Here is a 48310-nt window from a genome sequence, read left to right as displayed (position 1 = left end):
CCCCAATATCGCTATCGTTCTAGAGCCCCCCCGCCACACAATTTTGTATAACTAGGCCTCTAGCCTAGTCAGCATTAACTGGCACAGGTATCTCAATGGAATTTGAGACAGACCAACTCACCTAGCCACTTGGCTAGCATTCAATCAAATTGGCTTAACGACACTTTGATCAAAAGTGCCGTGATTTCGCCTATGCATAAATAATGAATCGCTCAAAATGAACCAGCACTCTGATTTGATAGCGTTTATACGCCGCCTACATTTTTATATTGGCTTTTTTATTGGCCCATTTATTTTTATCGCCGCCTTAACGGGCACCTTGTATGTACTAACACCACAATTGGAAGGTTGGGTGTATCATCATGAATTAACCGCCCCAGCTCAAGGCAAGGTTCAACCACTTAGCACACAAGTCAATGCAGCACTGCAGTCGCTTGATAAACCATTAACTATTAAGTCTGTTCGTCCGGCGCCTCAGCCCGGAGATACCACACGAGTACTCTTTCGTGACCCTACGTTAACAAAATATCAAGCCCGTACCGTGTTTGTTGATCCCGTATCGCTTGAAATACGTGGAACGTTAGCCAGTTATGGTACAAGTGGTGTATTGCCGCTGCGAATTGCCATTGATTTTATGCACAAAGATTTATTGCTTGGTGATGTCGGAAGGTATTACAGTGAATTAGCAGCCTCTTGGATGTGGATAGCCGCATTGGGTGGCACTATCTTGTGGTGGCGACAGAAGGCCCCCAAACGTCGCACTAAGTTCAACACCTATGCCCGTCATCGTCATAATCACAGCCGAATCGGTATATGGATAAGCCTTGGACTCCTGTTCTTTTCTGCAACGGGATTAACTTGGTCTAAATGGGCCGGCGCTAATATCGCCCAATGGCGTCACACCATCGGTTGGGTAACTCCTACTCCTAGCCGTCACATCCCACAGGCTAAAGCCGTACCAGTGACGATTCAAACGGAAAAGTTTGATGAAATACAGGCAACAGCGCGACATTTTGGTATTGATGCCAATAAAATTGAGATCGTTCCAGCCTACCAAAAGAACCAAGCATGGATGGTAAAAGAGATTGATCGTCGTTGGCCAACACAAGTCGATTCAGTCGCAATTAATCCACAAAATTTGTCAGTGATCAGCCATGCCGAGTTTGAGAAATTCCCTCTAGTCGCCAAGCTAATTCGCTGGGGTATCGATGCCCATATGGGCGTTCTTTTTGGCCTGATAAATCAGATCATTTTGGCTCTGTTTGGCATTTCTCTTTGCTGTATTATCGTTTTCGGCTACGCCATGTGGTGGAAAAAACGACCACAAGCCGGCAATGGTTTTACACCATTACGTCAAGCTTGGGCTCCACTTTCAATACCAATAAAGTGTCTGATTGCGTTAACAACTTTGGTATTAAGTTTGGCACTTCCAGTGCTTGGAATCAGCGTGATTTTATTTTGTGTTTTTGATGTTATTCGGTGGCAGTTAACGTCTGTTAGGGCTGAGCTAGTTTAATATCATGAGCTGTGACAAAAAAAGGCACATTAAGTGCCTTTTCTTATGTTAAGAATAAGTGATAAATATCGCATTTGTGGTGTGTGTCAATGTAAACAGCATTAATAAATTCGTAACCACTTGTTACTGGTTTTGATGGTGGTATATTGACTTGAAGTTCCTGCAGCAAATTTTGACGTAGAACAAAAAGCAGCAGTGAATTTACCCACATGAAACACAGACTCGATGCTCTTACTTCCTCCGAAACAACATCCGGCGGTTTTCATAGTTGAACATCATTATATTTAGCGATTGATTATTGCATCGCTTTTTGACGTGTGTCTTACGGGTAAGTTTGGACAAAAAAAGTAGCGGACAGGTTTAATTCGAACATTAGCAAGTGAAGAGATGTAATCCCCAATGAAAAATGTAACTGGTCATAATGGATTGAACCAGCAAGATTCTGACGCAAAGGAAGACGAGCTGGCAGACGTAGTTCTTATCGGTGGCGGCATAATGAGCGCAACCTTAGGAACTTTGTTAAAACAATTAGAACCTAATTGGAAAATTGAATTATTCGAACGACTAGGCGATGTTGCTCTCGAAAGTTCAAACGGCTGGAATAACGCTGGTACTGGTCATTCTGCGTTGGCTGAGGCTAACTACACCCCTGAACAGAAAGATGGTCAGATCAATATTGATAAAGCCATCGCTATTTATGAACAATTCCAAATATCTCGTCAATTTTGGGCCTATTTAACCGAGCAAGGTTGGCTGAATAATCCATCTGAATTTATCACCAGTGTCCCACACATGAGCTTCGTTTGGGGCGACGATAATGTGAACTTTTTACGCAAGCGTTATCAAGCACTTCACCGTAGCCCACTTTTTGATGGTATGGCTTACTCTGAAGATCCAGAACAAATTGCTTCATGGATTCCAGAAGTGATGGCTGGGCGCGATCCAAAGCAAACCATCGCTGCGACTCGTATGCGCATCGGCACTGATGTAAACTTCGGTGAACTCACTCGCCAAATGATCACCCAACTAAAAGATAGTGCTGGCTTTAACTTACATCTCAATCACGAAGTTCGCGATATTGAACGTTTAGCAGATGGCTCATGGTCGATAGCCGTTGCGGATGGTAACCAACATAACCAAGTTCGCATAGTTAAAGCCAAACATGTCTTCATTGGTGCCGGCGGCGCTTCATTACGCCTACTACAAAAATCTGGCATTCCTGAAGCGAAAAATTACGCAGGATTTCCAGTTGGCGGACAATTTTTAGTCACAACGAATCCTGACGTTGTGCAAGCACACAGCGCGAAAGTCTACGGCAAAGCTTCTGTTGGCGCACCACCAATGTCCGTACCACATATTGATACTCGAGTTATTGATGGTAAGCGTATGTTGTTGTTTGGGCCCTTCGCGAGCTTTTCCAGCAAGTTCCTTAAAAATGGTTCTCTGACCGACCTGTTCAAATCATTAACGCCATACAACATGGTTCCCATGGCTCAAGTTGGCGTACATAATTTCAACTTAGTCAAATACTTAGTTGGGCAACTACGTCAAAGCGATGCTGATCGTCACCAAGCACTGTGTGACTTTTTCCCACAAGCTAAAGCCAATGATTGGACACTATGCCAAGCAGGTCAACGCGTACAAATCATTAAAAAAGAGCCTGGGAAAGGTGGCCAACTACGTTTAGGTACCGAGTTAGTAAGTTCTAGCGATGGTAGTTTAACCGCGTTGCTCGGCGCATCACCTGGCGCATCGACTTCTGCTGCGATTATGCTTAATTTGCTTCAGCAATGTTTTGGTGAACAGATGGCAAGTGATTCATGGCAAAGCAAGATCCAAGAAATGATTCCATCATTTGGTCGTTCCTTGCATGATGATCCAGAACTCAACCAACAAGTTCTACGCCAAACCAGTGAGATACTGGGATTAGAGCACCATCTTGGCGAGCTTGATACTGCAGAAGAACAACCATCTGAAGCGCAACCTGACAGCCATATTCAATACGCTTAAAGCCTAGCTTTCTATACCTTATACCCAAGTAACCTTGTTACTTGGGTATAAACCATATCAATAGTATTTTGGGTTAATCATACTTAGTGGCAATAGTAGGTTTTTCTATCATTAAATTGGCAATCATCTCCCCCTTTATTCTTCTAATTTTATCCCCATATCTTCCTTAACAACTTACACAGAGTGACGGTTTCTTATGACTCTCTGTGGCTACTCACAAAATCTCTATAAGGAGGCGACGTGGCTCAGCTATTCACACCTATCTCATTTGGCCCACTGACAGCCAATAACCGAATCATCATTGCACCTATGTGTATGTACTCTGCTGAAAACGGAGTCGTAAGACCATGGCATGAGCAACACTACGGTACTCTTGCCCAATCCGGTGCAGGATTGCTTATTGTTGAAGCCAGCGCCGTTGCTCCTGAAGGACGGATATCCTACGCAGACGCAGGCATTTGGAACGAAGAATGCCAAACGGCATGGCAGCATGTCGTGGAAAATGTCGGCCGCTACTCCTCAACCCCGCTCGTAATGCAACTCGCCCATGCTGGTCGTAAAGCGTCAACAGACAAGCCATGGAACAACAATGGCGCGCCTATCGCACCAACAGATGAAAATGGCTGGCAAACAGTAGCGCCAAGCGCTGTTCCTTTCGCGGCAACAGATCCAACGCCTAGAGCATTAAACACCGACGAAATTGATACCATCATTAATCAGTTTGTTGCGGGTGCAAAACGCGCTCTAGCTGCTGGTTTTAAAGGCGTTGAAATTCATGCTGCTCATGGCTATTTATTGCATCAATTCCTATCTCCAATTAGTAACCAACGTAATGATGAATTTGGCGGCTCCCTCGAAAATCGGATGCGTTTAACATTGGCCGTATTTGATGCGATTAAATCAGCAGTGCCTGAAGAGTTTATGGTGGGTATTCGTATTAGTGCCACAGACTGGGCAGACAACGGTTGGGATGTGGAACAAAGCATCGAGTTGGCAAAAGCATTAGATAAACGCGGTTGTCACTATATTCACGTATCTAGCGGTGGTTTAACTGAGCATCAGCAAATCCAGGTTGGCCCGAACTACCAAGTCCCCTTCTCCGAGCAAATTAAAGCAGCAGTTGAAATGCCGGTCATTGCCGTTGGTCTTATCACTGATGCGAAGCAAGCAGAACAGATTCTTATAGAAGATAAAGCCGACGCGATAGGCTTAGCTCGTGGCATTTTATATGACCCACGTTGGCCATGGCATGCAGCGGCAGAATTAGGCGCGACCATTTCGGTGAGCCCACAATACTTGCGCTGTCAGCCTCATGGATTAAAAGAGCTACTGACACGCTAATTAATGGATTCTTAGGACAAGACTCTCAGGTTACTGAGAGTCTTTTTATCTATGAAACAACCCAACCACTGACTAGTTGAGCTGACGATAAATCTGGCAAAGGCTGTTTTTCAACAGCTGTTGGTAGGGCTGACCACAACGAGACCTAAATCCCTTTTTCTGCTCGGTTTTATATTCAGACAAACGCAATAAAACAATATACTCTTCAAACATGGACGCTACTTTGTAATATTGTTTGTGTGACAATACATCTTGTAGGCTTTCAAGCTCTAGCAATGTGATACGGTGAGTCGGTGATGAAAAATCACGAGTTCGTAAACAACTGATTATTTTACTTCTGATAGAAGAAACGGCAAAACTTGCCTGCTTTTTCTTACTACCCATTAACCAGCCAATACTCATCGAAACCGCAGCTAAAACTGTCATAGCAACTCCCAAAACAGTGAAAGTTAAACTCATATTTTGAGCATAGCAGTGGTTTGTGACAGTCTAAATTCAAGTTGCCAAAGTATGATATAGATCACTTATAAATGAATAAAACTGTGAGCAATTATGACAGCATTTTGAAAAAAAAGTGGAAGTTATTCACGTCAGAAAAGAGTATGATCGACTTTAAATTTAAGTAATTAAATTGAACATTAATATTAGATTAAACAAGCAGTTATTATAGTTTTATCAGTTTCATCTTATGTTAATGCTCATCAACACCCATGAGACACCTCAATGTTACGTATTTTATCCATCATTCTAGGAATCAGTTTAGTTCTAACTGGTTGTGTCCAAACGAATAATAAGGCCACCCCATCATCCGATGAATTAGCGATACAGCAAGTCAACGCCAATATGTATATTGGTGACTTTGGTAAACGCTTAGATAGTTTGACCTATGAATTCCAACACCCGGTCAATATAAATCATTTCGAAGGAATGCGCTTTATCGTCCATGCGATCTTTAGTGCCACAAATGACACTCCATCGACGGTATCCAAAGCCATCAAGGTGACAAGTGTTAAAGTCCATGGGAAAAGTCTTACGATCGGTTTATCAGACTTTGATACACAAAACTTGGAGCGTCTCCAAATCGACAGTTCCGTTAAGGCTCTCAGCACTTATCAATTGAACTACTACACTAAGATTCGTACTGTTGATGAATTCAAACACCACACCTTTACAGCAAAAGATGGTACAACACTTTCATATTGGCTCTACCTACCCAATAGTCAATCACCGACTCCGCTTATGGTGTGGGAACATGGTGGAGGTGAAGTGCTCAAATCGTCTTATCTACGTGCTAACTTAGAAGCGAATCGCGGTGCCACCACTTGGATAGAGCACCACGAAAAAACAGCGGTTTTGTCGGTTCAATATCCAGAAAATTACAGTTTTGGTATTGCTGATGTTCCCGACCAATTTGAACAAATGCAGCGTTATAACACAGCAAAGTATGAACTCATCCAAACTCTTATTAAGAGTGGTGAAGTCACACCAAACCGCGTTTATATTTCAGGAGCATCTTCTGGCGGTGGCGCAGCTTTACGCTTCATCATGCAATATCCAAAACTGTTTGCTGCCGCGCTGGTGATTGCACCAAAAGATACGATCGTCCCATTGTCAGATCGTTATGATTTAGCATACAAATTTAATGCGGGCCCAAATGCGTTACGTTTGAGCCAAGCCGAATATGAATCAAGCTATCAGGAAATGGAAAACGCACTTTCTGACAGCGATATTACCTCAGTACCAATGTGGTTCGCGCATGCTCTCAACGATCATATCTGTACACGTTACACCTCGACGATGATGTACGATATTTTGAAACGTAAAGGGGCGAAAAACATCCATATCACCTTATATAGTGATGACATTATGCGTGCTTATAACACACCTTATAATCATTTTTCTTGGGTACCAACACTGGATAATGCCCGGATTATTAATTGGGTTTATGCACAGCGTCGTCCATAAATTGAATAAAAAAAGAGCCGCAATCAGATTGCGGCTCTTTTTTATGAATTACTAGTACTGACTAGAATTAAACGCCAGCGCGTTTTAACAAGCCAGCCATTAAAGGTGAACTTGCTTTCACTTGCTTAGATTTTTTCGTCAGTGTGTTAGCTAGGCCAGTATCGCCAATATTTTTTGCGATGTGAGCCATAGAGTGATAGAAACTCGTTGCCGATTTCTTTTGGCTAACTTGCTGAAGTGGCGTTAATAGTTTCGCCATATCATTACCGCTCATACCTTGTTTAGTCGCGTAAGCTTCTACAGAATCGAGCAGCTTATCTAAATCGACCATTGCTTCGGTATTTTCAGTAGTACCAAGCTTTTTCATCTCTTTCATGTTACGGCGGCGAATTTGCGCAATAACAAAACGTGGTGTATTCAGTTTTTTCACCACAAAATAACCAGCAGCAATCACTAAAATGATACCGCCAATTGAATACCCCCAGCCGGAATTTAACGTGTCTAACACGGTTTGCATTACAGGCGTGGTATCGGCTACGTTTGTTGATACATCAGACATCAATCATTCCAACCTTAAAATTCTTTAAATAGTTCGTCCAACAATTTAAATTGCTTTGGATATAGCGACAATGCGTTAAATCAGAAGTCAGCAATTTAATTTGACTGTTTTTCCCATTACAGTGGGAGTGGCAACGAAAGGCCATTGCATTGAGCAATCACTTATTCGCTACAACTTCGACTATAGAGGGCTTATCCAGTGTCCAACACATTGGTGATTAATACATAAAAATATTATTAATCAGCTCAAAAAGAGAGTTCAGCCTCTAAATGACGACCTCCTTACGTTATATGGGGACACACTCTAACAAATCCAATTGAAAAACCCAGATTATTAGTATTAAACAACGATATTGTTGTCAGTAAACATAAGGTTTTTCGACCTAGGCGGTCTATTATCCATAACTTGAGTACTAGAAACAAATTTAGTCGCCCATTACGAACAAAAATAGGCCCCGAGGAATAGCCTCGGGGCGCTAGTTTAAAGGATTTTATTGACGATTTGTTCAATTTCTTCTTGCCAGCGTTGCTGGTTTCGCACTTTTTGATGACGTGGTTTCCGTTTTAAGTCATCGGCTAATCGCTGTTCTAATTCAACTAAACGTACCAGAAGTGCTTCTTCATCAACGAGTTCATGGTCAGGCTGATTTATGTTGTCATGCGATTCACTAGGCTTACTGGACGCTTTAACCGCTGTATCTAGGTGGGAATAAGCTTCGTTAACGTCTAAATATTCACATAACTTGTTATCAACAATAACCCAGAACCGAGTACAACAGGTTTCAATGAGTCGGCGATCATGACTGACCAACAAAACACCACCGGCAAAATGCAATAAGGTATCGGCAAGTTGTTCTTTACCCTCTAAATCAAGGTGGTTAGTCGGTTCATCAAGCATAAGAAGATGATATTGAGCCAACGACAATCCTGTAAACAACAATCTCGCTCGCTCACCGCCACTTAATTCACTGACCATTTGCTGGTGTCGTTCATAAGTAAAACCAGCATTAATCAGCGCTTGCTTACGAACATCATCACTGACATTAGTAAATGGTCGTAGAGCGTTATTTAATGACGCCTCACTATTTACTTGCTGTAACGATTGATCATAATAACCAATTCGACATTGGTTATGCAGGCTGATCTCATCAATCATGGGTTGTTGATAGTGCTGATATAAATGACGTAATAGCGTTGATTTTCCGCAACCATTTGCGCCCATGATAGCAATCCGATCACCACTTTTAACCTGCATAAAAGGAGCGATAAACAGTGGAATACAGCTCTGCTCAGCACAAACATTCCACGTAGAAAATTCAACTAAACGATTCGCGGGCAAAGCACTACCTTTTAACGATAATATCCACGGCGTACCATCACTTAACTCAGTTTGCTGCTCGATTAAACGCGTTTTACGCCGTTGCATGGTTTTTGCTTTTCGAGCTAAGTCTTCGTTATCGTAGGTTTTACCCCATTGAGCCAACCGTTTTGCACTTTGATCAAGGCGCTCAATTTCTTTCTGTTCACTAGCAAAACGTTGTTCGTCCGCGCAATCCTTGGCAGCTAACTGCTCTCTTGCTTGTGAGCAGGGTAAATCATAATAATACAGCGAGGAATCACGCATAATCCAAGTGGAATTAGTCACCTTGTCTAGCAACACATCGTCGTGTGAAACCAAGACAAAACTGCCCTTCCATTGGGATAAAAATGATTCTAACCACAACATCGAGGGAAGATCTAAATGGTTACTTGGTTCATCAAGTAACAATAAATCTGGCTTTGTAATCACAGCCCTTGCCAGTAGTAAACGTATTTGCTGTCCACCGCTAAGTTGGTTTACAGTACGTTGATACTCGGCTTCGGCAAAACCTAAATCCGCTAATAGACACTCAGCTTGCCAGTGGTCAGTCGCTAATAAACGTTCTTGTAACGCTTCTAATACTGTACTTTGTAGAAGGTTTGCAGGTAAAGATTGTTCTACATATCCCAATAAGCAACGTTGTGACACTGAAACCTGACCTAGAGTTGCTTCTTGGCGACCACTTAATACTTTGATCAAGGTACTTTTACCGCAACCATTATGGCCAATTAGACCAATCTTTTCTCCTTGCGAGATAGTGACGCAAAGATCATTAAACAGCGGAGCATGGGAATAACAAACAGTTAATTGTTGGGTGGTTAAATAGGTACTCATAATAAACTCAAGAATTTTAGGCGTAAGCGCCCGTTGTCATTTGCTGACAATAATTCTCTGAGCTCGAGGGAAAGGAACTCTATGGGCCAATTTCTAGACGAAATAGGCTAAATGATCATGACATTTTCGCTCAAGCTGAGATTATCGCAGCGCGATATTACAAACTCTTGAGCGGCATTTAGTGCCATAAAAGTGTGGATTAATTTTACGAGTCCACAATAACATACAGAACGCCTCCTTATTTTTCATTACTATCGGTAAATCAAGTATATACATAAGTGACCTCAAGATACAGAGGTCAGAGCCTAATCGACGAACAGCGTTCAAGAAGCGCAACTGGTCGACCCAATCAGATTCATCTCACGCTCTCTTTTTAAATGACTCACTCACTACCAATAATTTTCGTAACTAAAATGACCAGGTTTGCGACGTAAATGCTTACGCAAACCTCTATTCTTTAACACTCGGTTGGTGTCACGGATCATGTCAGGGTTACCGCACAAATAAATAAAGCTTTTGTCCCCTTCGATAGTTAACCCGGCCGTTGTTTCTAGAACACCAGATTCAATGAGTGCGGGAATGCGGCCGCTTAAAGCTCCGTCTACTTTTTCTCGTGAGACAATGGGTATGTAGTGTAAACGCCCCGCATAACGTTCCTGCAACTGATGAATATGATCGCGATAAACCAATTCTTTTTGCTTACGCACTGCATGAACTAACACGATGTTTTGATACGGCATTAAATGATCCTCTAGCATGGCTAAGTAAGGGCCAATTCCAGTCCCTGTTGCTATCAACCATAGCTCTTGAGCGTCTGGACGGATTTCTTCTGCTGTCATAAATCCAGACGGCTTTTCACCGACATAAACCGTGTCGCCAATATTAAGTCCATACAGTTTATTGGATAGTTCACCGTCAGGAACGGTAATAATTAAGAATTCCACTTGCGCAGTAGAAGGATGAGGGCGAGAGGGAGGATTGACGATTGAGTAGGCGCGACGAACCCACTCTCCTTGCTGATTACATAAACCCAGTTTGGTGAACTGCCCTGCAATATATGGGGCCACAGGCGCTTGAATTGTCAGTGAAAATTCGTTTTCAGTCCAGTCAATACGGTGGGTCACTTTCCCGGCCACTAAACTATGTGGATGCATATTAAACCTCCTCATATGGTGACAATTTAGGCTAACACGGCTAAAGACGTATCTCAAATCAGTGGTTAGCGTATAGAAAAAAGCCGAGCTTAAGCTCGGCTACCTATTCGATCTATTTGCTGGGCTGACTATGATGCATATGTCGATAGTATTCTTCTAAGCGGTGTTGCCCTTTCGGTGGTGCTAACATGTCTCTAGACATGACCGTCATAAAAAACTCCAATGGACCATATGTGGAGCGACTGGTAAAAAAGCGTGACATTCCCAATAACATGCCACGAGACCAGCTTGGAATATAAGTAATACGTGGCTCTTTACCTGCGTATTTAAACGCCAATTCAGCGATCTCTTTATGGGTCATTTGATCCGGGCCACCAGCAGTAATATGCATGCGAGGCGCATCTATGGCATCGACACAAATTTGCGCCATATCGGCACCATGGATTGGGTTAGACTTTAACTGACCGCCATCAAACAAAAACACCCGGCCATTTTCCGCCATATGATAAAGATCATCTAAATCACAAAACAATCCGTTCGGGCGAATCACTGAATACTCTAGTCCCGAGTTTTTCAGTTCATCAACAAACTTTTCTTTGGCTGCGCATACCGATACTTTGCGCAACTTATCTCCATCAAGCACGGAAACATAAATAAATTTACGCACCCCACTTCTTTTTGCTTCCTGCAATAAATTTAAATTGGCTTGAAAGTCTACATCCATATAGCTTAAGCCATCATTTTGGCGAGTAATGCCAATGGTGGAGATTACCGTATCAACGCCATCACAACACCCACTGATGGTATTCAGCTCAGTGACTTCTCCCACGTAAAGTTGATCAGGATTCAGTCCCTTCTGCTGAAGTTTTTCTACATCGCGAACTAATGCCCTAAGTTGAAAGTTACGCTCTTGTAGCTCTCTTGCTACATAGCTGCCTAAATAGCCTGTGGCACCTGCCAGTAAAACCGTCTTTGCCATGGTGTTACCTCATGATCCATCAATAGTGACTCGTCTTCCTAGTAAGTCACAACGTTTCCTTGAGTGCAGCACGATGTGTGCAAACCAACTTTTCAATATCTCAATCTAGCGGGCGTCGAAAAAATATGCAACTTTATTCTTTGATCTTAATTCAAATCATTAGAATCACAATCGAGAGAGATAAAGACATTTTTACTGCCGTTATATACCTGTTGCATACCAACTGAAATTCTTTTATCACTTGTGCCTCGTGGTGCAAGCACTACTTTTTCGTTATTTGCGAGTGACTTATATTGATTGCATTGACCTGGAGACTTGATTGAAATAGTACTCACATGAACGCGGCTAAGCTGTTGCCAATTTCGCGTAGAGACTCGGCTAAGTACTACATCGAGATCTTTATTATTCAACGATGAAAAATTACTTACATAGACATCATTCAATAGCATATCCCGCAAGCTAGTGATTCGATTGATAGCGCCTAAGTCCTTAATTTCACCACCACTTAGCACGAGAGATTTTAATGCGGGTAACTGTTGGATACCTTTTAATGACAATGCACCTTTAAATGCGCATTGGAGATATTCTAATTGATCAGCACTGCTGACATGTGCCTCTTTCGCCATATAAGATACGCACTGTTCGAGCTTTGCATCTTGGAAGTGAAGTTGATCGATCGGAGTTTGATTCGCACCACTTGGTTGAGCAAATAGCATCGATACAATCAATAGTGGAGTTTTCACCGGGCTAGTCCTTATTCATACTTACCCAATAAACTTAGCAAATAAGGGACTGTAGAAGGTAATATCTAGGTAAAAATGCTAATTGGAATGTTCAATCGCAGAATATTTCGTCAATAACCGCGCTTAATTATCTTTCGTTTCCGTTTCACAAAATATCGACGTGCGATTACGACCATGTTGCTTACTGACATATAGCGCTTGATCGGCATACAAGAGTAATTGTTCTGCGGTTATGGCAGCACTAGGCACGACAAACGCTTGTCCGATACTCACTGTAACCACCTTGGCAGCGTCGGAAGATTCATGTTCAATATTCAAATCTCGGACTGCTTGTAAAATATTATTCGCGCAGATAGTTGCCCCTTCTTCATCAGTAAATGGCAATAGGCAGCAAAATTCTTCGCCGCCGTAACGACAACAAATATCTGACGTGCGACGCACTGATGACTGCAACGCTTTTCCTACCAATTTCAGACATTCGTCCCCAGCAATATGCCCATAGGTATCGTTATAACGTTTGAAATAATCAACATCCACCATCAGCAAAGCAAGCGGCTTATGCTCTCTTTGACATAGGTTCCAATCACCTTTTAATGCCTGATCGAAACGGCGCCGATTGGCTAAGCCCGTTAGGCCATCAATCAATACCATATCTCGCATGATGTCCATTTGCAGCTTAAGCGTCAGGTGGGTCATGACTCGAGCTCGCACAATCAGTGGGTTAAAAGGTTTGGTAATGAAATCCACCGCCCCCACTTCAAAGCCATGAGCCTCGACGTTATCTTCCGTTTCGGCCGTCACAAATATAATTGGAATATCCAGAGTTAATGGATCTTGATTGAGTAACCGACAGACCTCATAGCCGTCCATTTCAGGCATTACGATATCGAGTAAGATAATATCTGGTTGCTGCGCCCTTGCTTGCTCAATGGCTTGTCCGCCACTGGTGGCCATAACCACATCGAACTCATCTTTAAATATTTCGTTTAGCGCTCTAATGTTGATGGGCTGATCATCAACGATCAACAAAACCGGTCTGCGCTTATCGCGCCTAAATTGTTCGAGAAACTCGAGACGTTTCATAAACTCTCCCTTACCGGCCCAATATAAGCCTGTGCTTGCACAAAATCTAAATCATCAACCGCCTTGTGTAGCGCACTGATATGCTTATTATTCGGGTACTGTTGACTGAGCGTATCAACTAAAGATAGAGCATTCATATTGTTCATTGCCAAATTATTTTCTAATTCATCCAATAATAGGGCCACATCCAACGCTTCTTCTTCATGAGTGTCTCGTTGTTCTTGTTCATCACCAAGTAATGCCGCCAACATCGAATGTTCATCTCGAGCCATCTTGAGGAGAGAATCCGCAAAACCCACTTTAAACAGTGCCGTTCCATTCTGGTCTAAATCTAACTGTTTCGCTTGCTTTTCTATATCGATGATAGATCGATACAGTTTGTCTAATCCCGCGGTTCCTGCCGAACCTTTTATAGTATGTAAACTCGCCATCACTTGCTGCCATTGGCGATGCTCTATCTGATCCTGTAACTCAACCACCAAGTCATCAAATGATTCCATAAATCGGTTTAAAATAGAGCGATACAGCGCTTCATTTCCACCAAATCTCTGGATCACCGCATCAATTGAACTCCCGCCATGAGAAACTTTTGTCATTTTCTCACTCTGCAGGCCAATATTTTTTGCAATTACATGAATCACTGTGGTGAAATCAAGTGGTTTACCCAAATGATCATTCATACCCGCGTTGAAACAAGCTTCACGATCTTCCGGGCTCACATTCGCAGTCATCGCCACTATAGGCAATTGCTGATATTCCTCACGTTCACGAATTTTTCGAGTTGCCGTTAATCCATCCATATTGGGCATTTGCATGTCCATCAACACCAGATCAAAATGGCGGTGATTGGCAAATAAGATATCGATGCCTTTTTTACCATCCTCTGCCAAATACACTTGTGCACCAGCACTTTCGAGTAATTCAGTCGCAACTTCTTGATTAAACGTATTGTCTTCCACCAATAAGATGTTCAATCCGGATAGCGGCAATGGCTCATCATGCTCTTCAGATTCTATATCAGCACTTGCAAGAGCGCGATTTTCTAATACATCAAGCACGCTATTAAACAGCTGATGTGGCGTTACCGGTTTTGACAACACCAAATTAAATGGAGTCCCTTCTTCTACAACAGGCAAATCCCCCTGACTCGCCGCACTAATCAATATAATCTTTGGTGGATGAGGCTCCATAAAAGCATGAATATGTTTAGCAACATCAACGCCATTCAAATCAGGCATTAACCAATCCAGCAATACACACGCAAAAGGATCGTTTTTCTGTACCGCACGCTTAATCGCATCAAACGTCTCTTTACCCGACGTGGCAGACTCCACCCTCGCGCCTAGCCGAACCAGCGTATCCGCTGCCATCATTCTGGCGACCTCATTATCATCGACGACCAAAATCTTCGGTGCATTTTCAAACAACTCAGGTTGCCAATGTATGTTGTTATTAACAGGAAGTGTCACGGTAAAGTAGAACTCACTCCCCTCACCCAAACGACTTTCTAATTTTAAGTCTGCTCCCATTAGATCTAATAAGCGCCGACAAATAACCAGGCCAAGGCCTGTACCGCCATAACGCCGAGTGATTGACGCTTCTGCTTGCGTAAACCCTTCAAAAATTTTCTGTTGCTGTTCAGGGCTAATACCAATACCACTATCACGAATCCCAATTCGAATCGTTGCTTGACCATTTTGGTAGGCGTGTAACCGCGTGTTAACAACAACTTCACCCACGTCAGTAAATTTAATCGCATTACTAATTAAATTGAGCAAAACCTGTTGTAATCGTAATTCATCACCAATGAGGTGATACGGTACGGTTTCATCTAAATCGAACAAAAGTTCAATGGATTTGTCTCGCAAATTTCCAGACATCACCACAGCCAGATGTTCCATTAATCCATTAAAATTAAAGGGATGTGGGTCTAACTCAAGTTTGCCAGATTCAATTTTTGAATAGTCAAGAATATCGTTAAGTAGACTAAGCAAAGAGGTAGCAGCAATTTTGGCTTTTGACGCAAAATCATACTGTTTTTGGCTCAATGACGTTTTGAGTAAGAGTTGCAGCATACCCAGGACCGCATTCATCGGGGTGCGAATTTCATGGCTCATATTGGCCAAAAACATAGATTTTGCTTGGTTCGCCGCATCTGCAGACTCTTTCGCATCCTTTAATGCCTGTTCGGCTTTCTTCTGCTCAGTAATATCCGCAGCGATCCCCAAATAACCGACAATATCTCCTTGATTATCACGCATAGCGCTGACAACCAAATTAATCGGGAATCGGTGCCCATTAGAATCGATGTAGGTCCATTCCGAGGATTCCGACCGATTCTCTTTTGCCTTGGTTAAAAAGACATCGATGCCTTCAATCGGACGACCATGAATACGCGACAATTCTTCACCTCGTTCTTTCACCTCTTCTATATCATGGAAGATGACTGGGTATTCCTTATCAACAACCTCTTCTGCTTTCAGCCCCAACATCAACTCTGCGCCATGATTAAAAAGCTTAATCAGACCGGTCGTATCAGTAGCCACAATCGCGTATTCGTAGGCGGCAGAAAGAACATTAGACAGTAAGACATTGAGCTCTTCTAACTCTGCGGTGCGTTGGGCAACTTGCTGTTCTAGGTTGGCATTGAGCTCGCGAATTTTGTTTTCAGCCGCCTTTTGCATTGAGATATCACGCACGGTTTTTGCGGCACCAACGACTTCCCCCTTAAAGTTCAAAATTGGAGATACCGTGGCAGAAACAGGAAATTCAGCGCCATCCTTACGATGTCGAATACTTTCAAAAGCAGCGATGGTTTCACCGTTAGTGATCCGACTTAAAATATCATCTTCTTCATATTGCAACCGTTCAGGTATCACTAACTCTTTTAGCAGTCTCCCTATGGCCTCTTCTCGCTTATAACCAAATATCTTTTCTGCTCCTGCGTTCCAGCTAATAATTCTCCCCTCCAATGTTTTGCCAATAATGCCATCGGCTGAGCTTTCTACGATGGCATGTAATTTTGTTTGCTCATGGATAAGACGAGAACGATTAGCTCGCTGAGTGGTGAACATGCCAACGACTAATGCTAAGAGAATACTCATTGACAACCCGATACTTAAAGTCGCGGCAGGAGAGTGAAGGTGTAAGCTGGAAATATAGGCGGGTGTAACCGACAACTCCAAACGCCAGTTTCTGCCCATTATGTCTAACTCTTGCTCCTGACGATAATCGCCTTTCCCCTTACTATTACTGTAAAAAGGCTCGGCATCGGGCGCCTCAGTAACGTCAGTAATCGAAAATATCAACTTTTCTGGATGGGGGATGATATCTTGCAACACGTTAGACAAGTTCAATGGCGCGCTAATCCAACCAAACCCTTTCTCTAAACGCTGCTCTTTGTTTAATGGAATCACCCCACCTTTATAAAGTGGCAGTAGAATGAGTAGAGAATCAATTTGCCCACCTGGGTTAGTAATAAGACGGATCGGCGGTGTGATTTGCGTTTTCCCTTCGATCAGTGCTTTATTGGCCGTTTTACGCCGTTTGGGCTCCGACGCAATATCAAAACCAATTGCTTCAGAATTCACCTCATAAAACTCAGGTTCCATATATTGCACAATATACGAATCACCAAAATTAGGAGCATATTGATTGATTTTGAAATTGGGTTTACCGTCTGATTTTGCTTTCGCTAGAAATGCTTTTACCTCATTGCGAGGTACTCGTCGAATAAAGCCAAACCCCCTCGCTCCAGGGAAAAATTCATCAAGGTTTAATGTGGTACCAAACTGATTTATTTCTGCACGCGTTACATCCACACCACCACCAGACAAAATAGCAGTGCGTGCTTCCATCAAACCATAGCGATACAAGCTAAAGCGTTCGGAGACTGATGCATATAACTGATCAAATTTCTCATCAACCGATTCTTTAATGTGGTTTTGATTAGAAGACATAATTAGTTGATCAACAACAATAGTAGCGATTATTCCTACCAGAAAGACGATCAATGCCAAACGATACCGGGAATAGAATGAACCAGCTGACTTAAACTGAGTTGCAGAGATGCCTTCCATATAACTCCTGCATGATCAATAAAATAAATCGACGCTCCCTAAATATGTTAATAAATCCCAGCTAATTGATAATAAAGAGAGCCTCGTAAGTACTTAACATTTTTCGATGTACCACCCAAAGGTCGCGCTTAAAGCAACACCGATGCCGAAGGGTGTTTAATTAGTGTAGACGGTAATTCTCCACCTACATCGCAATTACTGATCAACAAAATAGATCTAAGGCTCAGAGACAAACTTTTTATCACTGTTTAACAGCCACTGTTGAATAAATTCATTCAAGACAATGGGTTTACTGAACAAATAGCCCTGATAATAATCCACGCCATTTTTTTCTAAGTATTCTTTCTGTTGTTGGTTCTCGATGCCCTCAGCAATGGTGGGAATTTCTAAACGTCGAGATAAATCGAGCAAGTTGTTAACGATATTATTTGACGTTGTATCTTTGCCGATTAAATCGATAAATTGTTTATCAATTTTGATATAACTGATTTTAAACATTTGCAAATAAATCAAACTAGAGTGACCTGTACCAAAGTCATCAATCGAAAAACGAACTCCCGCTCGGTATAAATCGTTATAGATATCTCTAACTCTTTCATCTTCAAAAATCTGTTCACGCTCAGTCAGCTCTAAAATAAGCTTAATGTTAGGGTTATGCACCTCACGATAAAAACTCAGGGCGTCATCAACAATACGGCGATTTAATAATTGCTGACCACACAAGTTAAATGACAAATGCAAAGGATTCGCAATATGTTCAAGACAACCTTTAAGCTGTTCACTCACTTGTGAAAATAACGAATGACATAACCCTGAGGCTAATTGGGCTTTTTCCAGCAAATCAATAAATTCGTACGGGCCAATCACCCCCTTTTTAGGATGATGCCACCGAACTAACACCTCGCCCCCTTTCAACTTACCATCATGAGTCACAACAGGTTGAACATAGGCTTTGAGTTGCCCTAGTTTGATCGCATGGCGTAACTCTCTTGCCAGATATTTGGGCTGACTAATAAATTTATAAAATTGATAACAGATCAAGGCTGGCACAAGGATTGAAAACAGCAGCGTTAGCAGTAGCTCAGTTGCTATGGTCGAAATCATTAATGTCCATTGATAATCGGTATGGATGGCATAGGAATAAGAAGAGGATCTGACACTAATCCCATCAACAATACCTTCCTGCCCCAAATCACTCGCAGGTAATTCCAACCCATCGGCTACGAGATGAAAATGAACATAGTCTGGTTGAATTTGGAGCTGGTCTAACACGTAATAGATATTGAGTTCGGCAGTCGTATCTCCAATGCGATAATAGAGCGCTTTGGTCGATATAAAGCCTTTATCGACAAACAAAGACGCGGTATTTTGTGGGTGGATAGGAAACGTGCTGAATCCATCAATAGTGTTGCAATAGCCATCTTTCCATTTTACTTCCATCGAAAGTCCACTAGGAATGCTTAACGTTCTAATCGTCATCATTCTTTGTACACCAGAACAGGGAACGTTCGAATAATGGCCGATATAACGAGCGGCTTCATCTACGTGTTCTAATACGGAATCAATGTGCTGAATAATATTACTGATATTATGTTTAACTTGGCGTTCAATATCTTTTCTCATCACCTGATAGGCTAAGATAGTAGACAGTGCGACCAATACTATATACACGAAGTAAGTCGCCATTCGTGCTTTAAATAGTCGTCTAGATTGATATCGTGTTGTCATACAACTGCTATCCTACTGGCCCAACATAAAGTGAAATGACCGACATATAAACTCTTAATTCTAAGTTTTCACGCTGAACACTAACGTTAAACTGCTCTCCAATGTAGTCATCTTCGTGGCATTGCCCCATGCTACTTTGGAGTAATTTATTCTCAATTCTCATTATGGAGATATGCCATAAAACGAGCGTGTTTAGCTCGATAATCAAACGCATCTTCAGCGATTAACTCATCCACTTTTTGCCCGATCCAATCTAAATTGACGGTCAAACGTATCGCATGGTCAAGTTGCTCAAAGCGAGGCAAGGAATCTGAAACAATCATGATCACCGCAATAATAATTTCAATCGTGTCTCTCACCTGTTCATCCGTCACGCTTTTCTGTCCAGATTTCATGTCGAGACTTTCAATTAAAAAATGAATTTGCGACATTAAATTACAGACCGGACAGAAGTGCTGCACTTTCCCTAAATAGCGCTGGTATGTTAATAGAGAGCGTTGGATAACTTGCGAGGCATTATCGGCAGGTAACAACACATACTGCTTGAGACTTTCTTGTCCCGAACTCAAGCGAAAAACCACCTGTATCCGTTCACACCACTCTTTATCTTGGCTTTGTTCCGCACTGCTGTGCACTTGAGTCAGTAATTGCTCTAAATTGATGTTAAGACCATTAAGATCCGTGTGTGGATGGGGCAGAAAGTCGAGACCAAAATGACACACCAATAACCCTATTAGGTAATCGGTGTTTTCTTGCAAATAGCGATCAGCCGTTTTATTTTGTTGCGCGTTTTGCTGCAAGCGGACAATAAACTGGGTGAGTTGATTAATTTGATCAATCAACAGGGTTTTAAATGAAGCGGTTCGGTCGATAATGATACAGTAACTAGGTTGTTCTAAGTTACTAAAAACGCTTGATAATACGCGTCTCACCCAAGTTTTACCGTCAAACTCGACACCGACAGGGTTCATTACTGCAGAAAAACCTGACAATGTAACAATACCGTTTGCTAAAGGCTCATTCATAAACAGGTCCAGTCTCCATGCTTAATTCAAGCGACTAACAATAGATAACTGACCTTGTTAATGTATAACCAAGTAACCTCAAGGTGCTATTTGTTGAGGTCATTGGGATATCTGTGGCTTATTTTTAAGTACCACTTGGTAGAGTAATCCTAGACCACGCCCAAATATTGTTCGATATCATTTGCATAAATTTTTCGATCAAACTAACTAGTTTCTCAATTTCGTTCATCGTTACAGTATAAAAAATACAAAAACAGTGAGTCCTCATCTACTCTTAATTCTGTTAATTATTTGTTTAGAGGGGCAATAATTCATGAGTAGTGATAATAACGATAATGGTGGCATCCCAGAACCAAGTGGGAAAGCAAACCCTATCGATACCGATTACACCGTGGGACAAGATAATGTGGTGGTGTCTGTTGGCCCCTTTGGGCTTGATATTCATAACCGCGTCTTTGCTATTTCAGGACTTGCTATCGTTATTTTCGTGTTTGCCACATTGATATTTCGCGAGCAAGTCGAACCTATTTTTACATCACTAAAAGGTTGGTTAGTCACTCACTTAGATTGGTTCTTCCTTTTATCGGGTAACATTTTTGTCATTGTCTGTTTAGGCCTGATTGTCTCGCCGCTCGGAAGCGTCCGCATTGGTGGCACCGATGCTACTCCTGATTATTCCTATTCAGGTTGGCTAGCCATGCTGTTTGCTGCAGGGATGGGGATTGGATTGGTGTTCTTTGGTGTGTCTGAACCCATGTCTCACTTTAGCACTGCCTTAGCCGGAACAACGGTAGAAAATGGCGTCCGAACCGATTGGGCTCCTTTAGGTGGAGCATTGGGCGACACCAAAGCAGCGGAAGCATTAGGCATGGCTGCAACCATCTACCATTGGGCATTACACCCGTGGGCAATCTATGCATTATTAGCGTTAGGCTTGGCAATATTCTCCTTTAACAAAGGGCTGCCACTTACGATGCGTTCGGTTTTCTACCCGCTGTTTGGTGAAAGGGTTTGGGGCTGGACTGGTCACATTATTGATATTTTAGCCGTAGTCGCGACCGTATTTGGGCTCGCAACTTCACTGGGTTATGGCGCCTCGCAAGCGGCGACTGGATTGAACTTCTTATTTGATATCCCATTAACCGATACCACCAAAATAGTACTTATCATTTGTATCACCGCCATGGCCCTCACCTCAGTATTAGCGGGCTTAGACAGTGGGGTCAAACTGCTGTCTGAAGTTAACATGCTCTTGGCTGCAGTGTTGCTGATGTTTATTGTCATTGTCGGCCCGACCTGGGACATTTTAAGTGGCTTTGTTAACAATATCGTTAACTATGTTGAATATATTCCTGCACTATCGATGCCATTTGAGCGTCAAGACGTTAACTATTCGCAAGGGTGGACGGCCTTCTATTGGGCATGGTGGATTTCATGGTCACCATTTGTGGGCATGTTTATCGCTCGAGTTTCCCGTGGCCGTACTGTCCGTGAGTTTATTACTTGCGTATTGATCGTCCCATCCATTGTGTGTGTGTTCTGGATGACTGCATTTGGTGGTACAGCAATTAGCCAGTATGTCAATGATGGCTATGATGCGGTCAAAAACGCAGAGCTATCATTGAAACTGTTCTCAATGCTAGAGGTCATGCCTTGGCATGCCATCACATCTTTTGTCGGTATTGTTTTGGTAGTGGTGTTCTTTATCACCTCTTCAGACTCAGGGTCTTTGGTTATCGATACGATTGCTGCAGGTGGTAAAGTGGATGCGCCAACTCCACAACGAGTTTTCTGGTGTACGTTTGAAGGTTTGGTCGCCATTGCCTTAATGCTCGGAGGGGGGCTAGCAGCTGCTCAATCGATGGCTGTTGCCACTGGTTTTCCATTTACGATTGTATTGTTGGTCGCCACCGTGTCACTCATTAAAGGTCTAATGAGTGAACCTAGAGCCAATAAACCATAGCAGACTCATTTATCAGTGACATCCCGGACAAAAAATGGCCTATTCTGTTTTGAATAGGCCATTTTTGTTGTGCATTATTGTCCCTTAGACCTTAATAAGCCACACAATCATTGTATTAATATTTGCTAAAACATGATCCGACCAGACATTTTTTGTCCCATCACCACTCAATATTGACTGTTTCAGAATTATTTTTGTGTTACCGTATAAAACACTCCAATATGGCTTAGATTTCATAAATATCTCTATGTTTAGAGTCAATCAAAAAGCCAAACATATAACAATCTGTTTTCTATATCACTCGTGATTTATAACCATGAGGAATAGTAGAGAACAAACAACGTCGGTAATATCATGAAAATAATGTTTATTGATCATAATGGTCTCCACTGGCTAAGGAGTCCGCTATGATATCTTTGCGAAAAAAAAGCTCATCTGTAGAAAAGGCTCGTGAGAAGTTCGCAACACTCTTAATGCTAGAAGTCATTACATCCAAAAATAAACAAACTATTTGTAGGAAATGCCAGTCGGGTGAATATGACGAAACCGATTTAGAGTATGACTTTTTTAAGTTGCTAAAATCAGACGCTATTCCTAATTTTCCTCATCGTTCGGATATGACATTACCTAAATTGCAACGACTACTCGCTCGTATTGAAAACATTAACTTCGAAATGGGTTATGAGTTACTACTTAAGTGTCCAACTGGTCAGTGCGCGCAACACCACTTTCTCTAGGTGTCTTTTAGCATGTTACTCTCTGTTATCACCTCATTATCCATGGTGACAACGATCGTTTGCCCACGAATACAAAGTTCGTGGGCGTGCTCATCATAAATTTATTGATTTGGCGTGATTTGAATTTCAACTCGACGATTACACTTTCGCCCTTGAGCTGTAGCATTACTGCATAACGGTGCATTCTCACCATGACCATAAATACCGATACGCTGAGGCGAAACATTTTGATTAATCAGGTATTCACGGACCGAATTTGCACGACGCTCAGATAAAGATTGGTTATAAGATTGGCTGCCAGTGCTATCGGTATAACCATTAATTCGCAAGCGGGTTTTCGGATACTCCACTAACACTTTAGCTACACCGTTCAATGATTTATAAATACTTGAATCTAAGTGGTAAGAGTCACTATTAAAGCCAATACCATTTTGCATGACCAATTTAATCTGGCTATCGTTGACACGTTGAACTTGAACACCTGAATCAAGTAAAGATTTGCGCAATTGGGCTTCTTGACGATCAAAGTAGTAACCGACGCCAGCGCCAACTGCAGCACCACCAGTTGCACCGATTAACGCGTGCTGACGACGTTCCGTCGCATTACCGCCCGTTGCTAAGCCTGTTAATGCACCCACAACAGCGCCAACCACGGCACCTTTAGTGGTAGAGTTTGTCTCATTTTCACCTGTTGTTGCATTCTGCCGCTGGGTGGCTTCACAACCAGCAAGTGTGACTGTTGCAATTAACAACATTGCCCATTTTTTCATTGTTTATCCTATTTAATGTGTATCTATACCCAAATGACCTTAAGCGGCTGTTGCTGCGAGAATGTATTTGCTCTTAGGCACAGCTCTGATTTAAAGATAGAGTCATTCTACGTTGAAAATATACATGTAGTTTGATCACCATTTAGGCACCAAACATAGAATAAGTAAATGATAGAAAACAAAGTCATACAATTGCAATATCATTTATAAGATTCCGTTAACATCGGCGCAAGTGCCTAATATCTCCTTGCATCAATAAGCTTACATATTTAGATACATATCTTTACTCTGAAAATGTGCAAATATCTCTATAATGCCATGCATACCGAGCAAAAAGTTGCCCGCAGTAACGAAATTTAAGTAAACCTTAAGAATAAGGCGTTAAGCTCATACTCAGTTGAAGTTGATATCCATAACAATGGAAAGCGTAGTTGGGAGACAAAGATGGGAATCATGCAAAACATCGCACTACCAAAAGTAGCCAAAGACTATCCGAGCTTAAGCCGTAAGATTGTTTTACATATTACTAACGGCTATGTACCTGATATGGTATATAAAATTGATGCAAGTGATATCGATTCTGCTTGTCAGAAACGCAATGGTAAAACCCAACAAACACTCATTGAACTTTATGAAGATTACGTTCAATTGCTCTATTTAATTGCACAAACTCAATGTAATCCATGTTATCAAACGCAACTTAAAGAAGAGCTGAAAAAGACACTCGCGTCCATTTATCAAATGATCCACATTAAATGACGTCAAACTAACGCTCAATCATACTTGAGCGTTACATTGATAGTTTTACGCCAGTAAAATCGCTCCCCAAACACCCATCGCGAATAAAATGGATATCAACACCGCAGCTGAACCTAAATCTTTCGCACGACCGCTTAACTCATGATGCTCAGGTCCTATTCTATCGATAGCCGCTTCAACTGCTGAGTTCAGTAATTCAACGATCAACACCAAGACCATAACACCAACCATCAAGATCTTATACGTCACTGATTCATTCGTCATCAACGCAATAATAGTGCACACCACAAACGCCAGAGACTCCTGACGAAATGCCGCTTCATGTACCCAAGCAGCTTTTATTCCTAAATAAGAAAAATACGCCGCTTTTACGACTCGTTTAATCCCTGTATTTCCTGGTTTCATTACGAGCAACCCTTAATTTTATGCTCAATATTGTTCACGCTCTGCTAAGCGAAGATGGATGGATAAATTACACAGTATTACTTAAGAAACTCTTAATAATCATAGCGTTTATTAAATACTAGGAAATCGACCAAAAATTTTCATTTGATCACTCTCTTAAGTAAATCTTAACTCTCAGTATCTAATATCGATGCCTTAGACACATAGCAAAGAGCTTGCAGTATGTATAAATTAAACCTCGACTCATTTTTGACTTTTAAAACCGTGTTACGTCGCTTTGATAAGCAACGAAAAAAGACGATGCTATCGCTATTAAGTAAGATGACGAGCTATTTTTTTGCTCAACCTTCTCACGCCATGTTGATCAAACCTGCTGCAGTAAAAAGCGTCGTTGTGGTCAGAAACAATAGCCGTTTGGGAAATACTGTTTTTTTGATTCCATTTCTCAAACAACTCAGAGAAATATTGCCAGAGGCGAACATTACTTTAGTAAGCAAAAATGAGTGGCAACAGGATCTGCTTCAAGACTGTGGAGTGGATAATTTTTACTTTACTCATCTTAAATTTCGTAGTGCATTCAGATCTCTACGCCAACTATTGAGTTTAAAAAAACAAAGTTTTGATTTGTGCTTGATGCCATGTGGATCTGCGCAAGATGCATTCACATGTGCGTTTATCCGTTCTGTAAATAAAGTCTCCTTTAAACACCGCCATTATCAATTCGGTTTTACGCACACGTATCCCAAAAGTACTCTGTATCGTCACGCAGCCTTGCAACCATTGAGTTTATTAGCTCAAATGTGGTCTATCCCTCTTTGCCCACTAGATCACCACCTTGGCTTAAATGATAATGAACTAGAACTGGGGTTATCCGTTCGCGCTGCAATTGTCGATAAATCATCACTTTGTATCGCGTTTTTTCGCGGCGCTAGAGGAGAAAAACGTCTAAGTGATGAGCAATGGCTAACCATCATTGAACGCTGCAATCGCACTTCTGCTCACCCGATCACATGGGTCGAAATACTTGGCCCTGAAATTAGTCAGCCATTAGAAGGCGATATCTGTCACTGTCGTTCAACCGATCTTCGAGAACTCAGTGCATTTTTTTATCATGTCGACGGTTTTATCAGTTGCGATACTGGGCCTTTGCATCTTGCGGATAGCGCTGGCGCAACCTGTATCGGGCTCTATTCACATACAGATCCTGCCACCTATGGTCTACTCGGTTCTCGCGGTTTAACTGTTTCAGATATCGCAGCGTTCGATCCTAAATTGGTCTTAAATCATATTGTGCGAGTGAAACAAGACACCACTCAATCACAAACCGTTTCCTCTTTTTCCGAGCCGATTGCGAGCGAAAAAGATCTGAATCCGCTCAACACGACCACGTCGCCCCCAATTAAAGCTTCTATTTCATCTATGCCATGGTGAACAAAAGCGTTGGGCATGAGTCTGCATTCTCATGCCCTTTTTTAATGGCGAAAAAGACCTGCCGCTTGAGGATAGCGAATCAACTAAAATAACGGGAAAGTCCCCTAAGTATTAAGTCAATCTTAAGGTTTGCTCAATACACTGAGTTCAACTTGTCTAGTATCAAAAAGGTTATGACATAGATGAACATCAATGTTACTCGCATTCCAAGAATATCTCTGACTATGCCATCGCTCATCGTGCTCCTCGCACTCTATTTTGGCACGGTAATGAATTACCCGGTGATAAAAAAAATTTTCGAATTAAGCCATAGTGTTAGTGACGTGTCGTTCCCTTACACCGCGCCGCTGTTCCTAATTTTTTGCTTTACAATTATTTTTTCTGTCTTTGCAATCCCATACTTTTTTAAACCCTTTATGGCGTTCGTGATTTTGACGTCGGCAGCAGCGCTTTACGCCCAAATGAGCTTTCATACATTATTTGATAGTTCCATGATGGAAAGTATATTTGAGACTAACAGCTCTGAAGCTGCGTTTTATCTCAATAGCGCTTCTGTTGGCTATATGTTGATACTGGGGCTTATCCCCACCGTTCTGGTTTTTTTAGTGAAAATCAAACCTCAGTCTTCATGGAAAAAAGCGGCCATCACACGTGTTGGCTTGGTTGTTCTTGCTATCGTCGGAATCCTGTTAATTGCGGCGACCAACTACAAAAATTACGCATCCGTAGGACGTAACAATAAATATCTGAATAAAATGATCATTCCTGCTCATATTTATAATGGTGTCCGTTACTTTGATAAAACGTATTTTGCCAAAACCTACCCTTATAAGCCCCAAGGTGAAGATGCGAAGTTAATGCCTAGTGCCAATGGTAAGCCGACATTAATGGTGGTTGTGCTTGGTGAGACTGCTCGTGCGATGAACTTTGCGCAAAACGGTTATCAACGTAACACCGATCCTTATACCAAAGATATGGGGCTAATCTCTTTTAAACATGTGTCATCATGCGGAACCTACACAGCTCTTTCCGTTCCTTGTATGTTCTCCAACCTAAACCGAGATAATTACGATAAAGAACGCGCCAGAAGCCAAGATAACGTACTCAATGTAATGAATCATGCTGGCGTAGAACTGATGTGGTTTGATAATGATGGGGGTTCAAAAGGCGTTGCGGATAATCTTCCTCACCAGAGAATTGATGGTTCTTTAAAAGATGTCGATTGCAACGGCAGTACTTGTTTTGATGAGGTCATGCTGAAAAAAGCACAAACCTTCATCAACAAAGACACGAAAAACAAATTACTGGTGTTACATACTATTGGTAGTCACGGCCCCACCTACTGGCAACGTTACCCGAAAAGTCATGCCCCTTTCCAACCGGCATGTGACCGTAGCGATATAGAAAATTGCAGCGATAAAGAGATTAAGAACGTCTATGACAATACGTTGGTTTATACCGACTACGTGCTATCGCAAGTTATTGAACAACTGAAACAAGCCTCTAAACAGTACAATGTGATGATGACCTACATTTCCGATCACGGAGAATCGCTTGGCGAAAATGGCCTGTACTTGCACGGCACTCCATATTCAATCGCGCCTGTTGAGCAGACTCATGTTCCATGGCTAGTGTGGATACCACAAAACTATGCGCAGCAAAAACACATTAATAAATCGTGTTTAGAGAACTTAGCGACAACTCAGAATCTCTCCCACGATAATTTATTTCATTCTCTACTCGGCCTATATGGTATTCAGACCAGTGCAGATAACAAACAGCTTGATATAACTGCGAAGTGTCACGCATAAGAAATCAGCAAGCCTCAACTATTTAAATGGTTGCGGCTTGCGTCATCTATGGCTCTAATCGAGTTAACAATAATTCGCGCCGTAATTCCAAAATTTCCTGAATATACTTATCTTGATTCGCAATACCAAAGTGGGTGGCGTAATTTTTGACCATCGCAATTTCATCTGGTCTTAGTTGGTACACTTCACGTTTTAATACTGCTTCTGCTTCTTGTCTTATTAAGCCCTGATTTTGGAGTAATTTTATAATTTCTTTATCAGCATCTGCTATTTTTCTAGCCATAACGTCCTTCACCAAAAACGACTAATGCATTGCGTTTAGTACAATGCCACAACTTGTTTCGGGCACACCCTACAATGAGATAATGACAGTATAGTGACATTATCTTGGGTCGTGACTCAGTCTCACAAATAGTCCGTGCTCTGCTATATTTATGCAGTCCTCATCACAAAGATACTGTTCATAATGAATTTTTTTGTTAACTGGCAACGCTCCTTTTTAACTTTATATCTATTGATATGTTAAAAAAGATGTCTTATTTTGAATAAGTCTATGATTGATATGTAATCAGCTGTAACGAGAAAAGCCTCTAAGCTTTCCGAAGCAGCACCCCGATAAAAGTAGGATTTGTCGTATCGCATCGGTATCTACGTACCTAACTTAATACCCAGCTCTTCCGTCTATTACGAATAGCAGGTAGAACGCTACGACCTCATTTTTTTGGAGTCTGCATCAATGAGTCAGCAACAACGAATACATCACCAACCTGGTCCACAATTACCCAAACATAAGCGTCGCTATCTGCGCAACGCGATTCCCCCAGCAGCTCGTCATGTTAAGGGCTGGCGTTACTTCGCTGGTTTATTTGGCGGAGAGCATATCGCTGCCACTGAATTTGTCATTGGTGTCACCTTTGTCACCATGGGGGTCGGAACTAAGGAACTGTTACTAGGCCTTTTAATTGGTAATCTACTTGCCGTTGCCAGTTGGATGATTGTGACAACCCCCATTGCCGTTGAAACCCGGCGATCTCTGTTTAGTTATTTAGAACAAATCACTGGATCGCACTTCAGCAAAATTTATAACAGTGCCATTCTGCTCTTCTATGGTTCACTCGCAGCCGCCATGATTACCGTCTCAGCTTATGCTGTGCGCTTTGCTCTCGATTTGCCAGTGCAATTAGAAGCCTACCCAACGTCGATTGCCTTTATTATCGTCACCCTCTTGCTCAGTGCCGTTGTGGTGATTGTTGCTGCGCGAGGTTTTGAGGCAATGGCGAACTTTGCCACTATCTGCTCACCTTGGATGCTCACCTGCTTTATCTGCGGTGCAGCCATCGCACTTCCGACCTTAGCGATGCATGTTCATGGCAGCACAGAAGTATCGAGTTTTTCCGATTTTCTTTCTGTTGCTCGTGACTCTATCTGGACTGGAACAACACCAGAAGGCAATCCCGGTATATCAACTTGGGAAGTGGCCGCCTTTGCTTGGGCAAATGGTGCAATGGTGCATTTAGGTCTTATCGATATGGCGACCTTCCGTTTTGCACATCGTAAATGGTATGGGGTATTTTCGAGTATTGGTATGTTCCTAGGTCACTATATTGGCTGGATTTCATCTGGTCTAATGGGCGCAGGTGCAGCGGTATTAGTCGGTAAGTCACTCATTAATCTCGACTCCGCTGATGTTGCATTCGCCACTCTCGGTTATGTGGGGTTACTGGCGGTTATCTGCGCAGGCTGGACCACCGCGAATGCCTGTTTATACCGTGCAGGCCTTGCTGCAAGTGCACTGATGCCATCCATGACACGCAGTAAAGTCACAGCGATTATCGGCATTGTCATTGCTGTTGCAGCTTGTTTCCCATTCGTTGCACAATCGGTGATGCCGTTAACTGTTTATGGCGCTATTTTGCTCAGTCCAGTTGGCGCAATCACCATTGCAGAACATTACCTACTCCCCAAACTTGGATTAACTCGCTACTGGTCACGCTATTTGGGGCAAAAACTCAACCTTGCCGCCCTTTTAGTGTGGGGGATTGCTCTAGCCTTTGCAGTTACGATGGTTGTGACTAACGCAATCAGCTTTTACTACATATTCTTGCCCGAATATTTAATCGCCTTAATTCTATATCCTATTGCTGCAAGCCTCATGGGCGCAAAAGACTCGTGGCCTACACATGAAACTCGTCAAGAAGAGAAAGAACAAGTATTGATTAATTTTGAGCAAAAACGCCTTGCAGAAAACGCGAACAGTGACGATGAAGAGGAAGATCCATCAGATGCTCATACGGCAAATATCGCCAAGGTATTACTGGTCGGTGCTGGTGCCATCTTAATCTTTATGGTCGTTTTAGCCGTGCGTTTAGTGTGCTTAGCACCGAGTGGTGAAGCATTAAAAACCATGCAACAAGATTACTTCTACACCGCCATTGCGCTTACATTTGCGTATTTTGTGATTGCATTCTGTGCCATGCGTGTGACAGATGGCCCATCGGATGAAGAGGAAAAATCTACACCTCAAACCACTCAAGACACTGCTCAGCAGCCATTGTCATCAGCGCCGCCAACAAACTCGCCACAAAGCTGATGACTGTTCTTCAACAAAAAGCGCCACTTCAAAACGAAGTGGCGCTTTCATTTAAGGCTTAATTAGCGTGTTCTTACAATGATGGCATCCCATCTTTATTAGTCACCGTAAGGTGTAGATCACGCTGTGGATAAGGAATACTTAACCCCGCCTCTTCGATCTTAGGCTTAATTTGACGTTGAATACTCCAGTATGTATCCCAGTAGGTATCAATCGGGCACCATGCACGTAACTGAAGATTCACTGAGCTATCAGCCAACATCTGCACGAGTACCTTAGGTGCGGGATCTTGTAATACTGCTTCGTGGCTTAAGGCCAACTCCTTGAGCACATTGAGCCCCACTTCAATTGAATCATCATAAGAAATGCCGACCGTAATATCCATACGGCGACGGCTGTTACGGCTGTAGTTTTTAATCGTCGCGCCCCATACAATCCGGTTTGGACTAGAAATAAATAAACCATCGCCGGTTTCCAGAATCGTCGTAAACAAACCGATATCTTTTACGCTGCCAGACAAACCGCTAAACTCAACGAATTCGCCCTTTTTGATCGGCTTAAGGATCAACAGCATAATCCCTGCAGCGATATTACTTAGGGTGTCTTTCAACGCTAAACCAATCGCTAAACCTGTCGCACCGACCAATGCCACTAAACTCGTTGTGTTCACCCCAAACAAATCCAAAATGATCACAATCGCGATTAAATAAATGGCATACGAGGTCACTTTCGAAAATAGGCGTGACACGATTTCATCACTGTTGCTGATTTTCATGATACTAGCAAAGACAGCTTTGCGTATTAGCTTAGAAATCACGATGGATAAGACGAGCACCATGACTGCAAGCAGCAAGTTTTTCAGAGTATCCATGATGATAATCTGATGTGTGGAATAAAAATTAATAATTGCGTCCATATATACTCCAAAAACCGCAAATTAACGGCTTTCATTGTTCCTCTTCGGCGAAATATCACTGCAAATGAAAGAATTTAATGTTTCGTGAATATTAAGCATAGCTGATGTAACAACCGATAAACACCACATCTTTATTAAGGATAAACATTATATTTATCAATATCTTTAATATTAGGACTGACAGGTTCTGCACAACACACTAAACGGGTGAGTGAGTGATTAACACGCACAAAAAAGCTCAAGTAAAAAACTTGAGCTTATTAAGTAATACTGGGCAACGATGATGCGCGCTTATTTCATAACTTTATACAGCGCAGCAATATCTTCGTCAGCATACCCCTCTTTGCGAGCCAGTTTAAATGCCTCATTAGTTGCTGCTGCTGTTGGCATCGGATGGGCTAATTTATCTCCTAACTCAACAGCCAAACGCAAATCTTTTTGCATATGTTTTAATGGGAAACTTGTCGTGTAATCCTCTGCAAGCATCATCGCCCCTTTGATGGCAAACATAGGGTTGGCCATGGCACCAGCGCTTAATACTTCTAAGATTTTTTCACCCTCTAATCCAGATTTCATCCCAAGCGACATACCTTCACTAAAAATACTCAGCATGCCCCCCATCATCATATTCACAACCAACTTCATGTTGGCACCTTGTCCCACTTCGCCAAGATACGGCGACATTTTCCCCATCACTTCAAAAGCGGGCACCGCTTGTTGATACAAAGATTGATCACCTGCCGCTAAGATAACTAAGGTACCATCTTCAGCTGGTTTTTTCGTTCCCGATACAGGCGCTTCTAAAAAGCGACCTCCAGCTTGAGTCACAGCGTTGCCAATCTCTTGTGAGGTTGCGGCGTCCACTGTCGACATATCAACATAACCGCGTTGATGACCAATACCAGCGGCAACACCATCTTCACCCTGACAAATCGCCAAAGCTGCCGCTGGATCGGAAACCATAGCAAATGTGATATCACAGGTAGCGGCGACTTCTTTAGGCGAATCGCCATGTTTAGCCCCTAAAGCGATAAGTTCTGCACATTTTTCTGGATTACGATTCCAAACAGTGACGTCAAATCCCGCTTTTACCAAATTTATAGCCATGGCTTTGCCCATAATACCTAGGCCCAAAAATCCAAAACTTGCCATGATTTACTCCTTATTGTAATTGTGTCTCAGCCTATATCCATGGCTGAATCGTCGAAATTGGTACCATTATGCTTGATTACGTACATATAAAAAAGTGAGGTCATATGACCTCACTTTGGCGTTATAAAATACTTTTATTAAGTGTTATTCACTCACTCTCAGAGCCTTCACATCGGATGCTGAGATATTGGCGTCTTTTGCTCCATACGTTTTGGTTAAGAAATTCACAAGTGTTGCCACTTCTTTATCACTTAAGTGTTGACCAAACGCTGGCATCATTACATCACCAGAAGCAGTGTGACGCTTGACGCCATGCAAAATAACCTGAATTAAGTTGCCAGTATGTTCGCTACCGATGACGCTATTATGGTAAAGCGATGGATAATAACCATCCGGTGAGCCGCTACCATCAGCATCATGGCATACACTACAGTTGCCCATGTAAAGTGAAGCTCCTGGCATTTTTTTACTCGCAACATCAACAGGAACACCGCGCAGTTTCAGATCTTGAGAAACCGGCTGACCTTGTTCAAATCGTGACGGTTTATTTTTGTCATCATTAAATGGCGTGACTGATCGCAGGTACGTCGCAATAGAGTTGAGATCACTATCCGTAAGATACTGAAAACTATGCTCAACCGCTTCTGCCATTGGACCGGCGGCTTGTGCCTTACCCGGTACAGAGCCAGTTTTTAAATATTGTACGATTTCAGCCTGACTCCACTTACCAATGCCAGCCGTCTCATCACTGGTGATGTTAAACGCGTGCCAACCACCCAGATCTGATCCCGCAAGAAATGAATGCTCTGTCTCATCGCTAGCTAACGACTGCATTGCCAAACCCCGTGGTGTATGGCAAGTACCGCAGTGGGTTGCCCCCTGCACTAAATAAGCACCGCGATTCCACTGCGCACTTTCATCTGGTTTCACTCGATATGCCCCTTGTTTATGGAACATCCAATTCCACAAAGCCAGTGGCCAGCGCATCGACATAATAGCCGGAATATCATTCTCTCTATTTGCTTGATGCACCGGTTTAATTTGGTTCATAAAGTAATCATATAAAGATTCGATATCGGCATCGGATAACTTAGTGTATTCCGTATAAGGCATCGCTGGGTAAAGGCGACTGCCATCTTTACGAATCCCTTCACGAAGAACGCGACGAAAATCCGCCAATGTGTAACGACCAATCCCAGTCTCTTTATCTGGAGTGATGTTAGTGGAATACAGAGTGCCCATTGGTAATGGCATGGCCAACCCACCTGCAAACGGCTTATCTGTTTGCGTCGTATGACACGCGGTACAATCAGACATTTTAGCGATGTACTCACCGCGAGACATTCCCTTCGGCACCTTGGTAGTGCTGAGTTGTTCAATCTTAGGTGGATTTACCGTTTTAGGTGCCAAAACACCAGAGACAATCGCGCCCACGACTGCTAATCCCAAAAGAACCACAATCATTAAATAGTGTTTTACTTTCATGATCATGCCTCCTTCATTAGCGTATCAGCAATACGTAGTGATAATGCTGCAATCGTTAAGGTACAGTTGACCGTGCCGACAGTTGGCATAGTGCCAGAGCTGGCAATAAACAGGTTGTGGTGATCATGAGTACGACAGTTTTTATCTACAACGCTATCTTTGGGGTCATCCCCCATAATGACTGTGCCACAAATATGTTGGTTGTTAGCAAATGAATCACTATATTGAACGTCTGTAGCGCCCATTAACTTAGCAATTTTGGTATAAGCTTCTCGAGTATGCACCGCGCTGCGTTTTACGTAATCGTCAATGGCATAATAAAACTCCGGCTTAGCGATCCCTAATGCGTCTTTACCATTACTGCTTGGAATAATACGGTTTTCTGGATGTGGTAACAGCTCATGAAAACTGTCAAATTGCACGTAACGCGAAGCACGGTCGCGGATTTCTCCATCAAGATGTGAACCAATCAAGAACGTATCTTCCGCTAGGATCTCTTGGGTCATTTGATCCGTGCGCGATAAGTTGGATAAATGAATTTTCTTACCAGCATAATCAGAACGAAAGTCACCGTCACGCCAGCCAATAATAGACGTCATTTCTTGAGCGCCACGGCCAGGCCACAGCTTTTCATTAGCAAAAAAGCGGATGCCTGTTCCGGGGTGGTCCATCAGATTTCGACCAACCATATCTGAGCTATTACCCACATCAGACATTAACATAAGTTTTGGTGTTTCAATGCCGTTCGCAGCCAGCACAAAGTACTTACCTTCTACTTTTACCGATTCACCTTCGGGCGTTTTATAATGCACAGCTACGATACGGTTATCCGCGCCTTTTTCTATCTTATAGACCACAGCCTTATCGATAATCCGAGCACCAGCCGCTTCGGCTTTCTCCACATGAGTAATGCCGTTATACATCGCCCCAATTGGACAAATTGGCATGCAATTATTGTTACCACAACATGTTGGTCGATCATCATAAGGACGGCTGTTACGAGCAACAGGCTCGGTAACAACATAGAAGCCATTATTGTTTAATCGGTCTTTGATCGTTTTTTCGTTGTACGAAATAGGTAATGGTGACATTGGGTAAGGTTTAGAACGTGGTGAACCTAACTCCTCATCACTTGGCCCCCAAACGCCGAGCTCTTCTTCTGCTCGCTGATACCAAGACTCTAAGTCTTTATATTCCAAAGGCCAATCACGCCCTACGCCATATATGGATTTCAATTTAAAATCACTAGGAATAAAACGCCAAGCAGATGCCGCCCAATGCCACGTTGTTCCCCCGACAGCACGAATATATTGTGCATCGTAAGCTTGCTCACCTTTTTGGATCAAGTAACCGTTATCTGGATTCATTTCAGGGTGAGGCGCATATGGCGTTGATGGGTACGGCGCCATGAAGTCCATCTTATTGGGCTGATTACGAAAACGCTCAACAATTTCACCTCGGGTATAGCGAGGCCCTGCCTCCAAAATCAGAACATCTTTACCTGCGCGCGCCAATTCGTTGGCAACTAGGCCACCAGCAACACCGGAACCCACAATAACGTAATCGGCTTTTTTAATCGTGGTCATTATGCTTTTTTCTCCACAGGTTTAGCGGCCCAGTAGCCAGGTTTATTTGGACAATAAGAACGAATCTGCAATACATCATCTACAGCTTCAAATTCCAGAGCATGCCGATACGTAATCACTTTGGCATTCACACCTTGACCAACAATACCTGTATACCAAGCAGAGAGAATAGCTTTGGCTGTGGTTAAAGAATGTGGTGTTAAAGAGGATTCAATTTTCGTTGGTGGCAGCGCTGCGATCTCCTTCGCTAACGCATTTAGATCTGAATCAAATTGTGGAATTTGGTGACTTAACGCTTCATAAAAACGATCATGAAGAATAGGTAATAGGTCGCTACGACCCGTTAATATTTTAGACACAGTGACGAACACATTATCGTGCGTCACATTCAAGGGGCTTGCTATTACTTTCACAGGAACAGCAGAGACTAAAGATACAACGCCTAACGAAGCCGCACCTTTTAGCACCTTACGTCTCGCGACTTGTAAGTCACTCAACGCTGGAGATTTTTTGTTATACATAGCTCACTCTGACACTTTAATGTTAAAAATGGTCATCAAAAAGTTAATTAACAATAATTACATCACATTAATTATCGTCACTTTTTGTTAACGAGTTATTAAATGATATAGCAAAAACATCTAAATGTTAATATTTGTAACAAATAAACCAGTCAACTGCATGAATCGTAATCGAAAATAACAACCTATAAATTTTATAAATGATAGTAGCCAGGTAATCATACTTATATCGTATATTATAATAGATAAAAATAAATTAGCTAATTTTATTAAAAAAGTCTTTTTATATCATAATCTTAAAAGACAAATATTAAGAAAGGCTTGATAATAAGAGAATAGACCAGAGGTAGCATGCCGCTATTATTTAAACGGCACCACTAGGCAGTATAACAAAATCTAATTGGAATGACGCGCCAGCAATAACGTTAAAAATGAGTTAAGAGCTGGATTGTCAGCCGATTTTTTATAAACAAAATTGAGCGTGATTGTCTTTGTGAGATTATCTAATGGCATAAACTCAACTAATGGAGAAGGCCGAGAAGCATGTCGTTCATTCACCAACGCAATACCGGCTTGTGCCGCCACCAATCCCAACATAGTTCCTTCACCATGCGCCCATTGAACGTTACTAGGTAGCCAACCTAACTGATGCAACACCATTTCCTGCCACTCAAAATATTGCGGATCCGCACTTCTGGCAAAACGCACGGCTGGTAGTTGGTTAAGATCATCGATACTCATGGATGAAGAGACCTTACTGCTCCAACTGACTGGATAAGCGAGAACTAACCGATCACGTGCCACTTCTTTGGCCTCATATTCACTAGGAAGTGGGCTGAATGAATAAATAAATGTACCATCAATTTGATCAAGTTCTAGGCGTTTGAGCAATACCGCGGGGCTGTCAGAAAACATCTCCAGTTCCACTTTATCGTTACTGCTACGAAATTGATTCATCACTTGTGTCACTTCACCTCCCCACAGTAAAAAATCAGGAGCACCAAGCCCTAACGAGCCATATTCCGTATTCGCAAACTGTCGTACTTTCGCATTAGCTTCGGCAATCTGAACCATAATTGGCCCTAGCCTTTTCTGATAAATCTCGCCAGCTTTATTTAACGATAACCCTTTGGGCAAACGATCAAATAACTGTACACCTAATTCTGTCTCTAGCTCTTTGATTTTTTTTGATATCGCAGGTTGTGTAACATGCACTTTTTTCGCAGCGAGACGAATATTTTGAGTTTCAGCAACAGCCAAAAAATATTTTAGGTGGCGTAATTCCATTAGGGCACTTCCAAAACGGCATCGGTTGATAACTATTTATCAATTACATTAATTACAAATAGGAAGCATTATCATCTTCCAAGTAGAATGCTCCATTATATAAGAATTCACCTCCCCCCAGAAATAAATCGTATTTCTAATGAATTCGCAGTGGGATTCACCTTTAACAAACGTAAAAATTAAAAATAAAGACGTGCATCATGAATAAAAATAAAATAATTATCAAAGGGTTGTGTTTAAGCATCGTAACTACAGTATCGATGAATCAGTATGCCCTTGCCAATGATTCAACACCCAGTAATGACGATAAAGCGCAAGATACCATCGTCGTCACTGGTCAATATACTGCAGACGAACCGGTCGATAGTGCCGTCGGTTTAGGGTTACGAGATAATGAGATTCCACAATCCGTTAGCGTAATGACAGAGCAGCGTATACAAGATCAAAACTTAAATACCATCAAAGATGTTGTTGATAACTCCATTGGTCTGTCGACGATTCCTGCCGATACTGAGCGAAATACCTTTATTTCTCGTGGTTTTGAAGTCAGTAACTATATGGTCGATAGCGTGCCGCAACCATTAGGCGATCTCGGTGGTTCAATTGGTCAATCCATTATTGATCTTTCTACCTACAACCGTATTGAAGTTGTGCGTGGGGCAACCGGTTTGATGACTGGCGCCGGCAACCCTGCCGCTGCCATCAACTTTTCGCGAAAGCATGCTGATAGCTCAGACTTCACTGGCTACGTGAACGTAAAAACCGGCAGTTGGGATCAACGTGAACTGAGTACCGATTTATCGAATGGATTAAATGAAGAAGGTACAGTTCGCGGCCGCGTTGTTGCTAAATATCATAAAAACAATTCCTTTATGGACCGCTACAGTAAAGAAACCAGCGTGCTGTATGGTGTTGTCGATGCCGATATAACCGAGGATACTCTGATCCGCGTTGGTGCTGGTATGCAAAACAATAATGCGCCAGGTGCAACTTGGGGTGGACTCAACGCTTTTGACTCAGATGGTAACAAAATTGATTGGAGCCGCTCAAAATCAATGGCGGCAAATTGGAGTTACTACAATACGGATTCAACCTATTACTTTACTAACTTAGAACACCACTTAGATAACGGTTGGCTGTTTAAAGCTGATTATAACCACACCCAATATAAGCAACATAGCCAACTTCTCTATGTCGGCGGTATTGTTGATACCTCTGATGAAGGCGCCTCATTAGGGACTTATGCACTAAAAAGTCGTTCAGAAAATAACATCGATAGTTATGATATGCAGTTAAATGGCGATTTCCAGTTGCTAGGACAGACTCACGAGTTTGTAACTGGCCTGCTCTACAGCGAACAAACCTTAAAACGTTATTACGGTTACGGTGCGAGCGGCTCTGAATTTGGTCAAAGCCTGTACGATTATGACGGCGATTATGCAACAACATTTGCCAATCCATCCCTGACGGCAGACTACACAACCCGTGAATTTGGTTTCTACGCTGCAGCGCGCTTCCACCTCACTGAAGATTTAAAATGGATTATTGGTGGTCGTGTATCAAACTGGAACCGAGATGGTTTGGGAACATCTGACTATGGTAAAGATGGTAAAGTTACCTCTTACACTGGATTACTTTACGATATCACCCCACAACATCGTGCTTATGTCAGCTACGCAGAGATATTTAGCCCTCAAGATAAATACGACGCCGACGATAACCTAGTTTCACCTCTAGAAGGTCATAACTACGAAGTAGGTCTAAAAAGTGCATTATTAGATAACACATTGCACACGACAATTGCGCTATTTAGAACTGAGCAAGATAACTATGCCGAAGCCACAGGAAGCTATACTTCAAGCGGCAATTACATCTACGAAGAAAAAGATATGACGAGTAAAGGCTTTGAGTTAGAAGCAACAGGTCAGATTACTGAGGGCTTAAAAATCAGCGCTGGTTATACTCAATATAAAGCACATGATACCAATGGCGATGATGTAAGTACCACCTACCCTAAAAAACAATTTAAGGTATTTACCACCTACAACTTTGTTTCTCTATTACCTGAACTGACCGTGGGCGGGGGCGTAAACTGGCAAAGCAAAATCTACCAAGATGATACCAGCGGTAATCGTACCGAGCAGTCTAACTACGCAGTCGTCAACTTAATGAGCCGTTACGATATTACGAAAAAAACGAATATCCAACTTAATATCAACAACTTGTTTGATAAAACATATTACAGCTCTGTTTACGCCGATGGCTACAACTACGGCGACCCGATGAATTTTACACTGAGCGTACAACATAACTTTTAAGTACAAAGTACAAGTTACAAGTACACTCTAAATTCATTTTACAACTCAGTGATCCACGTTCGTTGGATCACTTTTTTTACATCATAAAATCAAGAATGTTGTAATGAGAAAAACAGAGATAATAGGCCCCAAAGGTCACCCCTACGATAACCACGATATCGCAGATCAACCAAAGGACAGATTGTCGAGGATACTGCCTTTGAGCATTCTCAAATAGTGGCAAAATACCGTATGAACTGACTAAAACACCGACCATAAAAAAGAGCATTCCATCCCCTAAATTACTGGTCAGTGGAGTGGCCAATTCCATAATGCAAAAAGTGATGGTGAAAGCAATAAACGTTGCCCAATCAAACACCATAGGATTTAGTTTAACTGGTTCTTTTATCGAAATTTTTTCTCGATTAATGTGGTTTAACATATCGACGCCCTCTATCAGTTAGAACGTTAATACTGCTTATTTCGTTATCGAGTCTAAGTGAATAACAACTCAGTAATTGAATATTGATTCACACTCCTCATATTTTGAGGAAATCTTCGTTCTATTATGTGACCAATCACTTAATAAGACCTTCGGGAATTTCGAATCTTTACGGTACGTATCTTAAATATCGAGGCGCAATCACACTTTTATTTTCGATAGTTTGTACATCACAGAGAATATACCTAGACAAGATAGAGTTTCCCCATCAAACGGGCGAACAACTTGATGACGATAACCTACTGAGAATTAAAGTGGATTACTTGTTTGGAAGTGAGCAAAGGGCTATTTTCGATGTAAGCAAGATTAGGATTTGGTAGACAACATCGACAATAACCAGTTTTGGACTATTGACCAGACGTACATACTGCATTTTTCCCCCCTCGCTTCGCCTTATACATGTTTTTATCTGCAACAATCACCATCTCTTCAATTGTCGTAGCTTGATCAGGAAACAACGCAATACCAATACTTGCACTCACTTTTTCTCCCTCTATGTCAATTGATTGAGCTAATTCGTTAATGCTCATTTTCAACTTGTTCGCCAACTCTTTCGCAACAGCAAGATTGTCTACTCTAGGGAACACAGCAATAAATTCATCCCCCCCAACCCTTGATACGATGTCTTCAGCTCTAATATTGTCTTTCATAGCATTCGCTACCTGTTGCAGAAATTCATCACCGATGGCATGCCCTAAAATATCATTCACCGATTTAAAGTTATCTAAATCGATGAACAGTAGTGCTACCTTATGACTTTCTCGAATAGCCTGGGCCAAAATATGCTGACAGTGCTCATAAAGCAGTTTTCGATTAGGTAATCCGGTGAGTTGATCATGCATCGCTAGTTCAGACATTTGCAGCTCAATATGCTTCCTTTCAGTGATATCCGAATTACTTGCACGCCACCCTAAGAATTGTTGTTCTTTGTTAAATACAGGCTTTCCTGTATGGCTTATCCACCTCTCAGTGCCATCACGTCTAAGAATACGAAAATCGACATGGACAAATTCTCGCTGCTGTTCAGATGCTCGGATTGCCGATTTCACTTTTGGCCGATCGGAAGAATGAATAATCTGAAAAAATAGCTCAGGATGCTCAATAAAATCTTCTGCGCAGTAACCAGAAATACGTTCACACGATGGTGAAACATAGTTATAACTGCCATCTGGTGTTTTCCATGTTTCCCAATCGTAGGTGAAATCGGCTATGGCCTTAAAGTTTTGCCGCTCTTCTTTCAATCGCTGCGCAATATGTATGCGCTTAACGCTTATTTCAGCGATAACGGCGCTAATCACAGCCATCACGATCAGTAATATAACATTGGCTAACACGTAGAGCTTGGCGTTTGGGTGCACCAGTTTTTCTAGCGAAGCTGCCGGAATAAAGCTAACGGCTTTCCATATATACTCACTGGTGTTTTTGGCCCGCCCATCAAAAGAATCAGAGCTAATCGACATATTTTTTTCAAAAGGTCGTAATGTAACAAAGCTAATTAATCCTTCTGTTGTTAGCTTCTGGCCCTTATCATTATTAAGTATGTAATCACTACTGAGCGGATACCTATCTGCTATTGATGTTCGTTCTCCTTCAGCTAGATTGAAACGCCAATTTTCCCCTTTATTTTGAGAAACAATCACCACTCCCTGAGCATCCGCAAAAATATGGCGCCCTACACCGTGTACATCAACTTCAGATAATTGTTTAAACACATCTGACATAAAAATACTTATCACAACCACACCACTTTTCAGACCTGCGCGAGTAAATACCGAAGTAGCAAATTGAGTGATAGCGGCAGGTCTTCTGTTGGTTCTTTTATCAAATGAGAGAAACGAAATCGCGGATATATAGAGATGAGAACGAGACAAATTAATTGTTTTATCAAATAGTTGACGCTCAACTGCTGTATCGAGAGTCACATTCGAAATAAAATTAAATACTGGTACACCAAACTCGCTGATAGCTCCCTGCGTCATGGGGTTACCATTCAAATCAATAAATTTAATACTCTGGTAGTGGCTATTTTGTTGGATGAGGCGCAAGAAAAATTGCTTAACAAGGAGCATATCCTCACTGTAAGCACTTTGACGCCCTACTGGATAGGGAACATTCGACAATGAAATAAGGTCAGAGATAATCGATTTCATTTCACTATTGATGATGACTTGCTGCAATGCGACTGAGGCATCCTCTTGCTTTTCTACTAGCCTCATCTGATGTTCACCATCAATACGATAGTAAGATATTGAAAGCAAACCTACGATAAGAGATAAGGTCAAATAGCTAAGCAGAAAAAGTGAGAAACGATTATAAAGCTTATGCTTCAAGACTTATGTCCTTTCTTTTTCACTAATATTTTATCCTCATAAAATATTAGTCTATATCCCTAGCAATCCTGATCTAAAAGCGCATAATCCTGTATTTTGCTCCACTTTTGAGAATGGTTAAGCAAATTAACCTTATGAAAATCTGTTCAAATCTATCAAAACATGTCTGCTGACCGATTTGATAACGCTCTCCACAAAAATGAATTTTGGATCGACAAAAACAAAGCTTGATACCTAGTTTTGACTATGATTATTACATAACTCTTTCATTTAAAGGGCTAGTTTTGAATCGCGTGTCCTCCTTTTATACATTGATATTAATATCCCTTACCGGCTGGGTTGTATTAGGCTACGTGACGGTACGTGACCAAATTGATAGGCAATACCAACTGTCTGAGATGATTAATACCAGTGGCAAACAAAGAATGCTGTCTCAAAAAATCGCTTTAAGCACTACCTTGTTAGTTCATAGTGAAGGAGATGAACGTGCTCGTTTGTTACAACAAAAACAAGATTCAATTAACGACCTCTTAAAAAACCACGAGTATCTTTTGGCGCAGATCCACGATAGCGATATTCTTGATATCTATTATTCTCCTCCCTACTCAATCGATCAGAGTGTTAAAAACTATATTACGCTCGCATCTACAGTCCCGGACATTTCCGAACAGGCCAGTTATATAAAAGAAATAGCAAGTCATTCCTCTAAGTTACTTGGTAAATTAGATGTGGCGGTTAGTGCAATTCAAAACAAAGCGCAAGACCTTACTTTCAAAGTCCAACAACGCGAGCTTTGGATAGTCTTTGGCACCTTATGTACTGTTCTAATCGAGTTTATTGCGATTTTTTTACCCACTCTACAAAAGCTAAAGGCTAACGAATCTCAGCTATTAAAAAGCAAGAAAACCTTTCAGCGTTTGATTGAACTCTCTCCAGATGGAGTTCAAATAATTGATATGAATGGGAATATTCGCTTATTTAGCGAGATGGCTTCTCAGATGTTGGGATACCCTTATGAACGAATGAAACAACTAAAGATTTTGGACTGGGATTGTAAATTGTCCCCTTCTGAGCTTGATAACTTACTCGACGAACTCTCTGAGGACAACATCACTTTATTTGAAACCAAACATTTACGGCAAGATGGTTCTACCTATGATGCGCTCATCAGTGCTCGGCTCATTCAGCTTGATAACGAACAGATGATCTATGCGACCGTTAAAGATGTCACCTCGCTCAACAAGATGAAAAGAGAGCGAGAACTCTCCGCGATGAAGTTAAAAATTGCCGCACAATCCGCCAATATGGGAATTTGGCAATGGAACCCAGCGAATGGAGACATGGTTTGGGATGAAAAAATGTTTGCCATTTACGACGTAGACAATGTTTTGAGTTTCGATGATTGGCGAGAAAAGCTGATTGATGTTGATCGAGAGCGAGCAGTCTCCGAACTAGAAAGTGCCATAAGAAATAATCACAATTTCCAAACCACATTTTCTATCAAAATTTCTAACGGCTCTATTCGCACCATTCAAGCGACAGCGAAACCTTTCTTTGATGATCATGGTGAGAACATCATGTTAATCGGCACTAACTTAGATATTACTGATAGGTGCCGAATGGAGAATGAAAAAGGACGCTATTTAAAACTGATTGATAACAACATCATATCTTCAACGACGGATCTTAATGGCATTATTACCGAAGTCTCCCTCGCCTTTTGCCGCTTAACCGGATATACCAAAGAAGAACTAATCGGCCACAAACATCGCTTAGTTGCACACCCTGACACGCCTAAATCCTATTATGAGACCTTATGGTTGAACTTAAATGCAGATAAATCATGGTCTGGCGAAGTAAAAAACCGCAGCAAACAAGGGCGAGAATATTGGTTAAAATCTCACTACAGCCCAATATTTGATGAATCTAATGTTAAAATTGGCTATTCAGAAATAAGCCAAGAAATTACCGATAAAAAACGGGCTGAATATCTAGCTCACACGGATCCATTAACGGATTTGTACAACCGAACTCACCTTGATGAAGTGGCGAAAGCGGAAATTGAACGAGCTAAAATATACAAACAGCAATCAGCGATCATTATTCTAGATATTGACCATTTCAAATCAATTAATGATAACTTTGGCCATTTAACTGGCGATGACGTATTGAGAAGTATTAGCCATATTCTCAAGAATAATTGTCGAACCTCCGATTGTATAGGCCGCTGGGGAGGCGAAGAGTTTCTCATCGTATGCCCGAACATTAATTTAAATGCCGCGATTGAATTAGCCGAGCGACTAAGGCATTTAATTGCAACATATCACTTTAACAATGTTGGGCACATCACCAGTTCTTTCGGTGTGACCTTATTTAAGGTGGAAGACATCGATATCGACGACGTGTTCAAACGAGCTGACGCAGCTCTCTATGTGGCAAAAGAGCAAGGCAGAAACCGTGTGATGTCAATGTTATAGCTGTTTAATAAATTAAGATCCTACCCTATATCATTTCAATTCGGTATTAGCTTAAATAGTAAAGAATCGAGACATCTGACTGATGGTGATATTTTTTCATTGCTGCATGATTGAACGCCTGTAGCATGGGTAACTGCCCTTTTTACCGTTTGAACTTTCACAATGGCAGCCATCAGTACCGATTCCCACTAACACGTTATTAGTAGATATAGTATAGATTTTGCTATTGATCTAACGGACTAAAGAAATGAGTTTGATTAGGAGTTAGTATAAAAAGAGAAGAATTAGTATAGTTTGGAGTGCTATAGATATGCTTTATGCTTTATGCTTTATGCTTTCAGCGACAGATGTCGCTGAAAGCACTTTATAAATTTATAGCGCTTCATATACCATAACATCTAACTATTTGTATTTATTTGTTTTATTTATAGTATAGTTTTAGTGCACCAATACTATGGCTGTACTATTGGTGAAACCTTTTCAACGTAGTTTGGTAACTACTTGGTTTCAGTGGTATTTGATGCTTAGCTATTTTCTCTCGATTTACTTTTTCCACTCGTTCAACAAATTCTTGATGGGCTTCTGCAAAATTTATTCGGACACGGTTTGTTAAATACTCTCGAACCACAGCATCTAAGATTTCATCCAGTTCACTATCCATTTTTAACTTACGATTACCCTTTGCCACATGACTAGGCATGAGTGAGTTTTTCTTCCAACCAGACTCAACAAAGGCACTAACCCATCTCTCCAACGTTTTATAGCTAGGTGGCTATCATCCTTGAAGAACGTAGACTGATCTTGTAACCAAGGCTCCAACCACTTTTTTGTGTAAGCTGGTATTCCAGAATCGAGAACAGCTCTGACATAGGAGTATCTTCGCTCCATTTCATTCTCATATTCCGTAATCTTCACACTACGCTTTGGCTTATCTTTCTTGCGAACTGGATTGAGTAATAAAGCCGATGGAATGTCAGAAACCGTGGAAACGGATAACAACCCCGTATTGATATGTGACTCAAGCTGCTTTCTTGGAAAAGCAAAACTACCACCATGCTCTACATCTTTAATGGTAATTTCATCCGTTGATAGTGAACTAACTTGATAATAAGACTTCCTACCTCCGCGAAAAGTCTTAACCAAAACAAGTGCCGGATCTCTAAAGTTCACAGCGTGATTCTCCTTTTCAGCCGCTTCCTTATTGACTCTTGGGTAACAGGGCTAATTCGTTCTAAACCAGTTCTAGCACGCTGCTCATTATGCTCTGCCAATTTGTCGAGATAAGTATCATATACAACCGAAGTCTTTGGATTACCGACCAAACTCGCAATCACAGTGTTGATAAACTGGTCATGCTCTGAAGGTACTTTCGGAGTACGATTTCCTGCTTTACGATATCCAGGCATTAAACTCGCCGCATCGCCATTGGAATCAACATACTTCTTAACCCATCGGTACAAGGTAACAGCACTAGGCGGTTTACGATCTCTTAATTCGATAGATTTAATTGAGATATATGACTTAAATCTCTGTGGAGATCCCAAAGGAATGTCAGCTTTTAATGCTCCTTCAACATATTTTAGCCGACGCTTTTTTTCATCCAATGATTGCTTTAACTCTATTGGTGGCAGGTTATCCAATTCCTTTTGTATCGCATCCAATTCAGCCTGATCAGCAACACTAAAACGCCCTTCTTCAACCAAACTTTCAAGATGACTTTTCTGCAAAACGAATTCCGCATTTGTTTCTATATCGACAAGCGAGAATTCACCACGTTCGAGAACTCGTAACCTTAGATAAGACTTTCCTGACTTATCTTCTTTGGTCAGTAACACGCCGTCTGAAAGCAATTGTGTCATACGCATCTGTTCATATAGGGTATACCCTAAATCAACATATCTATTTCCTGATGAAACTGTTCATTTAGGGTGGAAAAGTAATTAATCAACACTATGTTCATTAAGTCTAGAACCTAAATGAGCAATTTCAATGAGTAAGATTGGTTATGCAAGAGTATCGACGGAAGCTCAGTCTCTAGAAGTTCAAGTCGAAAAATTGAGAGACGCCGGATGTTCAAAAATATTCACAGATGTAGCATCCGGTTCTAACACCAAACGTAAAGGCTACTTAGCGTTAATGGATTACCTTCGTTCCGGTGATAAGTTGATTATCACTAGAATCGATAGAATTGCTCGATCAGTGTTAGATCTTCAAAACCTTGTTTTGACCCTTAGAGAAAATGGGATTCAATTATCTGCAATTGAGCAACCCATTTCCACCGACTCCGCATCAGGAAAAGCCTTTCTAGATATGCTAGCTGTATTTGCCGAGTTTGAACTGAATATCCGGAAAGAGCGGCAGTTAGAAGGTATAACTGCAGCCAAAGCTGCTGGTAAATACAAAGGTAGAAAGCCATTGTCAGATGATATTAAGGAAAAAGTAAGCTCTCTTTACAACAATCATAATTCTGTCACATTTATTGCTTCAAAATTAAACATTTCACGCAACAGCGTATATAAAATATTAAAAACTCACAACAATATTAACTAGTTTTTTATTTCTTATATAAAAGCGGCAGCTCCAGAGAAAGTAAAACCTAAATTATATTCAACCTCATTACCAAGGCTCATATCTTCCCAAACTTCACTAGGACAGTTTGTTTGATGTAAAAAATGAACACCATAATAAGTGTTAGACTCAATAAGAGCATACGAATATGTTTTTTTAACAACTCGACCATTTATTAATAATGGTTGATCATCTTTTCTGATCTGCTCCAGCCAGACTGGACACTTCATTAAGCGACATTTTGCTGTTCAAAGTTAACAGGGCTTAGATACCCAAGAGCACTGTGCCTTCTTGTCCGATTATAATCAACCTCTATGTACTCGAAGATCGTTTGACGCATCTGGTCTC

Annotated in this window: 38 protein-coding genes; 13 read left to right on the top strand and 25 right to left on the bottom strand. The window is 41.7% G+C overall.

Going from position 1 to position 48310, the window contains the following annotated elements; all coding sequences use genetic code 11:
- The first annotated feature begins 217 nt into the window (after nt 1-217).
- From F9817_RS17265 to F9817_RS17255, 3 genes are all read left to right on the top strand, one after another.
- Complete coding sequence (locus tag F9817_RS17265; protein WP_161157406.1) at nt 218-1516, top strand: PepSY-associated TM helix domain-containing protein; 1299 nt, start codon at nt 218-220, stop codon at nt 1514-1516.
- A 399-nt stretch (nt 1517-1915) separates the two neighbouring features.
- A complete protein-coding gene (gene mqo / locus F9817_RS17260; protein WP_161157405.1) occupies nt 1916-3526 on the top strand; it encodes a malate dehydrogenase (quinone) in 1611 nt (536 codons plus the stop codon).
- A 240-nt stretch (nt 3527-3766) separates the two neighbouring features.
- The gene (locus tag F9817_RS17255; RefSeq protein WP_161157404.1) at nt 3767-4867 is read left to right on the top strand and encodes an oxidoreductase; all 1101 of its coding nucleotides are present in this window, start codon (nt 3767-3769) and stop codon (nt 4865-4867) included.
- Between the two features lie 72 nt (nt 4868-4939).
- On the opposite strand, the gene F9817_RS17250 is transcribed toward F9817_RS17255, so the two are convergent.
- The gene (locus F9817_RS17250; RefSeq protein WP_161157403.1) at nt 4940-5293 is read right to left on the bottom strand and encodes a hypothetical protein; all 354 of its coding nucleotides are present in this window, start codon (nt 5291-5293) and stop codon (nt 4940-4942) included.
- A 297-nt stretch (nt 5294-5590) separates the two neighbouring features.
- On the opposite strand from F9817_RS17250, the gene F9817_RS17245 reads away from it, so the two are divergent.
- Nucleotides 5591-6832 carry a carboxylesterase family protein gene (locus tag F9817_RS17245; protein ID WP_161157402.1) on the top strand — a complete coding sequence of 414 codons (1242 nt, stop codon included), beginning with the start codon at nt 5591-5593 and terminating at the stop codon, nt 6830-6832.
- 67 nt (nt 6833-6899) lie between these two features.
- Here the strand turns inward: F9817_RS17245 and F9817_RS17240 are convergent, their stop codons facing one another.
- The 9 genes from F9817_RS17240 to F9817_RS17200 form a co-directional block, all read right to left on the bottom strand.
- Nucleotides 6900-7391 carry a hypothetical protein gene (locus F9817_RS17240; protein WP_161157401.1) on the bottom strand — a complete coding sequence of 164 codons (492 nt, stop codon included), beginning with the start codon at nt 7389-7391 and terminating at the stop codon, nt 6900-6902.
- Nucleotides 7392-7871: 480 nt separating this feature from the next.
- Nucleotides 7872-9584: an ABC-F family ATP-binding cassette domain-containing protein gene (locus F9817_RS17235; protein ID WP_161157400.1), complete on the bottom strand. Its 1713-nt coding sequence runs from the start codon at nt 9582-9584 to the stop codon at nt 7872-7874.
- A gap of 389 nt (nt 9585-9973) precedes the next feature.
- Complete coding sequence (locus F9817_RS17230) at nt 9974-10738, bottom strand: ferredoxin--NADP reductase (RefSeq protein ID WP_161157399.1); 765 nt, start codon at nt 10736-10738, stop codon at nt 9974-9976.
- A 112-nt stretch (nt 10739-10850) separates the two neighbouring features.
- A complete protein-coding gene (locus F9817_RS17225) occupies nt 10851-11717 on the bottom strand; it encodes an SDR family oxidoreductase (protein WP_161157398.1) in 867 nt (288 codons plus the stop codon).
- 146 nt (nt 11718-11863) lie between these two features.
- Nucleotides 11864-12460 (bottom strand): hypothetical protein, encoded by a 597-nt coding sequence (locus tag F9817_RS17220; RefSeq protein ID WP_161157397.1) that lies wholly within the window; start codon nt 12458-12460, stop codon nt 11864-11866.
- A 123-nt stretch (nt 12461-12583) separates the two neighbouring features.
- A complete protein-coding gene (locus F9817_RS17215; RefSeq protein WP_161157396.1) occupies nt 12584-13543 on the bottom strand; it encodes a diguanylate cyclase domain-containing protein in 960 nt (319 codons plus the stop codon).
- Nucleotides 13540-17622, bottom strand: coding sequence for a PAS domain S-box protein (locus F9817_RS17210; protein ID WP_161157395.1), 4083 nt, complete (start codon nt 17620-17622; stop codon nt 13540-13542). Before F9817_RS17210 ends, F9817_RS17215 begins: the two co-directional genes overlap by 4 nt.
- Nucleotides 17623-17838: 216 nt before the next feature.
- Nucleotides 17839-19350: an EAL domain-containing protein gene (locus F9817_RS17205; protein WP_161157394.1), complete on the bottom strand. Its 1512-nt coding sequence runs from the start codon at nt 19348-19350 to the stop codon at nt 17839-17841.
- A 152-nt stretch (nt 19351-19502) separates the two neighbouring features.
- Nucleotides 19503-20375, bottom strand: coding sequence for a hypothetical protein (locus F9817_RS17200; protein WP_161157393.1), 873 nt, complete (start codon nt 20373-20375; stop codon nt 19503-19505).
- Nucleotides 20376-20688: 313 nt separating this feature from the next.
- On the opposite strand from F9817_RS17200, the gene F9817_RS17195 reads away from it, so the two are divergent.
- Together F9817_RS17195 and F9817_RS17190 are read left to right on the top strand one after the other, a co-directional pair.
- Nucleotides 20689-22338 (top strand): BCCT family transporter, encoded by a 1650-nt coding sequence (locus tag F9817_RS17195; RefSeq protein WP_161157392.1) that lies wholly within the window; start codon nt 20689-20691, stop codon nt 22336-22338.
- Nucleotides 22339-22745: 407 nt separating this feature from the next.
- Entirely contained in the window at nt 22746-23075 is a 330-nt protein-coding gene (locus F9817_RS17190) for a hypothetical protein (protein WP_161157391.1), read from the top strand.
- Nucleotides 23076-23176: 101 nt separating this feature from the next.
- On the opposite strand, the gene F9817_RS17185 is transcribed toward F9817_RS17190, so the two are convergent.
- Entirely contained in the window at nt 23177-23845 is a 669-nt protein-coding gene (locus tag F9817_RS17185) for a YiaD family glycine zipper/OmpA-like lipoprotein (protein WP_161157390.1), read from the bottom strand.
- A 444-nt stretch (nt 23846-24289) separates the two neighbouring features.
- Here F9817_RS17185 and F9817_RS17180 point away from each other — a divergent pair, with 444 nt between their 5' ends.
- Nucleotides 24290-24604 carry a hypothetical protein gene (locus tag F9817_RS17180; protein WP_161157389.1) on the top strand — a complete coding sequence of 105 codons (315 nt, stop codon included), beginning with the start codon at nt 24290-24292 and terminating at the stop codon, nt 24602-24604.
- Nucleotides 24605-24649: 45 nt separating this feature from the next.
- Here F9817_RS17180 and F9817_RS17175 read toward each other — a convergent pair whose 3' ends face one another.
- Nucleotides 24650-25009 carry a diacylglycerol kinase gene (locus F9817_RS17175; protein WP_161157388.1) on the bottom strand — a complete coding sequence of 120 codons (360 nt, stop codon included), beginning with the start codon at nt 25007-25009 and terminating at the stop codon, nt 24650-24652.
- A gap of 222 nt (nt 25010-25231) precedes the next feature.
- Here F9817_RS17175 and F9817_RS17170 point away from each other — a divergent pair, with 222 nt between their 5' ends.
- Nucleotides 25232-26440, top strand: a complete 1209-nt coding sequence (locus F9817_RS17170; RefSeq protein ID WP_161157387.1) for a glycosyltransferase family 9 protein — start codon at nt 25232-25234, stop codon at nt 26438-26440.
- 224 nt (nt 26441-26664) lie between these two features.
- Nucleotides 26665-28251, top strand: coding sequence for a phosphoethanolamine transferase (locus tag F9817_RS17165; protein ID WP_161157408.1), 1587 nt, complete (start codon nt 26665-26667; stop codon nt 28249-28251).
- A gap of 46 nt (nt 28252-28297) precedes the next feature.
- Here the strand turns inward: F9817_RS17165 and F9817_RS17160 are convergent, their stop codons facing one another.
- Nucleotides 28298-28534, bottom strand: a complete 237-nt coding sequence (locus tag F9817_RS17160) for a hypothetical protein (protein WP_161157386.1) — start codon at nt 28532-28534, stop codon at nt 28298-28300.
- A gap of 453 nt (nt 28535-28987) precedes the next feature.
- Here F9817_RS17160 and F9817_RS17155 point away from each other — a divergent pair, with 453 nt between their 5' ends.
- A complete protein-coding gene (locus F9817_RS17155; protein WP_161157385.1) occupies nt 28988-30841 on the top strand; it encodes a purine-cytosine permease family protein in 1854 nt (617 codons plus the stop codon).
- Between the two features lie 73 nt (nt 30842-30914).
- Here F9817_RS17155 and F9817_RS17150 read toward each other — a convergent pair whose 3' ends face one another.
- From F9817_RS17150 to F9817_RS17125, 6 genes are all read right to left on the bottom strand, one after another.
- On the bottom strand, nt 30915-31757 hold the full coding sequence (locus F9817_RS17150) for a mechanosensitive ion channel family protein (RefSeq protein ID WP_161157384.1): 843 nt from the start codon (nt 31755-31757) through the stop codon (nt 30915-30917).
- Between the two features lie 291 nt (nt 31758-32048).
- Nucleotides 32049-32909 carry an NAD(P)-dependent oxidoreductase gene (locus F9817_RS17145; protein WP_161157383.1) on the bottom strand — a complete coding sequence of 287 codons (861 nt, stop codon included), beginning with the start codon at nt 32907-32909 and terminating at the stop codon, nt 32049-32051.
- Between the two features lie 144 nt (nt 32910-33053).
- Nucleotides 33054-34394, bottom strand: a complete 1341-nt coding sequence (locus F9817_RS17140) for a cytochrome c (RefSeq protein ID WP_202436504.1) — start codon at nt 34392-34394, stop codon at nt 33054-33056.
- Between the two features lie 2 nt (nt 34395-34396).
- Nucleotides 34397-35980: a GMC family oxidoreductase gene (locus F9817_RS17135; protein WP_161157382.1), complete on the bottom strand. Its 1584-nt coding sequence runs from the start codon at nt 35978-35980 to the stop codon at nt 34397-34399.
- Complete coding sequence (locus F9817_RS17130; RefSeq protein ID WP_161157381.1) at nt 35980-36501, bottom strand: sugar dehydrogenase complex small subunit; 522 nt, start codon at nt 36499-36501, stop codon at nt 35980-35982. Before F9817_RS17130 ends, F9817_RS17135 begins: the two co-directional genes overlap by 1 nt.
- Nucleotides 36502-36897: 396 nt before the next feature.
- A complete protein-coding gene (locus F9817_RS17125) occupies nt 36898-37788 on the bottom strand; it encodes a LysR family transcriptional regulator (RefSeq protein ID WP_161157380.1) in 891 nt (296 codons plus the stop codon).
- Nucleotides 37789-37988: 200 nt separating this feature from the next.
- On the opposite strand from F9817_RS17125, the gene F9817_RS17120 reads away from it, so the two are divergent.
- Complete coding sequence (locus F9817_RS17120) at nt 37989-40106, top strand: TonB-dependent siderophore receptor (RefSeq protein ID WP_161157379.1); 2118 nt, start codon at nt 37989-37991, stop codon at nt 40104-40106.
- Between the two features lie 76 nt (nt 40107-40182).
- On the opposite strand, the gene F9817_RS17115 is transcribed toward F9817_RS17120, so the two are convergent.
- Nucleotides 40183-40527 carry a hypothetical protein gene (locus F9817_RS17115; protein ID WP_161157378.1) on the bottom strand — a complete coding sequence of 115 codons (345 nt, stop codon included), beginning with the start codon at nt 40525-40527 and terminating at the stop codon, nt 40183-40185.
- Between the two features lie 407 nt (nt 40528-40934).
- Nucleotides 40935-42917, bottom strand: coding sequence for a diguanylate cyclase (locus tag F9817_RS17110; RefSeq protein WP_161157377.1), 1983 nt, complete (start codon nt 42915-42917; stop codon nt 40935-40937).
- Between the two features lie 293 nt (nt 42918-43210).
- Here F9817_RS17110 and F9817_RS17105 point away from each other — a divergent pair, with 293 nt between their 5' ends.
- Entirely contained in the window at nt 43211-45394 is a 2184-nt protein-coding gene (locus tag F9817_RS17105) for a diguanylate cyclase (protein WP_345789744.1), read from the top strand.
- A gap of 663 nt (nt 45395-46057) precedes the next feature.
- On the opposite strand, the gene F9817_RS17100 is transcribed toward F9817_RS17105, so the two are convergent.
- Nucleotides 46058-46564, bottom strand: coding sequence for a hypothetical protein (locus tag F9817_RS17100; RefSeq protein WP_161157375.1), 507 nt, complete (start codon nt 46562-46564; stop codon nt 46058-46060).
- Nucleotides 46561-47253 carry a hypothetical protein gene (locus tag F9817_RS17095; protein WP_161157374.1) on the bottom strand — a complete coding sequence of 231 codons (693 nt, stop codon included), beginning with the start codon at nt 47251-47253 and terminating at the stop codon, nt 46561-46563. The genes F9817_RS17100 and F9817_RS17095 overlap by 4 nt, the downstream gene beginning before the upstream one ends.
- A gap of 130 nt (nt 47254-47383) precedes the next feature.
- On the opposite strand from F9817_RS17095, the gene F9817_RS17090 reads away from it, so the two are divergent.
- The gene (locus tag F9817_RS17090; protein ID WP_161157373.1) at nt 47384-47944 is read left to right on the top strand and encodes a recombinase family protein; all 561 of its coding nucleotides are present in this window, start codon (nt 47384-47386) and stop codon (nt 47942-47944) included.
- 11 nt (nt 47945-47955) lie between these two features.
- Here F9817_RS17090 and F9817_RS17085 read toward each other — a convergent pair whose 3' ends face one another.
- On the bottom strand, nt 47956-48192 hold the full coding sequence (locus tag F9817_RS17085; RefSeq protein ID WP_161157372.1) for a hypothetical protein: 237 nt from the start codon (nt 48190-48192) through the stop codon (nt 47956-47958).
- Nucleotides 48192-48310 (bottom strand): IS3 family transposase (locus tag F9817_RS17080; RefSeq protein WP_161157371.1); only part of this gene is annotated, 119 nt, incomplete at its 5' end. The genes F9817_RS17080 and F9817_RS17085, both read right to left, overlap by 1 nt.

Origin of the sequence: Vibrio eleionomae (genome assembly GCF_009874545.1) — a bacterium.
Classification (GTDB): Bacteria; Pseudomonadota; Gammaproteobacteria; order Enterobacterales; family Vibrionaceae; genus Vibrio; species Vibrio nitrifigilis.
Note: the sequence above shows the minus strand (reverse complement) of the source record. Positions and strands in the feature narration are given on the sequence as shown.

Bases quoted from the DNA above. Each gene is read 5' to 3' on its own strand.
- F9817_RS17195 (WP_161157392.1), top strand. From the start codon at position 20,689: ATGAGTAGTGATAATAACGATAATGGTGGCATCCCAGAACCAAGTGGG.
- F9817_RS17240 (WP_161157401.1), bottom strand. From the start codon at position 7,391: ATGTCTGATGTATCAACAAACGTAGCCGATACCACGCCTGTAATGCAA.
- F9817_RS17230 (WP_161157399.1), bottom strand. From the start codon at position 10,738: ATGCATCCACATAGTTTAGTGGCCGGGAAAGTGACCCACCGTATTGAC.
- F9817_RS17090 (WP_161157373.1), top strand. From the start codon at position 47,384: ATGAGTAAGATTGGTTATGCAAGAGTATCGACGGAAGCTCAGTCTCTA.
- F9817_RS17160 (WP_161157386.1), bottom strand. From the start codon at position 28,534: ATGGCTAGAAAAATAGCAGATGCTGATAAAGAAATTATAAAATTACTC.
- F9817_RS17245 (WP_161157402.1), top strand. From the start codon at position 5,591: ATGTTACGTATTTTATCCATCATTCTAGGAATCAGTTTAGTTCTAACT.
- F9817_RS17135 (WP_161157382.1), bottom strand. From the start codon at position 35,980: ATGACCACGATTAAAAAAGCCGATTACGTTATTGTGGGTTCCGGTGTT.
- F9817_RS17180 (WP_161157389.1), top strand. From the start codon at position 24,290: ATGGGAATCATGCAAAACATCGCACTACCAAAAGTAGCCAAAGACTAT.
- F9817_RS17175 (WP_161157388.1), bottom strand. From the start codon at position 25,009: ATGAAACCAGGAAATACAGGGATTAAACGAGTCGTAAAAGCGGCGTAT.
- F9817_RS17130 (WP_161157381.1), bottom strand. From the start codon at position 36,501: ATGTATAACAAAAAATCTCCAGCGTTGAGTGACTTACAAGTCGCGAGA.
- F9817_RS17200 (WP_161157393.1), bottom strand. From the start codon at position 20,375: ATGAATGAGCCTTTAGCAAACGGTATTGTTACATTGTCAGGTTTTTCT.
- mqo (WP_161157405.1), top strand. From the start codon at position 1,916: ATGAAAAATGTAACTGGTCATAATGGATTGAACCAGCAAGATTCTGAC.
- F9817_RS17145 (WP_161157383.1), bottom strand. From the start codon at position 32,909: ATGGCAAGTTTTGGATTTTTGGGCCTAGGTATTATGGGCAAAGCCATG.
- F9817_RS17095 (WP_161157374.1), bottom strand. From the start codon at position 47,253: ATGACACAATTGCTTTCAGACGGCGTGTTACTGACCAAAGAAGATAAG.
- F9817_RS17155 (WP_161157385.1), top strand. From the start codon at position 28,988: ATGAGTCAGCAACAACGAATACATCACCAACCTGGTCCACAATTACCC.
- F9817_RS17120 (WP_161157379.1), top strand. From the start codon at position 37,989: ATGAATAAAAATAAAATAATTATCAAAGGGTTGTGTTTAAGCATCGTA.
- F9817_RS17190 (WP_161157391.1), top strand. From the start codon at position 22,746: ATGATATCTTTGCGAAAAAAAAGCTCATCTGTAGAAAAGGCTCGTGAG.
- F9817_RS17165 (WP_161157408.1), top strand. From the start codon at position 26,665: ATGCCATCGCTCATCGTGCTCCTCGCACTCTATTTTGGCACGGTAATG.
- F9817_RS17225 (WP_161157398.1), bottom strand. From the start codon at position 11,717: ATGGCAAAGACGGTTTTACTGGCAGGTGCCACAGGCTATTTAGGCAGC.
- F9817_RS17170 (WP_161157387.1), top strand. From the start codon at position 25,232: ATGTATAAATTAAACCTCGACTCATTTTTGACTTTTAAAACCGTGTTA.
- F9817_RS17115 (WP_161157378.1), bottom strand. From the start codon at position 40,527: ATGTTAAACCACATTAATCGAGAAAAAATTTCGATAAAAGAACCAGTT.
- F9817_RS17215 (WP_161157396.1), bottom strand. From the start codon at position 13,543: ATGAAACGTCTCGAGTTTCTCGAACAATTTAGGCGCGATAAGCGCAGA.
- F9817_RS17140 (WP_202436504.1), bottom strand. From the start codon at position 34,394: ATGAAAGTAAAACACTATTTAATGATTGTGGTTCTTTTGGGATTAGCA.
- F9817_RS17210 (WP_161157395.1), bottom strand. From the start codon at position 17,622: ATGGAAGGCATCTCTGCAACTCAGTTTAAGTCAGCTGGTTCATTCTAT.
- F9817_RS17185 (WP_161157390.1), bottom strand. From the start codon at position 23,845: ATGAAAAAATGGGCAATGTTGTTAATTGCAACAGTCACACTTGCTGGT.
- F9817_RS17150 (WP_161157384.1), bottom strand. From the start codon at position 31,757: ATGGACGCAATTATTAATTTTTATTCCACACATCAGATTATCATCATG.
- F9817_RS17125 (WP_161157380.1), bottom strand. From the start codon at position 37,788: ATGGAATTACGCCACCTAAAATATTTTTTGGCTGTTGCTGAAACTCAA.
- F9817_RS17250 (WP_161157403.1), bottom strand. From the start codon at position 5,293: ATGACAGTTTTAGCTGCGGTTTCGATGAGTATTGGCTGGTTAATGGGT.
- F9817_RS17205 (WP_161157394.1), bottom strand. From the start codon at position 19,350: ATGACAACACGATATCAATCTAGACGACTATTTAAAGCACGAATGGCG.
- F9817_RS17085 (WP_161157372.1), bottom strand. From the start codon at position 48,192: ATGAAGTGTCCAGTCTGGCTGGAGCAGATCAGAAAAGATGATCAACCA.
- F9817_RS17265 (WP_161157406.1), top strand. From the start codon at position 218: ATGAACCAGCACTCTGATTTGATAGCGTTTATACGCCGCCTACATTTT.
- F9817_RS17235 (WP_161157400.1), bottom strand. From the start codon at position 9,584: ATGAGTACCTATTTAACCACCCAACAATTAACTGTTTGTTATTCCCAT.